We start from the raw sequence: 45,340 nt of genomic DNA on the forward strand, positions 1-45,340 counted from the left end.
AGGCTGTGCTGGAGAGTCAGTGCGGTCGAACGCTCGTGGGCGAACTGGCGCGCATTGTCGATGTAGACCGCAGCTCGGGATGTGATCTCCTGAGCCAGGAGCAGATCGTCATCATCGAAGGGCGCTTGTGTCTGATGGCGAACGAATTGTGCCAGCCCCAGCGGACTGCCATGGGCCCATAGCGGCGCCAGGAGGATCGAGCGAATGGTTGAAGTACTCGTGTCGTTGCTGTCGGCAAAGGTTCTCGCAGCCCATTCCGGCAGTTCGGAGGAGGTCATGGCGTAACGCACGGGCCGGCCCTGCGCCATCGCGCGCGCCGGCTCCGATCCATCAGGCAATCGATAGGACATCCCCACGGCAGGCGGGTCCGGCTTCCCTCCGTACGCCGACTTCCGGGCAACTCGATGCAGCACAAACGCTTCGGGCTCGGGGTGGGCATGGATCTGTTCCTGCAGCGCGGAGCCGAGCAGGTCGACAGTGACCAGGTCGGCAAGCTGGTCGACGCCCACTGCTGCCAGTTCGCGAGCCGTTCGGACGGCATCGAGAGTGCCCCCTATCCGTCTGCTCGCCTCATTGATCACGAGCAGGCGCCGCTGTAGTCGGCGATCACGCGCTTCCTGGTACACCGCGACGACCTGTTCCGATGCACGGTCCACGTAGTCGAACGTCAGCTGGATCAACTCAGCGGCCGCCGCGGTCCGCAGTTCCGCGTCCCGGGTGAGACGGGCCACCTCTTCCAGGGCCGTCTGGAGAGCACCGACATGGGCGACCCGATAGGTGCGCAGAAGCTCGCTGATCGGAATCCCGCGCTCGGCGACACGTCTGGCGAAGTCGACGGCGGTCGGCGGCACGGTCGCGTCCGCGACACCGCGACCGCTCTCCAGAACGTCCAACATCAGAGCGATGTGCTCGTGCACCTCCAGCGCCGCCAGTGCGGCCAAATCGTCGTGCTCCCAGACGGTCGGGGTGTGGGTGCGCTTGCTCTCGATCAGTGGGGCTGCCATCTGATCAGCTCGTTTCCGGAGACCCCGAGCAAGACCACAAAGGAAGGCATCGACGTCCATCTCCATACTCTAAATATATGGCAGAATTTTACATTCTTTCTGATTTGCTACCATTTCAGATAGTGGGAAGTGATGGTCGCTCGTCGTAGATCGATTCGTTGTGCGATACCGGATCTCATGAGGCCGGACCCAGGCGCGGAGGTCGGCCGGCAGGGGGTCGCCGCGTCGGACGCCGCCCCGGCTCCTCTCACAACTGCGGAGTGACGCGTGGTCGGTTGCCATGGGAGTCCCCCGCCGTTGTACGGACACGGTGCCGGCCAGACTTCCCGGCTTACCAGGGGGAGTTCATCCCGTCGGGGCGGTCAGTAGTAGATGGGACCGAGCTCACCACCGCTGGCGATGATCGGGTCGCCGTTGAGCGCGACGCTGCGCGGGCTGGCCAGAAACGCGATCACTGCGGCGACCTCGCCCGGCGTGACGATCCGGCCGATCGAGATCGCCGCGCTGAACTCGCGTTCGACCTCCTCCACAGTCAGCCCGCGGGACTCGGCGTTGGCCGCCAACGCCTTGGCCATGGTGTCGCTGCTGGTAGGGCCGGGGTGTACGACGGTGACGTTCACGCCACGTGGGCCCAGTTCGTCGGCGAGGTTCTTGGTCAGCGCGGCAACGGCGACATTGCGGATCGAGCCGGTTACCGAGCCGGTGCGCCGCGCGGCAGCGCCGCCGACGTTGATGATCCGGCCCCAGCCGCGCTCGACCATGCCGGGCGCGAACGCCCTCGCACAGCGCAGATAGCCCCGCACCTTGACGTTGATCTCCGCCTCCAACGCTGACTCCGCGATCACGCCGGGATTGGTCATGGCCGCGTTGTTGACCAGGATGTCGACGCCACCCAACTGCTCAATGGCGGCCGCGGCCATGGTCGCTACCGAGGCGTCGTCACCGGTGTCCGCGCCGATCCCGATCACGCGCGCCCCGGTGTCGGCGGCGAGCGCGGCGGCCTGCTCGGCCGCCGCCTGCGCATTGCGGCCGACAAGTGCGACATCGGCACCTTCCTGGGCGAGAGCCCGGCCCACCGCCAGGCCAATGCCCCGGCTGCCACCGGTGACCACCGCGCGTTTGTCCTTCAGCCCCAGATCCATGGGTTTCTCTCCTCATTTGATCACCTCTCATGCGAGGCGGTGGCGACAACCGAGTTCGCCGCGGGCGGCCCGGACGGTTTCCTGAGCACGCCTCAGTAGATGAGATCGGTACTGTCCTGTCAGCAGTGTGGGGAGTGGCACAGCGCCTGTAGCACCATGTCCCCGTATCGGCGCCAGACCGCAGGGTCACGTTCTCCGAATCGCACCAGCTGTACTTCGGTGGCGCGACGGATCGGGGCGACTCGCGGTCGACCGCAGTGTGATCTCTTAGCGTCGCGCCGGCAGGAGCACGGGCTTGACAGTGGTTCCCGCGATCGCGTCGGATTCCGCCTGATTGATGTCGTCCAGGGAGTAGGTACGGACGAGCTTTTCGAACGGGAAGAGTCCGCGCTCCCAGAAGCGGAGCAGTCTCGGCAGGAAGAGCTGGGGGACGGAGTTGCCCTCCAGGGAGAAGGTGAGGGTGCGCCCGGCCAGCATCGCGGGCGGGACGGAGACCTCCTTGCTGCCGACACCGACCAGCACGGCCTTGCCTGGCCGGGCCAGGCATGCCACGGCCGTGCGCATCACACCGGGGACGCCCGTGGTGTCGAGGGTGAAGTCGACGCCCGGACCACCGTTGACGATCCGCGCGAGTACATCGTCGGTGTCGCCCAGGACCGTGCGTGTCGCACCGAGTTCGAGGGCGAGGTCGAGACGGCCGGGGACGAGGTCGACGACCACGATGTCGGCCGCACCGGCGATCTTGGCCGCCATGACGGCGGCGAGGCCGACCGCGCCCGCACCGAAGACGGCGATTGACTGGCCGGCGCTCGGCGCCATCTCGTTGAGTACCGCGCCCGCCCCCGTCTGGAGCCCGCAGCCCAAAGGCCCCAGCAGTTCGAGCGGGAGTTCGCGGTCCACGACGACGGCGTTGCGCTCGGTGGCCACGGCGTGCCCGGCGAACGAGGACTGGCCGAACCACCGCACCGCGAGCGGGGCACCGTCCCGGTCCGTCGCTCCGTGGGTGCCGTCGGTGCGCCGGCCCGTCATGTTGCGCTGCGAGAACTCGGTGCAGTAGGCAGGCGCCCCACGCAGGCACGTCGCGCACCAGCCGCAGGAGTCGAAGCTGAGCAGGACATGGTCGCCGACCTGAATTCTGGTCACCGCGCCGCCGACCTGCTCGACTACCCCTGACCCTTCGTGCCCGAGCACGACGGGTCCCAGCTGGGCCGCGAAACCGGGGTCACGGGGCATCATGTCGGTGTGGCACATGCCGACACCGGCGATGCGTACCAGGATCTCGTCCGGGCGCAGCGGACCCAGCTCGACGTCCTCGACGGCGAACGCGTGGTCGTGTCCGCGCAGGACCGCCGCGCGGGTAGCCGTCATCGGGTGCTCACCGACTTGGCCCGCACCAGTTCCACGGCCTCGTACCAGCTGCCGCGGGTGGCGATCAGCCGCCGCAACTTCATGATCAGTCGGGGTTCGTCGAGGGTGGCGGCCCCGATCACTCGGTCGCCGGTGCGGTAGAGCGCGGTGAACCGGTCGTCGTCCGGCAGGCTGTCGACGAACTTGACGCTCTCGGCGGTCGCGGTGCCGACGAACTGGATGCGCCGGCCGTACCAGTCACTCCAAAAGTACGGGACCGTCTCGTACCCCTGCGCCTTCTCGGGGAAGAGTGCGTTCAGGGCTGCACGCGCCCCCTGGTCGGCTGCGTTCGTCCAGTTCTCCAGGCGCATGGTGGTGTCCATGAGCGCATTCGGCCAGTGCACGAGGTCGCCGGCGGCGTACACGTGCTCGTTGGACGTGCGCAGGTTGGCATCGCACACCAGTCCGCCGTCGACGGGGTGGAGTTCCAGCCCGGAATCACGGAGCCAGCCGGTGGCCGGTGCGGCGCCGACGCCGATGACGAGCAGATCGGTTTCGAGGGTCTCGCCGGTACTCAGAGTGACGGCGGTGATGTGCCCGTCACCGACGATCTTCTCCAGCGCCGTGCCGCGCAGCAGTCGTACTCCGTTGCGCCCATGGAGGCCGGAGACCGCGGCACCGACGGTTTCGCCGAGGGCGCGGACCAGCGGAGTGGCGGCCGCCTCCACGATCGTCACCCGGGCGCCGAGTGTGCGCGCCGAGGAGGCGACCTCCGAGCCGATGAAGCCCGCGCCGACGATGACCACGTTCTTCGCGTCCCGCAGCGCGTGGCGCAGCGCGGCCGCCTCCGAGAGCGTGCGCAGGGTGTGCACGCCGGTGAGCGGGGGTGTCTCGGCCAGGGGGCGGGCGTCCGCGCCCGTCGCGATGATCAGCTTGTCGTAGGCGAGGGGCGCGCCGCCGACGGTGACGGTCCGGGAGGCGAGGTCGACACCGGTGGCTTCCGCTCCGAGGCGCAGTTCGACGTCGAGTCCGGCGAGTTCCGCCTCGTCGATGTAGAAGGTCGGCTCGGCGTCCTGCTCGGTGAGGAACGACTTCGACAGGGGAGGGCGGTCGTAGGGCAGCTGAGGTTCCCGTCCGACCAGTACGATCCGGCCCGAGAAGCCGCCTCGCCGCGCGGCCTGGACGGCTCGCAGTCCCGCGAGGCAGCCACCGATCACCACGAGGCCGGCACCAGTGGTCGACGTCATGGCCATCAGTCCTCGACGATCGAGAGGGCGAGCGCGGGACAGGCGCGCACGGCGTCCTCGACTTCCGCCCGCTGTGGGTCGTCGATGTGCTCGCGCAGGAGGACGAGACCGCCGTCGTCGCCCACCTCGAAATAGTCGGGTGCGACCGACTCGCAGATGCCGATGCCGGTGCAGCGGCCACGGTCCACCTTGATCTTCATGTCATGCGTCCTTACTGAACTGAATTGCCGGTTATGAATTGCTAGTTGGGGATGACGACGGGCAGGTGGCGGATGCCGTGGATGAATTCGCTCTGGAGCATTTCCGGCTCGCCCACCCGCATGTCGGGGAGCTTGGTGAGGATGTTGGAGAAGAGGGCGCGCAACTGCGCCTTCGCGATGCCGTTGCCGAGGCAGAAGTGGACGCCTCCGCCGCCGAAGCCGTAGTGCGGGACGGGCGTCCGCCTCAGGTCGAAGCGGTGCGGCGCGTCGAACACCTCCTCGTCGCGGTTGGCCGAGGCGTAGAAGACGACGACCTTGTCGCCGGCGAGGATCTCTTGGCCCCCCAGTTCCAGGTCCTGGGTCGCGGTGCGGGCGAACTCGACGACCGGTGAGGCGTGGCGGATGAACTCCTCGATGGAGGCGGCGATACGGCCGTCGAAGTCCTCCGTCAGCCAGGCCTTCTGGTCCGGGTGCTTCCACAGCTGGACGACACTGTGCGAGGTGGTCTGCTTGGTGGTGTCGTTCCCGGCCACACTGAGCAGCAGCATGGCCGACTGGATGTCGTCGTCCGAGAGCGGCTTGCCGTCGAACTCTGCCTGTGCGAGCGCCGTCGCGATGTCGTCCGTGGGGTGGGTGCGGCGGTGCCGGACGAGGTCGAGCCCGATCTCGCGCAGCACTCGTATCTGCTGCATCGCGAACTGGGTGCGGTCCGTGCCGCCGTTGATCTCCGGGTCGTCGGCCCCGACGAAGCGGTCGCCGGCCTCGGCGAACGTCTCGACCAGTTCCTCGGGGACGCCGACGAGGTCGGCCACCGTCATCATCGGCAGCTTCGCCGAGACCTCGGTGACGAAGTCGATCTCGCCGGCCCCCATGACGCGGTCGACGATCCGTGCGGCGCGCTGTTCGATCAGCCCGCGCAGCCGGTTCACGGCCTTGGGGGTGAACCCTGCGCTCATGATGCGGCGGTAGCGCGTGTGCTCCGGGGGGTCCATGGTGAGGAAGGTCGGCGACGGCACGAGCGAGGGGTCCGTCGGCCGGAACATGACCGAGCGGCCGTGCTTCTTCGAGTCGGAGCTGAACAATTCGTGGTTGCGGCTCACGAAGGCGACGTCCTCGGCACGTACCACGGCCCAGAAACCCGGCTCCCCGTGCACCTCGGGCGGAAGCTCGGGGGTCTCCAGCGGAGGATGCCAGCTCACCGGTGCGTTCTTCCGCAGCCAGCCGAACGTCTCTTCCCGCTCGACGAAGGACCGCGCCCAGAATTCGGCGCTCGATATGTCCTTGTCCGTAGTGAACGGGCGTAGGTGTGTGGGTACCGGCATGGTAAGTGCCTCTCGCTGTGTATTTTCCTCGATGGCAGTCACGAAGGTAACGCGCCGGGATAGATTGGTAAACCCCTGTAAACCAATAATTTCGCGCGAGGGTGTATGGAACAATGACGGCCTGGTGGAGCGGACGAAGAGGGGCCACGCGTGACGAAGAAATCGACCGGCGAGTCGGCTGAGCAGGCCGTCGGCCCACGGGGCGGTTCCCGTCGCACGCCCAATCGAAAGGGCGAAGGCGGACGCCTGCGGGGCGACCTGCTCGACGCCGCTGCCCGGGTGCTGGCCGAGAAGGGGCCCTCGGGAGTGACACTGCGGTCGGTGGCCAGAGAGGCCAATGTGACCGCACCCGCGCTCTACCTCCACTTCGAGGACAGAGGCGATCTGATGTGGCACCTTCTGCTCAGGGCGTGGGGCGAACTCGCGAAGGTGATGGATCAGGCCGACCGAAAGGCAGCCGGCGCGGGGCCGTTCGCGCAGCTGGAGGCACAGCTCGCCGCTTATGTCGAATACGCGACCCGGAACCCGACCAACTACGAGTTGCTGTTCTCGGCCTCTCCCGACCACGCCCGTGTGGTCCAGGAGGACTACGCCACACCCTGGCCGGTCTACGACACCCTGGAGCGGGCCGTCGCACGGTGCCGTGAGGCGGGCTTCGTCATGCCTCTGGGGCAAGACGACGTCGACCCGACGACCGTACTGCTGTTCGTCATCGCTCACGGCCGGGTCGCCCTGGGCCATGCGACGAAACGGCCTGCCTTCCAGGGGAAGGACGACGCTCAGGCGTTCGTCGCCGCTTCGTTGCGCGCTCTCGTCAGACCGCCCGCGTCTTCCTGACCGGAGCGCCCCATCCGCATGCATGAGCCCTTTCAGGGGGATTACCCGCGCGGTCGCTCTCGTCACCTCCGGTTCAGACGATGCCGTAGATGCTCTTGAGCTGCTGGTAGGAGGCCAGACCCTCGGGGCCGAGTTCGCGGCCGAGGCCGCTGTCCTTGACGCCGCCGAAGGGTGCGCCGAGGTCCAGCGCGTATCCGTTGATGCCGACGCTTCCTGTATGGACCCGGCGGGCGACAGCGAGGGCGCGCTCGCTGTCGGTGCCCCAGACGGTGCCGCCGAGGCCGTAATCGGAGTCATTGGCGATACGGACGGCGTCGTCGACATCGTGGTACGGCAGCACGCACAGGACCGGTCCGAAGATCTCCTCGCGGGCCGGGGTGAAGTCGTTGTCCACGTCCGCGAAGATCGTCGGCTCTACGAACCAGCCGCGGTCGAGGCCCTGCGGCCTGCCGCCGCCGGTGGTGATCCGCCCGCCTTCCGCGCGGCCCTTGGCGATGTAGCCCTCCACGCGCTCGCGCTGTCGTCGGGAGACGAGCGGGCCGACGCGCGTCCCCTCGTCGAGCGGGTCGCCGATGCTGAGGGATCCGAAGTAGTCGGTGAGCAGGTCGACCACCTCGCCGTAGCGGCTGCGCGGGGCGAGGACGCGGGTGCCGATCAGACAGGTCTGCCCGTTGTTGTTCAAGGTCGCGCGGAAGAAGGCGTCGAGGTTGGGCTCCAGGTCCGCGTCGTCGAGGACGATCGCGGCGGACTTGCCCCCCAGCTCCAGGGTGACCGGACGCAGCAGCCTGCCGCACTGCTCGGCGATTGCCCGACCGGTGGCGGTGGAGCCGGTGAAGGCGACCTTGTCCACGCCGGGATGACCGACGAGGTAGCCGGAAGCCTCACGGTCGGCGGGCACGACGTTCACCACGCCGGGTGGAAGGCCGGCCTCCCTGACGGCCTCGGCCAGCAGGAAGGCGTCGAGGGCGGTCTCCGGCGCGGGCTTGAGGACGACCGTGCAGCCTGCCGCGAGGGCCGGCCCCAGCTTGAACATGGTCAGGGTCTGCGGGAAGTTCCACGGCACGATCGCGGCGACCACCCCGACCGGGGCACGGCGTACGACGGTGGTGCCGTTGCCGGCCACCGCCGGGCGGGACTCCTCGACGCCGGTTTGCCGGGCAAGGGCTGCGTAGTACCGCAGTACGGCGGCGCCGATGACGGCCTCCGAGCGGCGGCTGGTCACGATGGGCATGCCGTTCTCACGGCTGACGAGCTGCGCGAACTGCTCGCCGCGCTTGCCGAGCATGTCGGCGAGCCGTTCCATCGCCTCGGCCCGGCGGTCCGGCTCCCATGTCGCCCACCCGGTCGAGTCGTCGAAGGCGCTGCGGGCAGCGGCGACGGCAGCGTCGACATCGGCCGACACCGCCTCCGGCACCCGTCCGATGGGCTCTTCGGTGGTCGCCGAGGCGACGGTGATCGTCGCGGCCGACGACGGTGCGATCCAGTCGCCGCCGATGAACAGAGAGTCGTATATGTGTTCCATTGTTTGCATGCTCCTTCGGAATCGCAGGCCCTCGTCAGCAGACGTAGTCCTCGCCGCTGGCACGGACCGTGATGTCGCTGAGGTGGACTGCAGGGGTGCGGACGTTCGTCGGGCGTCGGCCCAGACGATGTCGATGGCAACGAGCACAGGGGCGATGCGCTACTCGCCGAGTTCGGCCAACTGGAGGGTCGCGTCGCGGAACGGGGGCTGCTGCGTCTGCTGCAGGGTCTTGAGTCCGGCCGCCCCGACTGGAGCGTGCAGGAGGCGGCCGCCTCACGCGTCGACCACCTGCCCGCTCCCGCACCGCGAGATCGTTTGCACGCTGGGCGAGCCCGCTGGGGTCGGCCGGCTTGTCGAAACCCGGATCAGCGATGACGGTGAAGAAGACCCCGCTGTGGGTCACGACGTCCTCAACCCGCCGGCCCGGCTTGGGACATGAGAAGCCCGGCCTTTCAAGGGAAATCAAAGGGTGCGGGTCAGGGGATACGGGCGACGGACTACGCCGCCGTCCTGTTCGGTGCGTCGGGGAGCAGCCCCGCCTTTGCCTGGCGCTGCAGTTCGCGGGCCGACTCGATCAGCTTCACCGCGTCGGGGCCCCACATCAGCCGCATCATGTGGCGTTCCGTCTGCGGCTGCTGGATCAGCCAGATCAGCGGCAGCATGGTCTTGGTCGATGCGACGGCCATGGCGTTCTTGACCGGACCGATGCCCATGTTGCGCCGGGTCTTGCCCGAGACGGCGCCCAGGATCGGGTACCGGAACAGCTTCTGACTCAGCAGCAACTGGGCCCGGATGCGCAGTTGGGAGACGTGGAAGTTCTTCTTGATCGAGTCGTGCTGGATCTTGTGGAAGCTCTGTCCGGTCGCGGGGATGACGTCCATGGTCCGGCTGGGCTTGAACATGTCGTCGTACTTCTCGTACAGCGCCTTCAGCTCGGCCATCGTCGTGGGGATCTCTCCCTCGGGCGAGTCGAAGAGGCGGCAGTACACGGCCACCTCGGCGATGTACTGGTCGCGCTGCTCGGGGGTGAGGCGGTGCGGGGCCTTGCCGTCGCGGAAGGCGAGGTTCTCGTAGACCCACAGCATGGTGTGCATCTCGGTGAGCGCCGCCCACATGGCCTCGCGCGGGCCGTTGGCCTGGTAGCCGCCGAGCTCGGGATGGGCGATGTCGATGACGTCACCGGCCACCTTGGCGTGGATGTTGTGCAGGTGCTGGGCGACGCGGCGGGCGGTGGGGGTGTCGCCGAGCCACATGGGGGCGTGGATCCCGGAGTTCCGCTGCTGCCGGTCGAAGCGGTCGAAGATGGTGAGTTCGCCCTTGCGCGCCTTGCGCGAGATCGGGTCCCAGTCGCGCACGCCCGCCAGGATCGGCTTGTACGTCAGCTGGAGCACGAACTGCGCGGGGCTCTGGAAGAAGACAGTGGCCGGGTGCAGCAGCACGTCCCACGCGATGCTGCCCGGCCCGAACACGCCGTAGTCCGGCGTCCCGTCCTCCTTGAGGGAGCCGCCCGCGGGGGTCGGCTCGCCGAACCGGCGCCACCGTGACTCGGTGCCGAGCATGCGCTCTTTGGTGACGACCGGGTCGACCCGGCCGGCAGTCTTCGGGCTCTTGTCTGTGGCAGCCATACCGAACTCCTTTGTTCACCGATGGGCGAGGAAGGCGCTGGACCGGGCGGCCGTCGTCTCCGGCGCAACGCTCCCGCGGGGCCCGCCGAGTCGGGCCGTATGAGACCGAGGCGACTCCCTCAAAGACGCTTGTTAAGCGTTCAGCAATGATTTGGAAGATAGTAAGCTCGGCACATGCCGTCAACCCCGCTGAACTCCGAAACCGCAGCTCCCGCCCCGCCGCGCACCAAGCAGGAGCGGCGCGACCAGGCGGAACGAGCACTCCTGGACGCCGCGAGTCGGCTCGTCGCGCGCAGGGGCGTTGATCAGACCTCGGTGGCGGATGTCGGCGCGGAGGCCGGATACAGCCGAGGATTGGTCAACCACCACTTCGGATCCAAGGTGGTGCTGCTGCAACGCGTGGCGCGAGAGAGTCAGCGGGGGATTGTCGAGATCATCGACGGCCTCACCGGGGATCCGCTGGAATTGCTGGTCGGGCTGGTCCGCTCCTACCTCACCTGGGTCGCCCGGGAGCCAGAGGCCGCCCGTGCCTTCTTCGCGCTATGGGGTGCGTCCCTGCCCGAGGAATCGGTCGTGCGGGAGGTGTTCGTGGAGTTCGACCGCGGTATCCGGGGCAAGGTCGAGACGTACGTGCGCTCCGGTCAGGAGGACGGGACGGTCAGGACGGACGTCGACCCGGCCGGCGTGGCGGCCGCGATCACCGGGATGCTGCGCGGCACCGCGGCCCAACTCCTGGTGGCACCCGAGGCGTTCGCCCTGGAGGCCGCGTCCACCACATGTGAGCAGTTCGTCCGCCGCATGCTGGCCGCGCACGGTGAAGCCCACCGCTGAACGTAAACGGGCCGTCGCGCCGGGAGCGCCGCCGACGAGGGGCACCTCGCCCGCCACGTGGGCCTCGTGGCGCAGGCCGGGCTGGTGGAGAGGGGCGAGGCGATGACGCTGCTCACCCGGGTGGCGTTGCACCCCGCCCTCCTCGAGGGCGGTTCAGGTGGCGGCGCGAACGGAGCCTCGGCAGCAAGGTCGTGCGCGCAGCACCCGCGGGGTCACGCCGACCGAGGCCGGACGGATCATGGTCGAGGCCGCCGAGTCGGTCAACGCGGGGCTGGAGCCACGCCAGACGGCAGGTCGAGCGGACACCGAACTCCATGTCGTGGAGGCCAAGCCGGAGGGTCCGCGAACTCAAGCACGGCCTGGGCCTGGACCACTTCGAGGGCCGGTCCTGGCCTGGCTGGCACCACCACGTCACCCTCGTGACCGCCGCCCACGCTTTCCTCACCGAACAACGCCTGGCCCCAAAGCGCCCGAACCGGTCTCACTCTCCACCAAGTCCTCGACGCACTGCAGGACGTGCTGAGGTGTTGGACCGGCACCTGCACCACCTGCCATCAGCCCCTGCCCAGCCGGACACACAGCACATCAAGATCGACACAGACCTGACGGAGTCCTAGTAAAAGTTAGGTTGAATTCGCTGATGTCTCACATCGACGAGAGCGAGGCGGAGGCCGCCGTGAAGCTGTCGAACCTGGACCTGAACCTCCTCGTATCGCTCGACGTGTTGCTGGAGGAGCGTTCGGTGACGCGGGCCGCCGCTCGCCTCGGCTTGTCCCAGCCCGCCCTCTCGGGCGCGCTCGCCCGGTTGCGGCGGCACTTCGACGATCCGCTGCTCGTCCGGTCAGGCAACACGTCCGAGTTGAGCCCACTCGCCCAGGCCCTGCGGCTCCGCACGGCTCACGCGCTGAAGGAGGTCGAGCGCGTCTTCGCCAGTGAGGCCGTGTTCGATCCGGCGACATCCACGCGGACCTTCACCCTGCACGCCTCGGACTACGCCATGGCCGTGCTCGGTCCGCGGGTCGCGCAGGTGCTCGCGGACCGGGCTCCCGGTGTCATGCTGCGGTTCGAGAATCACCCGAACACCGTGACGGACAGCCCGACCGACTGGCTCCGCGGGATGGACGGCATGATCGTTCCACGCGGATACGTGTTCGACCTGCCATCGAGCGACTTGTTCACCGACGAATGGGTGTGCGTGGTCGATCAGGACAATGACGCCGTCGCTGCCGCCCTGACCATGACGGACGTCGCCGAACTGCCCTGGGTACTCACCCACCACGGACCGACCCGCTTCCTCTCCGCCGTGCGGCAACTGGAGCAACTGGGAATCGAGCCCAGGGTCCAGGCGGTCGTCGAGAGCTTCCTCGCCCTGCCGTTCTACATCGTCGGGACCCGTCGACTCGGACTCATTCAGCGTCACCTGGCCGACATACTGGCTGCCCGTCACCGACTCCGGGTGCTCGCATGTCCCTGGGACGTGGTGCCGGTGGTGCAGGCGCTCTGGTGGCATCCGCTGCAGACTCGCGACCCGGGGCACGCGTGGCTGCGGTCGGTCCTCGCCGAGACGAGCCGGCACCTCGACCGGCGGACATGACGTTCCCGGCCGCCGTGGTGATCCCCTCGCGACATTCGTCCGCCTTATATAGGGCATCAGCCTTTTCAGCTTCCCTGATGTGGCCGGCCGGGCAGACAGTGGGGGCGTCACAGTAAACGGAAGGACCGTTCATGGTTGCTCCTCTTGCTCTCGCCACGGTCGTAGACGCTCACGTGGAACGTCCCGCGCTGGTCGTTGATCTCCACTGGGGTCCCGGCCGCCGGGACCTCTCCTGTCCCGGGCCGACCGTGCACACGCCACTGCAGGACTCCCCGCTCGTGGAGCAGCCGTGAACACCCCGCAGGCGCCCGCCCCGGGCAGGGACCTCGCGATCGACGTGCACGCCCACTGCTTCATCGCTGAGGTCGAGGCGCTGGTCGCCGACGAGCCGGGGCTCGCCGAACTCCACGCGCTCGAGGCACGGCGCCACGGCGCGGAATCGATGACAGTTTCGGGGCAGATGGTCCGGGCGGCCATGCCCGCGCTGACGACTGTGGAGCGGCGCCTGTCCGACATGGACGCGGCGGGCGTGGACGTGCAGGTCGTTTCGCCGTCCCCGTCGCACTACCACTACTGGGCGCGCCCCGATCTTGCGACCGAGGTGTGCCGAGCGGCGAACCGCGGTGTGGCTGCCGTCGTCGCCCAGGCTCCCGACCGGCTGGCGGGGTTCGGACTGGTCCCGCTGCAGCATCCCGATCTGTGCGTCGCCGCTCTCGACGACGCTCTCGGTCTCGGTCTCAAGGGCGTCGAGATCTCCTCGTTCGCCCCTGGCGTCGAGCTGTCGGACGCACGGCTCGACCCGTTCTGGGCGCGGGCCGCCGAGACTGCCGCTGCGGTGTTCCTGCACCCCCTCGGCTGTTCGCTCGACGAGCGACTCGACCGGTTCTACCTGGCCAACACGGTCGGACAACCGGTCGAGAACGCCGTCGCCCTCTCGCACCTGATCTTCGCGGGGGTCCTGGACCGGCACCCGAACCTGCGGGTGATCGCCGCGCACGGCGGCGGCTACCTGCCCACCTACCTCGGCCGCTCCGACCACGCCTGGCAGGTGCGCAGCGACGCCCGGCAGTGCGCCGAAGCACCCTCGGCGTACCTGCGCCGGATCTGGTTCGACTCGCTCGTCTACAGCCCGCAGGCGCTGCGCACGCTGGTCGCCGCCGTCGGCGCCGACCGGGTCGTGCTCGGCTCCGACCATCCGTTCGACATGGGCGTGCCCGATCCGCTTGCCCGCCTCGACGCCGCCGGACTGGACCCGGCCGACCGCTCCGCGATCGCCGGCGGCACCGCACAGAAGCTGGGGCTGGCCCCCGGGAAGCAACACTGATGCCGACGCGGGTCGTGTCGACATGGCCGGTGAAGTCCGGCACGACCGGCCGCCGGGACGGATCGAGGAAGCGCCCTGCCAACGGGCCTCCCCCGTGGGCGGCCAACTGCTGCCACAGCGGCAGGTGCTCGTTGATCAGCCGGGTCGCCGTAGTCGAAGGACGTCTGGTTGATACCGTCCACGCTGATCGACACAACGACAAGGCCGCGAGCGGCCAGCGCGGCGCCCAGACAGTCGTAGCCGTCGTAACTCGGGAACGGGTGCGAGCCGGCCGGACAGGGCCGGGTGGAGGCATCCTCGGCTCGCAGGCCCACCATGAGCCGTGCGTCGCCATGACGATCAGGGGGAACCTGCCGGTCAGGCGCCGCGGATAGTGCACCACCGCACGTAGTTCGCTGACTGTGCCGCTCTGGGGATCGGTGAATGCCGTGTCACCCAGGTCGGTACCCGGCAACGGCGACCGAGCCGCCACTGCCGGGTCGCTGCTGTCGTCGCCAGCACCGTCGAGGCCGACGAAGCCGAGGTCGGCGATCGCGGCGAGGCCGGCCGCACGGAGTCGGCCGACCAGGTCGTCGTGGCGGCAGGCGGTGATCTCCGAGCCGCACGCGGGTCGGGCGGTGAAGGTTCACAGCAGGCGGGGTCAGCCAGGTTGGCGGGTGAAGTGGGTGATCGTTTCTGCGGCAGTGGCGGTGGGCGTGGTCATCCGGTGGTCTTCCGGTTCCGGGGGGCTGCCGTGGTGAAGCGCGTCATTTCTCGGCCGGGGTGGGGGCTTGGGGGAGGCGTAGCTGGAAGCATGCTCCGAGGGTGCGGGGGGTGAGGGTTAGGGTGCCTTGGTGGCGGTGGGCCAGGTCGCGGGCGATGGCGAGGCCCAGGCCGGTGCCGCCGTGGTCGCGGGAGCGGGCGTCGTCGAGTCGGACGAAGCGTTCGAAGATGCGCTCGGCGTCTTCGGTGGGCACGCCCGGTCCGTCGTCGTGCACCGTCAGGACCACCCAGTCGTCCTGGTTCCGGACGGTGATCTGGATGCGGTGCGCGGCGTGGCAGGCGGCGTTGTCGAGGAGGTTGCGCAGCAGTCGTTCGTATTCGTCGGGGTTTCCGTGTACGTATGCGGGGGCGGTGCTGTCGCAGGTGAGGGTCAATGGCTGTTCGGTGGGGGGGTATTGCTCGGTCAGCCGAGAGGCGAGGGCTGTCAGGTCGACGGTTTCGGGGCTGGCTGTGGGGGTGCGGGTGTCGAGGCGCGCGAGGAGCAGCAGGTCTTCGGCGAGCGCCTGGAGGCGGCGGGTCTGTCGTGCGGCGGTGGTGACCGCGGCGGGCCAGTCGGTGCGTTCCGGGTAGGCGAGCGCCACTTCCAGGCTGGCCAGCAGTGTGGTGAGGGGGCTGCGCAGTTCGTGGGCGGCGTCCGCGACGAAGCGGCGCTGCTGGGCGGCGGCGTTGTCGAGGCGTTGGAGGGTGGTGTTGATGGTGGTGGCGAGGGCGGTGATCTCGTGTCCCGTGGCGGGGACGGTGACGCGTTCGCGGGGGTCGGTCGCGGTGACCGAGGCGGTGAGGACACGGATGGCTTCGACCGGCCGCAGCGCGATGCGGACGGCGAAGTAGGCGACGGCGGCGATGAGTACGAGGCTGACGAGCCCGGCCCGCAGCAGCAGGCGGTCGGTGGCCTTGGTGATTGACCCGGCGATGTCCTCGCCCGCGTGCGGGAGCACCACCACGTAGACCCGCAAGCGAGCGTCGGTGGCGACGCCCAGAGCGGCGACTTTGTCACGGCTCAGTTCATCGGCCCTGACGTCGTCGTACATGACCAGGTAGGTCCCGCCGTCCGTGCCGAACCGGTCCCCGGGCTTGGAGTCCTGGCGCGCCGGTATGTGGATGGGGCGGGTCGTATAGCCCCAGGCGGCCCCGTCATCCGGTGGGACGGGCAGCTCGGCCTTCGGTGGGGCGGGCAGCACATGGCGGGTGCCGGGATCGAACTCCTCCATGCCTCCGCCGTAGGCGACAGCGGCGCGTCGGCCGGTCGCGACGATCTCGTACGGCACGGCACTTCGGCGAGCGGGAACCCCGCCCTCCTTCAGCTGATCGACGAGAGCCAGGAGCTGTTCCTGCGCCTGCCCGTAGGCGATCTGTCTGCTCTGGCGGTAGACGTCGTGGTGGACCCACCAGCCGATGCCGACCAGGATGGCCGCGGCGGCCGAGGCCGCGGCCAGGGCCGTGCGGGCTCGTACCGAACGCGGCCACGGCCACCGGCGGCGTCGCGGCTCAGTCGCGTTCACGGTCGTCCACCAGGCGGTAGCCGATACCCCGCACGGTCTGCAGGGACTGCCGGTCAAACGCGGCGTCCACCTTCTTGCGCAGGGCGCTGACGCGCGCCTCCACCAGGTTGGGATCCCATGCCTCGTCGGGCCACGCGTGATAGAGCAGATCCGCTTTGGAGACCGCCTGGCCCGCCCGGCGGGCCAGCAGCTCCAGCACGGCGAACTCCCTGGGCGTGAGTTCCACCCGGACCCCGGTCCGGCGGCATACCCGGCCGGCGACATCCAACGAGAGGTCGCCCACGGCAAGGACGGGCGGGGCGACCGCGGCGGCTCGTCTGACCAGGGCCCGCAGCCGTGCGACGAGCACCAGGTAGGAGAAGGGTTTGGTCAGATAGTCGTCGGCCCCCGTGTCCAGGGCCTCTGCCTGATCCCACTCCCCGTCCTTGGCGGTGAGTACCAGGATGGGAGTCGCGTTGCCCTCCCGGCGCAGCTGGGCGCAGACCTTGTAGCCGTTGAGTCCGGGCAGCATCAAGTCCAGTACGACAAGGGCGTATTCGCCGGTCTGGGCCATCCACAGGCCCTGCCGGCCGTCATGGGCGAGGTCGACGCTGTAGCCCTCGGCGGTCAGACCGGTGTGCAGGGTGTGGGCAAGGTCCACCTCGTCTTCGACCACCAGGATGCGCATGGGATGCAGCCTCGCACAGCGCTAGTCCACCTTCCTGATCGGCCGGTCAGGTTGGGTCAGCAACTGGTCAACGAGGTCCCGGCACGCTGGCGGAACGTCTTCGCCGCTGCTGAAAGGCCCTGTCGTCAATGTCCGTTGTTGAACGTGGCCCCGCCGTGGCCCGGGCGGTTTCCCCTCCCGTACCCGCCCGACGGCAATCACCGAGCCCGGCCAAAACCGTTGTCGTCATCGCGCCCTTATGGCTGACCATCGCTCTGGGGCTCTGGGGTATCCGCAGGCAGAACACCATGTGGGGGGACGAGTCCATCACCTGTCAGCTCGCGCACCGCGATCTTTCGCAGATATGGCACACCGCCCAGCATGTCGATCTGGTCCATGCCCTCTACTACGCCGTGATGCATGAGATCTTCGGTCTCTTCGGCGGTGGACTGCTGACATTGCGGCTGCCGTCTGTGCTGGCAATGTCCGTGGCCGCGAGCGGAGTCGGGCTTCTGGGGCTACGCCTGGCGGGACCCCGTGCCGGGCTGCTGGCGGGGCTGGTGTTTCCGCTCCTTCCCCAGGTCCAGAAGTACGCGCAGGAAGGCCGCTCGTATGCCATGGTCTGTGCCCTGGTCACCTGGGCCACCTACGCGCTCCTGGTCAGCGTCCCGCATCGCGCCCGGTGGCGGTGGGCGGTCTACGGCTCCACCATGCTGCTGGCCTGTCTGCTCCATGAGTTCGCGGTCCTCGCCCTGGTCGCACACGGCGTCACCCTGGTCGTCTCCCGTCTTCCACGACCGGTGCTGAGGGCGTGGAGTGTGGCTGCCGCGGGCATTGTGGCCGGGCTGTTGCCACTGGCGATCCGCAGCGCGGCACAGTCCGAGCAGGTGTCCTGGATCGGCGGACCGGTGCGGCTTCAATATTTCCTGGTGGTGGCGGTCATGGGCGTGGCGTGTGCCCGAGCGCCCCTGGCAGTGAGGGGGCCCGTACGGCTTTCCGCGCTGGCGGTGCCGATTCTTGTGCTTCCGGGCCTTCTGCTGCTGATCACCTCACTGGTCAGGCCCCTTTTCGTCGACCGATATGTGCTCTACAGCAATATCGGAATCGCCTTGCTGCTGGGCGCCTGGATGGACTACTTCCACCGGCGGCAGCGGTCCTCCCGCACCGCGTGGATCGCGGCGGTCGCCGTACTGGCCGCGCTCGTCCAGCCGAGTCTCTCGCTGAGGACCCCCCAGAGCCGGAGCAATGACGCCACCGCCATCGGCGCCGCAGTACGCGAGGAAGGCCGTCCGGGCGACGGGCTGCTCTATCTCCCCGGCCAGCACCGGACCTTGACCGCGGCCAACCCCGAGGACACCCGTTTCCTGACAGATCTCGCCCTGGCACAGGATCCCGTTTCGTCGAACACACTTGCAGGTACCGAGCTTCCCGCCCGGGACATAGCGGCACGCATGCTGGAATTCGACCGGATCGTCGCGGTCCGCGCGGTGGGTGTGAACTCGCCGACCAACCTGCAGGAGGAAGCGAAAACGAGCACCCTGCGGCGCTACTTCCGTGAGTACGGAACGACCCATGTCAACGGGGCGCGAGTCACCGTCTATGTCCGGGACGACGTCCCGCCTCCGAAGGCCGGTCCTCGAGCCAACAGCCCGGGAGCGAGCGGTGGGGTAACGAGGTGACCGCGACTGGTGCCGGCCCGCCGGCACCACCGCCGTCACGCTGTCTCGACCTGGAAGCCACGGACCCTGACTTGCCGGTCACTGCTGCCGGGGGAGGCCGCAGCTGTTCTCCGCCCCTGCCCAACTCATCGCAACCGCACGCGGGCGGCGCCTGCGATGCGCCCGCCACTGGCCATGGACGGAAAAAATCACCGACACGATCACTCGGCCCGGCACCTTCCTGGACCCAGGCTGACCGGCAACAGCCCGGGGGAAGAAGCTGACGACCGAACACGAAACTGCTGCAGCAGCCCGCCCTCCCCGGTCGGCTGCAGCCCCTCTGACCGGGCACGCTCCACCAGCATCGCGAGGAGCTGCGCGTCGGACACGGACACAGGCTGCCCCAACTGGGCACTCTCGACAGGCTCCACGGTCTGCAACTCCACGGCGGTATAAGTCACTTGATGTCTCTTCCATGATCGTCGGATCCGCCATCGAGCCACGTGCATCGAGGTGATGCACCGTCACCTTTGAGAGCGCCGTGACCTTTGGTGCCAACTATCCCTCCTTTGTGCCAACCAAAAATCCTTGTCACACGGAGTGCCGTGGTCCCTACAACCCGACGATCGCGTTCCACCGCCTCGCGAACTCCACCCGCTCCCTCGACGTGATGTCCCGTGCGATCACCAGCCGTCGGCGCATCCTGGCGTCGGGGAAGATCAGCGGGTTCTCGGCGAGGGCGGCGGTGTCCTTGTCCTTGGCGGAGGCCAGGACCTCACGGGCGGCCGGGACGGGGCAGACGTAGTTGACCCAGGCGGCGAGTTCGGCGGCGGTCTCGGGGTCGTAGTAGTAGTCGACGAGCCGTTCCGCGTTGCGCTTGTGCAGGGCGCGGTCGGGGATCATCAGGGAGTCCGACCACAGCTCGGCGCCCTCCTCGGGGACGACGAAGCGGATGTCGGGGTTGTCGGCCTGGAGTTGGATGACGTCACCGGAGTAGGCCTGACAGGCGAGGACGTCACCGGTCACCAGGTCCTTCGTGTAGTCGTTGCCGGTGAAGCGGCGGATCTGGCCGTCGCTGACGTACTTCTCCACCTGGTCGCACACCGTGTGGAAGTCGGCGGCGGTCCACCGGGTGATGTCGACGCCGTTGCCCTGCATCAGCAGCGCGAACGCCTCGTCCAGACCGGAGAGGAGGGTCACCCGGCCCTTGAGGTCCTTCGCCCACAGGTCGGAGACATGACGGATCTCCCGGCCGAGCCTCCTGCGGTTGTACGCGATGCCGGTGATCCCCGACTGCCAGGGCACGGTGTACCTGCGGCCCGGGTCGAAGGCGGGAGAACTCAGCTGGGGGTCAAGGTACTTGGCCACGTTCGACTGGCGGGTCCGGTCCATCTGCTGGACCCACCCCAGCCGGACGAACCGCGCGCACATCCAGTCGGACATGACGATCAGGTCCCGTCCGGTCTGCTGGTGGTTCATCAGCGCCGGGCTGATCTTGCCGAAGAACTCGTCGTTGTCGTTGATCTCCTCGGTGTACTTGACGGAGATCCCGGTGCGCTTCTCGAAGGCGTCGAGCGTGGGCCGCCGGTTCGGGTCGGAGTCGTCGACGTCGATGTACAGCGGCCAGTTCGCCCAGGTCAGTCTCTTCTGACGGGCCGACAGGTCCGCGACGGCGCGCTCACCCGGCCGTACATAGGCCGCGGGCACTCCGCAGCCGGCCACTCCGCCGAGGAGCGCGAGCAGCAGTGAACGACGGGGAAGCGAAAGGTTCTTCGTCGTCAGGGGCATGGGCGCAGCATCCCGCCCCCGCCCGCGCGGCGACAATCGACGCCGCGTCGAGGAGGGAGGCGGCGGGACCGGACACCTTGTCGATGGCCGGTCCCCGTGCACCCCCGTGCACCCCTGCCGCTCACGCCTCCAGCGACGTCATCACGTGCTTGATCCGCGTGTAGTCCTCGAAGCCGTAGCCCGACAGGTCCTTGCCGTAGCCGGACTTCTTGAAGCCGCCGTGCGGCATCTCCGCGACCAGCGGGATGTGCGTGTTGATCCACACGCACCCGAAGTCCAGCTTCTTCGACATCCGCATGGCCCGCCCGTGGTCCTTGGTCCACACCGAGGAGGCGAGGGCGTACTCGACGCCGTTGGCCCACTCCACAGCCTGGTCCTCGTCCCGGAAGGACTGGACGGTGATGACCGGTCCGAAGACCTCCTTCTGGATGATCTCGTCGTCCTGCTTGAGTCCGGAGACGACGGTCGGCGCGTAGAAGTAGCCCTTGTCACCGACCTGGTGGCCACCGGTCTCGACCTTGGCGTGCGCGGGCAGCCGCTCGATGAACCCGGTCACCTGCTTGAGCTGGTTGGGGTTGTTCAGCGGACCGAAGAGCACGTCCTCGTCGTCCGGCTGCCCGGTCTTCGTCTCGCCGGCCGCCTTCGCGAGCGCCGAGACGAACTCGTCATGGATGGACTCGTGTACGAGCACGCGCGTGGCCGCCGTACAGTCCTGCCCGGCATTGAAGAACCCGGCCACGGAGATGCCCTCCACGGCCTTGGCGATGTCCGTGTCCTCGAAGACGACGACGGGCGCCTTGCCGCCCAGCTCCAGGTGGACCCGCTTCAGGTCCTTGGACGCGGACTCGGCGACCTGCATACCGGCGCGCACGGACCCGGTGATGGAGGCCATCGCGGGGGTCGGGTGCTCGACCATCAGCCGACCCGTCTCCCGGTCGCCGGTGATGACGTTGAAGACGCCCTTCGGCAGGATCTCCCCGACGATCTCCGCGATCAGCACGGTCGAGGCGGGCGTGGTGTCGGAGGGCTTCAGCACCACCGTGTTGCCGGCCGCGATCGCCGGCGCGAACTTCCACACGGCCATCATCATCGGGTAGTTCCACGGCGCGACCTGCGCGCAGACGCCGACCGGCTCGCGGCGGACGATCGAGGTGAGCCCGTCCATGTACTCGCCGGCCGAGCGCCCCTCCAGCATCCGGGCCGCGCCCGCGAAGAAACGGATCTGGTCGACCATGGGCGGGATCTCCTCGGACCGCGTGAGCCCGATCGGCTTGCCCGTGTTCTCGACCTCGGCCGCGATGAGTTCCTCGGCGCGCTCCTCGAAGGCGTCCGCGATCTTCAGCAGGTGCTTCTGCCGCTCGGCCGGAGTCGTGTCGCGCCAGGCCGGGAAGGCAGCGGCGGCGGCCGCCATCGCGGCGTCGACGTCCGCCTGACCGGACAGCGGCGCGGTCGCGTAGGCCTCGCCCGTCACGGGGTTGACCACCTCGGTGGTCCGTCCGTCGGCGGCGTCCCGGAACTCACCGTCGATGTAGTTGCGCAGACGACGCAGCTCGGTGCTCACTGCCGGCCCTCCAAGTTCGGTGTCCATTACCTGAGACACCACCCTAATCCGCGAGCCCACGTTTTCAACACCCCCGCTCGCACCGATCCTGCGAATTCCGCAGATCTCACTCACGTAAACAACGAATTTCATTGTTCATGGCTTGCGGAACTGTCGAGACGTCGTGCACAGTGACCTCGTGGCCAGTCGAAGCGCAGAGCAGAGGGACTCCACCCGCGAGTCCAGGAACGGCACTCCCCATCTGGATGCCGTCTCCCTCGCCATCATCGAGCAGCTCCAGGAGGACGGCAGGCGTCCGTACGCCGCGATCGGCAAGGCCGTGGGCCTGTCCGAGGCGGCCGTGCGCCAGCGCGTGCAGAAGCTGCTCGACCAGGGCGTGATGCAGATCGTCGCCGTCACGGACCCGCTCACCGTGGGCTTCCGCCGGCAGGCGATGGTCGGGATCAACGTCGAGGGCGATGTCGAGAAGATCGCCGAAGCGCTGACTGACATGTCGGAAGTCGAGTACGTGGTGATGACCGCGGGCTCGTTCGACATCCTCGCCGAGATCGTCTGCGAGGACGACGACCACCTGCTGGACGTCATCAACAAACGCATCCGGTCACTGCCCGGCGTGCGCTCCACCGAGAGCTTCGTCTACCTCAAGCTCAAGAAGCAGACCTACATGTGGGGAACCCGATAACCGTGAGCCAGAAGGACCTCAGCAAGACCGCGTACGACCACCTGTGGATGCACTTCACCCGCATGTCCTCGTACGAGAACTCCCCCGTCCCGACGATCGTGCGCGGCGAGGGCACCTACATCTACGACGACAAGGGCAAGCGCTACCTCGACGGTCTCGCCGGTCTGTTCGTGGTCCAGGCCGGTCACGGCCGCACGGAACTCGCCGAGACCGCCTTCAAGCAGGCCCAGGAGCTGGCGTTCTTCCCGGTCTGGTCCTACGCCCACCCCAAGGCCGTGGAGCTGGCCGAGCGGCTGGCCGACCACGCCCCGGGCGACCTGAACAAGGTCTTCTTCACCACCGGCGGCGGCGAGGCGGTCGAGACCGCCTGGAAGCTGGCCAAGCAGTACTTCAAGCTGGTCGGCAAGCCCACCAAGTACAAGGTCATCTCCCGCGCGGTCGCCTACCACGGCACCCCGCAGGGCGCCCTGTCCATCACCGGTCTCCCCGGCCTGAAGGCGCCGTTCGAGCCGCTGGTCCCGGGCGCGCACAAGGTGCCGAACACCAACATCTACCGCGCCCCGATCTTCGGCGACGACCCCGAGGCCTTCGGCCGCTGGGCCGCCGACCAGATCGAGCAGCAGATCCTCTTCGAGGGCCCGGACACGGTCGCCGCGGTCTTCCTGGAGCCGGTCCAGAACGCCGGCGGCTGCTTCCCGCCCCCGCCCGGCTACTTCCAGCGGGTGCGCGAGATCTGCGACCAGTACGACGTGCTGCTCGTGTCGGACGAGGTCATCTGCGCCTTCGGCCGTCTCGGCACGATGTTCGCCTGCGACAAGTTCGGCTACGTCCCGGACATGATCACCTGCGCCAAGGGCATGACCTCGGGCTACTCCCCGATCGGCGCCTGCATCATCTCCGACCGCCTCGCCGAGCCCTTCTACAAGGGCGACAACACCTTCCTGCACGGCTACACCTTCGGCGGCCACCCGGTCTCCGCCGCGGTGGGCCTGGCCAACCTCGACCTCTTCGAGCGCGAGGGCCTCAACCAGCACGTGCTGGACAACGAGGGCGCCTTCCTGTCCACCCTGCAGAAGCTGCACGACCTGCCGATCGTCGGCGACGTCCGCGGCAACGGCTTCTTCTACGGCATCGAGCTGGTGAAGGACAAGGCCACCAAGGAGTCCTTCAACGACGAGGAGACCGAGCGCGTCCTGTACGGCTTCCTCTCCAAGGCCCTCTTCGACAACGGCCTGTACTGCCGTGCCGACGACCGCGGCGACCCGGTCGTCCAGCTCGCTCCGCCGCTGATCTCCAACCAGGACACGTTCGACGAGATCGAGCAGATCCTGCGCGCGACGCTGACGGAGGCGTGGACGAAGCTCTGATGAGCTGACTCTGTGATCAACAACGGCCCCGGTGCCGCCCGTTCGAGTGAGAAACGGGCGCCCGGGGCCGTGTGCTGTCCGTCCTCCGGGCGATGCCTGCCTAGCGTGCGAGTGACCGATCGGCCCTGTCTTCGTTCCCCCGCACGGGGGATCGGCACGGCACAAACGGATCTGACTCGAGGTGTACGCCCATGGTGGCCCCGCCGGACAACGACGTGCTCTGGGCACGCACCCTGCACTTCCAGCACAGCGACGGCTCGCCCGCGCTTCTCGGCGTCTCCATCGGCGTCCAGGAGGGCGAGATCCTCGCCGTCAGCGGCCCGCGCGGCAGCGGCAAGACGACCCTGCTGCGCTGTCTGTCCGGGCTGGTGCCGGCCCAGCGCGGCGAGGTCTGGTTCAACAGCGCGCCCGTCCACACGATGGGCCCGCTGACCCGGGAACGGCTGCGCCGCGACCGGTTCAGCTGGATCGACCCGGCGCCGGTCCTGGTCTCCGAGCTCAACGTCTGGGAGAACGCGGCGCTCCCGCTGATGCTGCGCGGCACGAGCCGCCGCCGGGCCAGGACGGCCGCGCTGGAGTGGCTGGAACGCCTCGACGTCGGCGACCGCTCCCGCCACCGTCCGCACGAACTGACCCAGGCGGAACGCCAGCGCGTCTCGATCGCCCGCGCCCTGGCCCCCGCGCCGACGGTCCTGTTCGCCGACGAGCCGACGGCCCCGCTGCACCGCGCGGACCGGGCGCATGTCCTGCGGACGCTGACCACCGCGGCCCGCTCGCACGGCATCACGGTGGTCCTGGCGACCCACGACGCGGAGACTGCGGCTCTCGCCGACCGCACGGTGGCTCTGCTGGACGGCCGTCGCGTGAACACGGTCCACCTCCCGCCGATGGCGGAGGCGGAGGCGCGGGGCCCGGAGAGCCGACGGAGCGGGCCGGGCGGCCGGGGGACCGGGTCCGAAGGCCAGGGGGCCGCGTGCTCGCTCTCCGTCTGACCCGCACCGCCCGTCCGGCCGTCCATCTGCGCCGTCTGCTGGTGACCCTGGCCTCGGGCGGTACCGGCTTCCTCCTTCTGTGCAGCCTCGGCCACGCCCTGAGCCACCCCGACTCCCCGTCCGCCTCGGCCCTCCGCCTGGCCTGGTGCCTGACGCCACTGGCGGCCACGGTCCATCTGGCGGTCGCGGTCTCCCGTACCGACCCGGCCACGAAGCCCCGCCCGGGCCTGTCCTCCATCGGCCTGGGCCCGGCCCGGCTGATGACCATCGCGGCCACGACGACGGCCCTGTCCACCACTTTGGGCTCCCTGCTGGCCCTCCTGCTCTTCCTGCATCTGCGGGGCGACCTGACGGGCATCCCCTTCGACGGCGCGGCGGCGGACGCCCTGGCGGCGGACCAGCCGTTGCCCATCCCGGCGACCGTGACGCTCCTGTGCCTGGTCCCGGCGCTGGCGTCGGCGGCGGTGGCGCTCGTCCTGCGCCCCCGTGACGCACGGCAGAGCGCCACACGCGGCACGGCACGTTCGTACGGCCGCTTCGGCGCCTACGGCAGATCGGCCGCACGGGAGACGTTCGGGGCGTACGGCCGCTTCGGCGCCCACCTCCGAGGGGGCCACCCCGCGTCACGTCCGCCCACGGACGGGCACGACGCGGAGGGCGCCGCACCGGCGGGGACCGGCGAAACGCCAACCGTCACGGACACACCCGAGCAGGACCAGGACCCCACCCGGCCCCCGGCCCCCCGCACCGCCCCCTCCGGCCTCCCCTGGGGCATCGCGACCCTCGCGGCGGGCCTCGCCGTGGAGGCCTACGCGAGCCGCACGACCCAGAACCGGACCGTCGAACTTCCCGGCGGCCTCACCACCGCCACCCCCGCCGTCCTCGTCGGCCTCGCCCTGAGCGTCCTCGGTCTGGCCCTCGCCGCCCCCGCCCTCACCCATCTCACCGGCCGCCTGCTCCAGTCCGCCGGCCCCGGCGCCCTGCGCCTCCTGGCGGGCCGCGTCCTCATGGAGGAGGCCACCCGCATCGGCCGCCCCCTCGGCATCGTCTGCGCCGTCACCTCCGCCGCGTACGCCATGACCACCCTGTACGACCCCTCGGAGCCCTCCTTCGGGCCCCTCGCCACCCTCGGCACGCTGCTGGTCGCCGGCTGCACCCTCGCCACCCTCCTGACGGCCGCCGTGGAGGCCAGACAGGCCCGGGCCGACACCACGGCTGCCCTGGTCCGCCTCGGCGCCCCCGCCACGATGCTCCGCACCGCCGCCGCCCTGCGCGCCGCCGCCCTGCTGACCCTCTTCACCCCCCTGACCCTGCTGGTGGCCGAACTCGCGGCACTCCCCCTCACCCGCTGAGCGCACCCGGCAAACGAATCTCCCTGCCACCGATGAGTTCCGCCGAGACCCCCGGTCTACCCCACCGAACAGCACACCCCGCCCGATGGGAGAGACCAGCATGTACCAGCAGATGATCTTCGTGAACCTGGCCACCGACGACGTCGACGCGTCGAAGAAGTTCTTCACGGAGCTCGGCTACACGATCAACCCCCAGTTCAGCGGCGACGACTGCGCCTGCGTCGTGATCAGCGACACCATCGTGACGATGCTGCTCAGCAAGCAGCGCTACGCCGACTTCACCAAGAAGGAGATCGCGGACTCGACGCGGACCAGCGAGGTGCTGATCTGTCTGAGCGCCGAGAGCCGCGAGAAGGTCGACGAGCTGGTCGAGAAGGCCGTCGCCGCGGGCGGCAGGGCCAACGACGACGTCCAGGACCACGGTTACATGTACGGCCGCTCCTTCGACGACCTCGACGGCCACTCCTGGGAGGTCGTGTGGATGGACCCGGCGGCGGTCCAGAGCTGAACGCACGGGGTGCCTAGCATGGGCCCGTGCAGACGAGCCCGGCCCATGCGGCCCACCACGACGAGCGCGAGATCGAGACGCTCGAGGATTTCGACGCGACGGTCTCGGCCCGCGGCACCCTCGCCGGCCACCGCGTACAGGGCGTGGATCTGACGGACCGGACAAGGGAGTTGCTGACCACGGACACCGCGGGCGCGGTCTTCTTGGGCTGCCGGATGCGGGCGGACGCCGAGCAGAAGATCCGGGCCGACGGCGCCCTGGTCTTCCCCCCGGTCCCGCATCTCCCGTTCGATCCCTACCGCGGCCGCCTCTACACCGCCGACGAGCTGTTCGCCTCCCTGGACAAGGGCTACGAGCAGACACCCGACGCCCTCGCCTACGCCTGGTTCCAGCGCACCAAGGCGGACGGCGACATATACGCCTCGATGCTGCGCGCCGTCCACGACGACTCCGTCTCCGACGCCCTGGACGAACTCCTGCGCGGCGCCCGGGTGGTGGGCGTGATGGGCGGCCACGCGATGGCACGCGGCACGAAGGCGTACGCCGGTGCCGCGCGCCTCGGCCGGGAGCTGAGCCGCGCCGGGCTGACCGTGGCAACCGGCGGCGGCCCGGGCGCGATGGAGGCGGCGAACCTGGGCGCGTACGCGGCGCCGTACGAGGACGCGATGCTGGACGAGGCGTGCGAACTCCTCGGCGAGGCACCCTCGTTCACCCCCTCGATCACCGCGTGGGCGCGGGCCGCCTTCGAGGTGCGCTCCCGCTGGCCGAAAGGCAACCACTCCATCGGCATCCCCACCTGGTTCTACGGCCACGAGCCGCCGAATCCCTTCGCCTCGCACATCGCCAAGTACTTCGCCAACGCCACCCGCGAGGACGGACTGCTGGCCCGGTGCAACGCGGGCGTGGTGTTCCTGCCGGGCGCGGCCGGGACCGTACAGGAGATCTTCGACAACGCGACGCCCAACTACTACGAGTCGCGCGGCGAGCCGACGCCGATGGTGCTCGTCGACCGGGAGCACTGGACGGAGCGGCTGCCGGCGTGGCCCCTCTTGCGGTCACTCGCCCGGGAACGCTCGATGGAGTCCCGTATCGCCCTCGTTGACCGGATCGAGGACGCCCCTGACGCGTTGAAACATGTCGGTGGTTAATGAGAAGGTAAAGTCAACGCCCCGGGTGGGCATATGCGTTGACACTCCTTATGAAACACTTATAGACCTGTGAGCCTCCTGGGGAGAGTGAAGCCTCACCTCACTGTTGCCTCACTTCTCTTACAACCCCCCTCAGTTGCATATCCCCGTGAAGGGCAAAAGTGACCACATCTCGCCGTACCGCCCGACGTTCCGTGCAGATCCTGGGCGTCGCCGCGGCCTCGACAGCGCTCGCCATGAGTGCCGCGGGCTCCGCGCTCGCGTGCAACATCAGGGACTTCTCCGCCGAAGCTTCCTGCAACGGCAGCAAGGGCGTCATCACCGTCACCGACAAGGACGCCTCCGGCCAGACTGCCACGATCACCGTGTTCCTCGAGGGTCCGGCCGGCAACGAGACTCCGGTCGGTCAGCCGCAGACCGTCAAGGGCTCGGCCGCGGGCACGGCTGTCACGTTCGACGAGGACTGGAAGCCGAACGCGGAGTACCGCGTCCGCGTCACGGTCGACACCGAAAAGTTCAAGTTCGACAAGGACATCAAGCCGAACCTGACCACGCCGTCCGAGGGTTGCTCGAAGGGCGAGACCACGGCGCCGGCCACCACGGCGCCCGCCACGACTCCCCCGGCCACCACCCCGGCCTCGGAGTCCCCGACCCCGACCGCGTCGGCCTCGGACAGCACCGCTCCAGCGACCACGTCGTCCAACGCCCCGTCCCCGGCGGCCGGTGACTCCAACCTCGCCGAGACCGGTGCGAACTCCAACACCGGCCTGATCGCCGGTGTCGCGGGCGCCCTCGTCGTCGTCGGCGGCGGTGCCGTCTTCTTCGGCATGCGTCGTCGTGGGGCCAACAGCGGCCGCTGACGCCTCACCAGCACCATCGCGAAGGCCCGTCCCCGTATCCCCGGGGGACGGGCCTTCGTCCTTCAGCCGAACGTCGCCCGTTCCAGCCAGAATTCGAGCAACTGCCGGTCACCGAGGACCTCCAACCCGGGGCCGTCCAGCGGCAGTCGGCGGTAGAAGGCGAGGAGCAGGGAGGTGAGCGGGCCGCGCAGAGCGACATCGGCCTTCTCGTGCCCGCGGCGCCAGGTGACGCCCTGCTCGGTCCCTTCCACCAGCCACTCGGCGCGCAACTCGGGTGCCGTGTCGGTCGCGTGCAGGTGCAGGCTGCGCCCGGCGGCGAGCGGCCGTTCCATCTCCCTGCGCTCGCCCACCAGCCCCACGAGCTGCAACCACTCGTCGATCGCGTCAGCGGCGATGTCGGGCGCGACCTCGTAGGGCAGTCCGGCGGCCAGCGTGGCGTCCGCGCGGTGGACGGTGATCTCGTGGGTCATCCGGCGCGCCCAGAAGCCGGAGCCGAGCATTCCGGCCCACGACCACACCTTGGCGTCCGGACCGGCCTCCCGGAGCGCGCGGACGACCAGTTCACCGGCCTCCGCGAGCCAGGCGTCGAGTTCGGCGGCGTCGCCCGTGGTCTCCGGGCCGTCGCCGCGGGGAACGTCCTCGTCCGGGACATCCTCCTCGGACCGGGTCCTGACCAGCACCTCCACCCAGCGCAGCACCCCGCCCATATGCAGGACGAGCTGTTCCAGGGTCCAGTCGGGGCAGGTGGGCACCTTCGCGGACAGATCGGCGCCGGAGGTCACCACGGTCCTCAACTCGGCCACCTGGTGGGCTATCTCGTCGCAGTAGCGGTCGTACGCAAGCAAGGTCATGGGCCGCACCCTATGCACGAACCGATCAGCCGAGCACCACGATTTCCGCAGCGTCGAACTCCACCCCGACCGCGTCTCCGACCTCCGGCGCCTCCCGCAGCGCGCATGCCGCCTCCAGGCGGGGCGCGTCCTCGGGCTGGAGATGTACGGCGACATGGGTGCCCTTGAAGGTGCGGGCGGCGACCGTGCAGCGCAGGCCCTCGTCGGCGGGGACGAGCCGGACGCCGGCGGGGCGGACCAGGAGAGCGCGGGTGCCCTGGGGGGCGTCCTCGGGCACCGGGACCTTGCCCCAGGGCGTGTCCGCGGCCTCCCCCGCGACCGTGCCCTCGACCACGTTCTCGAAGCCGAGGAACCGGGCCACGAACTCGTCAGCCGGCCGCTGCCAGACCTCCAGCGGCGTACCGGACTGGGCGATCCGTCCGTCCCGCATCACCACGACCCGGTCGGCGAGCGCGAAGGCCTCGCCCTGGTCGTGCGTCACGGCGAGCACGGTGGTGCCCAACCGGCCGAACAGCTCCCGGAGTTCGACGACCAGCCGCTCCCGCAGCGAGCGGTCGAGCTGACCGAGCGGCTCGTCCAGCATCAGCAGCCGCGGCCGGGGCGCGAGGGCCCGGGCGAGCGCCACGCGCTGCTGCTCACCGCCGGACAGTGCGCCCACGGCCCGCCGCTCGGCGCCGGGCAGCCCGACGAGATCCAGCAACTCCCGCACGCGTTCCTGCTGTTCGCTTCTCGGCGCCCCGTGCATCCGCAGGCCGAAGGCGACGTTGCCGCCCACGTCCCGCTGCGGGAAGAGCTGGTGGTCCTGGAACATCAGGCCGACCCCACGCTTGTGCGCGGGCACACCGGCCTGGTCGCGGCCGTCGAGCAACACCCGCCCGGCGTCCAGCGGTTGCAGCCCGGCCACCGCCCGCAGCAGCGTGGACTTGCCGCTGCCGCTGGGCCCGAGCACGCACACCACCTCGTGCTCGGCGACCTCGAGGCCGACGGCGTCGAGCACGGCCCGCGCGCCGAAGCGGACGGTGGCCTCTTCCAGGCTCAGCAGCATCTAGAACTCCCCGGTCCGGTCGGTACGGAGCCGCTCGAGCACCAGCAGCGCCACCGCGCACACCACCATCAGGATCGTCGAAAGGGCCATCGCCTGGCCGTAGTTGAGGTCGCCGGGCCGCCCGAGCAGCCGCGCCACGGCGACCGGCAGGGTCGGGTTGTCTGGTCGTGCGATGAACACGGTCGCCCCGAACTCCCCCAGCGACACGGCGAAGGCGAACCCGGCCGCGACCAGCAACGCCCGCCGCACCAGGGGCAGATCGACCTCCCGCCACACCCGCCAGGGCGAGGCCCCGAGCACGGCCGCCGCCTCCCGCAGCCGGGCGTCCACGGCCCGCAGCACCGGCAGCATGGTCCGCACGACGAACGGCACGCCCACCAGTGCCTGTGCGAGCGGCACCAGGATCCAGGACTGGCGCAGGTCCAGCGGGGGCTTGTCGAGGGCGATCAGGAAGCCGAAACCGACAGTCACCGCGGAGACGCCGAGCGGCAGCATCAGCAGCGCGTCGAAGCCGCGCACCAGTCGTCCGGCGTCCCGGCGGGCGAGGGCCGCGGCGGCCAGAGCGCCGATCACGACGGCGATGGCGGTCGCGGCGAGGGCGTACTGCAGCGAGTTGCCGATGGCGTCGATCGGCGGGACGAGGAAGGTGTCGCCGGCCTCGCTCGTCAGCGCCCGGTAGTAGCGGAAGTCCGGCGCGTCCAGCGACCGTTGCACCAGCACGGCGAGCGGCAGCAGGAGCAGGACGGCGACGGTGACGAGGACACCGGCCAGCAGCGCCCACTGGCCCGCCCCGCGCGGCCGCCGGGCCGTCACGGACGCGTCCACGAGCCGCAGGGCGCTCTCCCGCCGCCGTACCGTCCAGGCGTGCACGGCGAGGATCGCGCCGACGGCCACGAACTGGACGATCGTGAGCACGGCGGCCGTGGACAGGTCGAAGATCTCGGAGGTCTGCCGGTAGATCTCGACTTCCAGGGTGGAGAAGGTGGGGCCGCCGAGGATCTGGACGACGCCGAAGGAGGTGAAGGTGAAGAGGAACACCATCAGCGCGGCGGCGGCCACGGCGGGCGCGAGGGCGGGCAGGGTGACCCTGCGCCAGGCGCGCAGCGGGGACGCGCCCAGCATCCGCGCGGCCTCCTCCTGCCGCAGGTCCAGTTGCGCCCACAGCCCGCCCACGGTCCGTACGACGACCGCGTAGTTGAAGAAGACGTGCGCCAGCAGGATGGCCCACACGGTCGTGTCCAGCCGTACGCCCCACCACTCGTCGAGCAGTCCGCCGCGTCCGACGAGCGCGAGGAAGGCGGTTCCGACGACGACCGTCGGCAGGACGAAGGGGACGGTGACGACGGCCCGCAGCACCTGTCGGCCCGGGAATTCGAAGCGCGCGAAGACGTAGGCGCCGGGGAGGGCGACCAGGAGGGTGAGCGCTGTTGAGGCGAGCGCCTGCCAGGTGGTGAACCACAGGACGTGCCGGATGTCGGACTGGGTGACGACGTCCGCGATCCGCCCGAACCGCCACACCCCGTCGACCTTCAGCCCGCGCGCGACGATCGCGGCGACGGGCCAGGCGAAGAACAGCGCGAAGAACGCGACGGGCAGGGCTAGCAGCCCGAGCCGCGCCGCGTTCCCGCGTCGGACCCTGGCCCTGGAGGGGCGGGTTACTACTTCAGTACGAGTGACGTCCACGACTTGACCCACTGGTCACGGTTGGCGGCAATCTTCGCGGGCGCCATCGTCTCGGGGTCCTTGGCGGCGGGACCGTACTCGGTGAACTCCTTGGGCACCGCGGCCCCTTCGATCACCGGGTAGACGAACATGTTGAGCGGCATGTCCTCCTGGAACTCCTTGGTCACCAGGAAGTCGATGAACGCCTTGCCGCCCTTGCTGTTGTCCGCGTTGCTGAGCAGTCCCGCGTACTCGATCTGCCGGAAGCAGGTGCCGTACGACACTCCGGTCGGCGCGGTCTTCGGCCTCGGGTCGGCGTAGACGACCTCCGCGGGCGGCGAGGAGGCGTAGGAGACGACGAGCGGCCGGTCGCCCTTGGCCTTCTTGCCGCCGGCCGAGCCGGAGAACTCCTCGTTGTAGGCCTGCTCCCAGCCGTCGACGACCTTGACGCCGTTGGCCTTGAGCTTCTTCCAGTAGCCCTGCCAGCCGTCGTCGCCGTACTTCGCCGCGGAGCCGAGCAGGAAGCCGAGGCCGGGCGAGGAGGTGGCGGCGTTCTCGGTGACGAGGAGGTTCTTGTACTCGGGCTTGACCAGGTCGTCGAAGGACTGCGGCGGGGTCAGCCTGTGCTTGCTGAAGTAGGCCTTGTCGTAGTTGACGCAGATGTCGCCGGAGTCGATGGGCGTGACCCGGTGCTTGTCCTGGTCCACCCGGTACTGCGGCTTGATCCCCTCGGAGCCCTTCGCCTCGTACGACTGGAACAGTCCGTTGTCGAGGGCCCGGGAGAGCAGGGTGTTGTCGACGCCGAAGAAGACGTCGCCCTGGGGGTTGTCCTTCGTCAGGATGGCCTTGTTGACGGCCTGCCCGGCGTCACCGTCCTTGAGGACGTGGACCTTGTAGCCGGACTGCTTCTCGAAGTCGGCGAGGACGCTCTTCGAGACGGCCCACGAGTCGTGGCTGACCAGGGTGACGGTCTTGGAGTCGGTGGAGGAACCGCCGCCTGAGGAGCCGCACGCGGACAGCGTGAGCATGCCGAGGCCGACGACGGCAGCACAGTACTTCTTGGTGTTCACGGTGATGACCGAACTTCCTACCCAGAATGACCTGGGCGAGGTTCAGAGGGTCTGCGGCCCGATTGCCGCACTCTCAGCGCTGTGGCGCTCCCCTGTCGGATATGAAGGTGTACGTACGGCCAAAGGTTACCGCTCGGTGGCCGCCAGCTGTCCACAGGCCCCGTCGATCTCCTGACCGCGGGTGTCCCGGATGGTCACCGGTACACCGTGCGCGGCGATGGCCTCGACGAAGGCCTTCTCGTCCTCGGGCCGGGAGGCGGTCCACTTCGAGCCCGGGGTCGGGTTCAGCGGAATGAGATTGACGTGCACGGGTTTGCCCTTGAGCAGCCGCCCGAGCCGGTCACCCCGCCACGCCTGGTCATTGATGTCGCGGATGAGCGCGTACTCGATGCTCAGCCGCCGCCCGCTCTTCTCCACGTACTCGAACCCGGCGTCGAGCACCTCCCCCACCTTCCAGCGCGTGTTCACGGGGACGAGGGTGTCACGCAGCTCGTCGTCGGGGGCGTGCAGCGAGATCGCGAGCCGGCACTTGAAGCCCTCGTCGGCGAAGCGGTGGATGGCGGGCACGAGCCCGACCGTCGACACGGTGATCCCGCGCTGCGAAAGCCCGAGTCCGTCGGGGGCGGGGTCGGTGAGCGCGCGAATGGCTCCGACCACCCGCTTGTAGTTGGCGAGCGGCTCCCCCATCCCCATGAAGACGATGTTGGACAGCCGCGCGGGCCCGCCCGGGACCTCTCCGTCCCTCAGCGCCCGCATCCCGTCCACGATCTGGTGCACGATCTCGGCGGTCGACAGATTCCGGTCCAGCCCGGCCTGCCCGGTGGCGCAGAACGGGCAGTTCATCCCGCACCCCGCCTGCGAGCTGATGCACATGGTCACCCGGTCCGGGTACCGCATCAGCACCGACTCGACGAGCGTCCCGTCGAACAGCCGCCACAGGGTCTTACGCGTCGTCCCCTGGTCGGTCGACAGATGCCGTACGACGGTCATCAGCTCGGGAAGCAGCGCCTCCCGCAGCTTGGGACGCGCCGCGGCCGGGATGTCGGTCCACTCCGCGGGGTCGTGCGCGTACCGCGCGAAGTAGTGCTGCGACAGCTGCTTGGCACGAAACGGCTTCTCCCCGACCTCGGCAACGACCTCCTTGCGCTCGGCAGGAGTGAGATCGGCAAGATGCCGCGGCGGCTTCTGAGCTCCGCGGGGGGCGACGAAAGTAAGTTCTCCGGGCTTAGGCATGGCCCAACCAGTGTCGCAGATCCAATCGGGTGACCCGGGACAGCTGAGGTGTAGCCCGCTCCACCTGAGATACGGGCGCGGCTTCCCTGGTCGTGGAGATCTCACATCGAACCGGCCCGAAGCCTTCTCAGGCCGCGGCGAGCGGACCCTCGCGGACCGGCGACTCCATCGGCACCATCGGCACCATCGGCACCATCGGCACCATCGGCACCATCGAGATGAACCTCGACAGGATCGGTGACGACACGGGCGAGGGCAAGGTCGACAAGGCGGTGAACGACCTGGACCGGGCCCTCGCCGACTACAACAGGGCCGTCCTCGCCGGCGAGGACCCGGACTCGCGTGCGATTGACAAGGCGGCCGACGAGCTGAACGACGTCTGCGCCTCGTAGCGAGGGCCGGGAAGCGACGCTAGGACGTGTGCTCCAGGCGGTCCTTGAGCAGGCGTTCGTTGCGCGGCAGTTCCTTGCGGACCTGAGGGCGGACGACGAGGGGCAGCAGGACCTTGCCGAGGCCGTGGCCCTCGAAGTCGAGGTCCATGGTCACCCGGGACCGGCGGCCGTCGTCGATCGACTCCACCGCGCCGTGGAACTCGCCCCTGATGGGACCGTCGACACCGCGCACGGTGAAGCTGTGCGGCGGGTCGTACTCCGTGTACTCCATGGTCATCGGCATCTCCCGGCGCCCGATGCGCCGGGTGACCCGGACCTGGGATCCGGTGTGCAGCGGGCCCTCGTCGAGCCGCTCCGCGGAGACCGCGCTCAGCTGCCACTCCGGCATGTGGGAGGGATCGATGACGTACGCCCAGACGTCCTCGGGAGTGCGGTCGACGTCGATCTCTTCATGGAAGGCGGACATGACGCCCTCCTTTCAGGGGATCCCCTTTGAGGGCTTACACCGGGATCGTCCCACTCGACCGACGGCCACGCCATCGAGCGAGCGGGACACCCGAATCCTTCAGCCGGCCACCCGAACCCTTCAGCCGGCCAACCCCTCAGCCGGACCCCACGAACAGCACCATCAGCAGCCACACCACCGGCGCGGTCGGCAGCAGGGAGTCCAGGCGGTCCATGATGCCGCCGTGTCCCGGCAGCAGCGTGCCCATGTCCTTGATGCCCAGGTCCCGCTTGATCATCGACTCGCCGAGGTCGCCCAGCGTGGCGCTGGCCGCGACGGCGAGACCCAGCAGCAGGCCCTGCCACCAGGCACCGTCGTCGATCAGGAACTGCATGCAGAGCGCGCCCGCCACCATCGCGAAGGTCACCGCGCCCAGCAGACCCTCACGCGTCTTGCCGGGGCTGATGCGCGGCGCGAGCTTGTGCTTGCCGAAGCGCCAGCCGACGGCGTACGCGCCCGTGTCGCTGACGACCGTGAGGAGTAGGAAGGTCAGGACGCGCCACGGCCCGTCGTCCGCCGCGAGCATGAGCGCCACGAACGTCGCCAGGAACGGCACGTAGAACGCCGCGAAGACGCCCGCCGTGACGTCCCGGAGATAGTTCTCCGGCGGTGCGGTCATGCGCCAGACGAGGACGGCGAGTGCCGTCAGCGCCATGGCGACCCACGCACCCTCGGCCCCGCGCACGTATCCGGCGACGACCATCGCCGCGCCGCCGAGCGCCAGCGGAACCAGCGGCGCCTTGATGTCCTTGCGCTCGGCGAGCCTGCTGGTCAGCTCCCACAGGCCGACGACCACGGCGACCGCGACCACGCCCACGAAGACGGCCTTGACGACGAAGAGCGACGCGATGATCACCACGCCGAGCCCGACGCCGACGCCTATGGCCGCGCTCAGATCGCGCCCAGCGCTCTTCTTCTGCGGCTGGGGCGCCGACTGCGAGGCGTCGGGCATGGGCTCCGGATTCTGCTGCACCGCCAGGGGCGGCGGTGCCTGCGGCGTCTCGTCGCGGAACAGGGGGCCGCTCAGCCGTGCGGCCCCCCGGTCGTCATCCTGGTCTCCGCCGTACGCGGGTACCTCGGGCACGATGGGCATGGGGCGAGTCTGCTGCGCCTCAGGCGCATCGTACGTGGGACCCGCCGGGGCAGCCCCCTGGACAGGCCCCTGGTCGGACGGCCCCCAGTACCCGTTGTGTGGCGGCGCTCCCCAGGAAGAGTCGTTCATCAGACCTCGAGCAGCTCCGCTTCCTTGTGCTTGAGGAGCTCGTCCACCTGGGCCACGTACTTGTGCGTGGTGTCGTCGAGCTCCTTCTCGGCGCGGCGGCCCTCGTCCTCGCCGATGTCGCCGTCCTTGACGGCCTTGTCGAGGGCGTCCTTGGCCTTCCGGCGCACGGAGCGGATGGACACACGCGCGTCCTCGGCCTTGCCCTTGGCGACCTTGATGTAGTCGCGGCGGCGCTCCTCGGTCAGCTCGGGGAACACCACCCGGATGATGTTGCCGTCATTGCTCGGGTTGACGCCCAGGTCGGAGTCGCGGATGGCCTGCTCGATGTTGCGCAGGGCCGTCTTGTCGAACGGGGTCACGACCGCCATGCGCGGCTCCGGCACGGAGAACGAAGCCAGCTGGTTGATCGGCGTCGGCGCGCCGTAGTAGTCGGCCACGATCTTGTTGAACATCGCCGGGTGCGCACGACCGGTGCGGATCGCGGCGAAGTCCTCCTTGGCGACCACGACGGCCTTCTCCATCTTCTCCTCGGCCTCGAGGAGGGTCTCTTCGATCACCACTTGCTCCTGCGTGTCTTGAGTAAGGCCCGGCTGCGGTTCCTGTGGGGGCGGCGGCCGGCTGCGTCGCGTCTTCTTCCTGCACGGTTCCCGACCTGCGGGACATTGTCCATCCCCCGGTCAGGGTCCGTCGGTGTTGCTGTCAGTCCCGGTTGTCCTGGTCACCCACCAGCGTGCCGATCTTCTCACCCTTGACGGCGCGGGCGATATTGCCCTCGGTCAGGAGCTCGAAGACAAGGATCGGGAGCTTGTTGTCGCGGCACAGCGTGATGGCGGTGGCGTCGGCGACCTTGAGGTCGCGGGTGATGACCTCGCCGTAGCCGAGGGAGTCGAACTTCACGGCGTCCGGGTTGCGCTTGGGGTCGGAGTCGTAGACCCCGTCCACGCCGTTCTTGCCCATCAGCAGCGCCTCGGCGTCGATCTCCAGGGCGCGCTGGGCGGCGGTGGTGTCCGTGGAGAAGTACGGCATGCCCATACCGGCGCCGAAGATGACCACGCGGCCCTTCTCCAGGTGACGCACGGCCCGCAGCGGAATGTACGGCTCGGCGACCTGGCCCATGGTGATGGCGGTCTGCACCCGGCTGTCGATGCCCTCCTTCTCCAGGAAGTCCTGGAGGGCGAGGCAGTTCATCACGGTGCCGAGCATGCCCATGTAGTCCGAGCGGGCCCGGTCCATGCCGCGCTGCTGCAGCTCCGCGCCGCGGAAGAAGTTGCCACCGCCGATGACGACCGCGACCTGCGCTCCGTCGCGGACGACGGCCGCGATCTCACGGGCGATCTTGTGCACCACGTCGGGGTCCACGCCCAGGCCCCCGCCACCGGAGAAGGCCTCTCCGGACAGCTTCAGCAGAAACCGGCCGGGTACTTTGCCGTCGTCGCTCTTCTGGGGCTTGGTGGTCATGGAGATCCCGCCTCTTTCACCTGTTGCACATACGAAGAAGGCCATTGCCGCTGGGGTTTGGCTCCCGTGCTCGGCAATGGCCTCCTCGTCAGATCCGCTGTCGTCCGTCACCCGCTGACAACTGCGTACGACCCTATCGGGGTCGTACGCCGATCGCGGTACGGACTCAGATGCCGACCTTGATGCGCGTGAAGCGCTTCAGGGTGACACCGGCCTCGTCCAGGACCTTCTGGACGGACTTCTTCGCGTCGAGCGCGTACGGCTGACCGAGCACCGTGGCGTCCTTGAAGAAGCCGTTGAGACGACCCTCGACGATCTTGGCGATCGCGGCCTCGGGCTTGCCCTCGGCGCGGGTGGTCTCCTCGGCGATGCGGCGCTCGGACTCGACGACCTCGGCCGGCACGTCATCCTTGGAGAGGTACTTCGGCGCGAAGGCGGCGATGTGCTGGGCGATGCCGCGGGCGACCTCGGCGTTCGGCTTGTCCAGCTCGACGAGGACACCGATCTGCGGGGGCAGGTCGGGCATCGTGCGGTGCATGTACGCGGTCACGTAGCCGTCGGCGAACTGCGCGAAGCGGTCCAGGACGATCTTCTCACCGAGGTTGGCGTTGGCCTCGTCCACGAACGCCTGGACGGTCTTGCCGGCCTCGATCTCGGAGCCCAGCAGGGCCTCGAGGTCGGCCGGGGAGGTCTTGGCGACGTGCTCGGCGATCGCGTTGGCGACGGCCTGGAACTTCTCGCCCTTGGCGACGAAGTCCGTCTCGCACTTCAGCTCGACGAGGACGCCGGAGGAGTTGTCGTCGGCGATGATGGAGACCACGGCGCCGTTCTCGGCGGAGCGGCCCTCGCGCTTGGCGACGCCCTTCTGGCCCTTGATGCGCAGCGCCTCGACGGCCTTCTCGACGTTGCCCTCGGCCTCGTCCAGCGCCTTCTTGCAGTCCATCATGCCGGCGCCGGTGAGCTCACGAAGCTTCTTGACGTCGGCGGCGGTGTAGTTCGCCATGAGTCTGTGAATCTTTCTCGAAGTCTGGAAGATCGAAGATCTACGGGTCTACGGCCCTCATGTAGCGGGGGCCGCCGACTCTCCGCTGACCTACGGGTGAACGGCGGGGGCGACCCGGATGTCGCCGCCCCCGCCGTCAACGCTGACTGATCAGGCCTGCTCGGCGTCCGCGGCCGGGGCCTCGGCAGCCGGAGCCTCGGCAGCCGGAGCCTCGGCAGCCTCGGCCGCGGGGGCCTCGGCGGCAGGAGCCTCAGCGGCGGCCTCGGCCGGCTTCTCGGCCTCGTCCGCCTTCTTCTCACCCTCGAGCAGGTCGCGCTCCCACTCGGCGAGCGGCTCGCCCGCGGCCTTCTCCTTGCCCTCGGTGGCGACACCGCTGCGGGCGATGAGGCCCTCGGCGACGGCGTCGGCGATCACACGGGTGAGCAGGGTGACGGAGCGGATCGCGTCGTCGTTGCCCGGGATCTTGTAGTCGACCTCGTCGGGGTCGCAGTTGGTGTCGAGGATCGCGACGACCGGGATGTTGAGCTTCCGGGCCTCACCGACCGCGATGTGCTCCTTCTTGGTGTCCACGATCCAGACGGCGCTGGGCACCTTCTGCATCTCGCGGATACCGCCGAGGGTCTTCTCCAGCTTGGCCTTCTCGCGCGAGAGCACGAGAAGCTCCTTCTTGGTCAGACCGGACGCGGCGACGTCCTCGAAGTCGATCTGCTCGAGCTCCTTGAGGCGCTGCAGACGCTTGTAGACGGTGGAGAAGTTGGTGAGCATGCCGCCCAGCCAGCGCTGGTTGACGTAGGGCATGCCGACGCGGGTGGCCTGCTCGGCGATGGCCTCCTGCGCCTGCTTCTTCGTGCCGACGAACATGACCGTGCCGCCGTGGGCGACGGTCTCCTTGACGAACTCGTAGGCGCGGTCGATGTACGACAGCGACTGGAGCAGGTCGATGATGTAGATGCCGTTGCGCTCGGTGAAGATGAAGCGCTTCATCTTGGGGTTCCAGCGACGGGTCTGGTGACCGAAGTGGACGCCGCTCTCCAGCAGCTCCCGCATCGTGACGACGGCCATGGCCGTATCTCCTTGAATTTCTCGGTTGTCCCGCGGATGCCGTGCGGTATCCGCGCCTGACGCCCGCGTGCGCCGTGCCGCAGAGGACCGAGAGGCGCTGACACCGGCTTGTGATCACCTGGTGTCGGGGCGTGCGAAGTCGACCCGGTGACCCGGATCGCCAGAAGAAGTGTACGGGACCGGCGAGGCACCGGGTGACGCCGCTGTCCACAACCCGGGAGTAGTCCACAGATCCCGCCATGATCGGCGGCTGGTGCGGGACGGTTCCGTCATGCGAGCGAACCGATACCTGCGTCTGACGGTGACGGCTCTCCTGGCACTGACGTGGGCCGTCCTGGCCCCGTGGGCCTGGGCGGAGCCCCCACCGCCCCCGGCCGACCCGCCCCCTGACGTCCCCGCCATCGGCCGCGCCTGGCCGGTGGGCACCCGTCCCACGGTCGTACGGGGCTGGGAGCCCCCGGCGACGGTCTACGGCCGGGGCCACCGCGGCGTGGATCTGGCGGCCCCGGCCGGGACACCAGTCCGCGCGGTGGCAGCCGGCAGGGTGTCCTTCGCGGGCCGGGTGGCGGGGAGGGGAGTCGTGTCGGTGGAGCTGACGGGCACGGACCTGCGCACGACCTACGAACCGGTGATCGCGTCGGTGCAGAAGGGGGACGAGGTCGAGGCCGGCGAGGTGGTGGGGACAGTGGACCCTGCGGGCTCGCACTGCGCGGTCACGTGCGTCCACTGGGGCCTGCTACGGGGCGAGACCTACCTGGACCCGTTGTCCCTACTCCCACCGTGGCTCCTGCACAGGGGCCCATCGAGACTGCTCCCGGTACTCGGGGTTCCGCTGCCTGCGTAGCTTCCGGGGGCAGTCGTGCCGCGCGCGCCTGCGGCCGGCGGGAGCAGACGCACCATGCCTGCCTTCCACCAGCAAGAGGGCATTCGCGCGGCGACCCGCTCAGCCCGCGGGAGCAATTGCGTGGAGCCTGCCTTCGGCCTACGACGCAGCCGCGCAGCGACCTGCCCAGCCCACGGAAGCAATAGCGCCAAGCTCACCTTCGACCAGCGGGCGCAGCCGCCCAACGACCTGCCCAGCCCGCGAGGCCAATCGCGCCGAGCCCGCCTTTCGACCTCCGGGCGCAGCCGCGCAGCGACCCGCTCAGCCCACGGAAGCAATGGCGTGGAGCCTGCCTTCGGCCTACGACGCAGCCGCGCAGCGACCTGCCCAGCCCACGGAAGCAATAGCGCCAGGCTCGCCCTCGACCAACGGGCGCAGCCGCCCAGCGACCTGCCCAGCCCGCGAGGCCAATCGCGCCGAGCCCGCCTTTCGACCTCCGGGCGCAGCCGCGCAGCGACCCGCTCAGGCTCAGCCCGCGAGAGCAGTCGCGCCGCACGCCCTGCCCGCCTCAGCCGCGCGCGCCCCTCAGCACCAACGCCACGGCCGCGTCCGCGATCACCTCGGGAGGCTCTGCCACTCCCAGCTCGATCCGCCGGACCGCCGCGTCGACAACCCCCTGAACCAGCAGCGCGCCCAGCCGGGGCTCGGGGTGTCCCATCTCGCCCAGGGCCTCCACGATCATCGCCACGAGCCCGCCGTGCGCGGCCCGGATCTTCTCCCGGGCCCCCGCGTCCAGCTCGCTCGCGGAGATCGCCACGACCGCCCGGTGCCGCCGGTCCCCCACCAGCTCCAGCTGCCGCCGCACATACGCCTCGACCTTGCCCGCCGCCGACCCGGCCCCCGCCATGGCGGCCTCGACCTCGGCAGCCCAGACCGGGAAGTCGACCGCGCACAGTTCCTCGACGACGGCGGCCCGGGATCGGAAGTACTCGTACACCGACGACCGCGCCAGCCCCGTGCGCTCGGCGAGCGCCGGGAACGTCAGCGCGTCCGTCCCTCCCTCGGACAGCAACGACCGGGCCGCGTCCAGCAGGGCGGCTCGCTGCATCGACCGGTGCTCGGCCACGGAGGCCGCTCGAATCCTTGGCACGTCAACCACTTTACGGACGCGCCACCCCGGACGGGAGTGACTCGCACGGACACGGCCCGCCCCGGCGGAGCCGCCGGACTCACCGCCCGAAGCTCGCGAGCTTCGCCCGCAGCTGCAGCACCGACTTGGTGTGGATCTGGCTGACCCGGCTCTCGGTCACACCCAACACGTTCCCGATCTCGGCGAGCGTGAGTCCCTCGTAGTAGTAGAGGGTGACCACGGTCTTCTCCCGCTCGGGCAAGGTGTTGATCGCCCGCGCCAGGAACCGCCTGAGCTCGCGGTCCTCGGCCACCTCCACGGGGTTGTCCGCGGCGGTGTCCTCCAGCGTGTCCATGACGCTCAGCCCGTCGCCGCCCTCGCCCCCGACGTGCAGCAACTCCTCCAGCGCCACCACGTTCGCCAGCGACAACTGACTGAACACCGCGTGGAGTTCGTCCACCCCGATGCCCATCTCGGCGGCCACCTCGCCCTCAGTCGGCGTCCGCCGCAGTCGCGCCTCCAGCGTCGCGTACGCCCGCTCCACGTTCCGCGCCTTCTGCCGCACCGACCGCGGGATCCAGTCCAGCGCCCGCAGCTCGTCGATCATCGCGCCGCGGATCCGGGTGATCGCGTACGTCTCGAACTTGATCTCCCGGTCGATGTCGAACTTCTCGATCGCGTCGATCAGTCCGAACACGCCCGAGGAGACGAAGTCGGCCTGCTCGACGTTGGGAGGCAGACCGACGCTCACCCGTCCCGCCACGTACTTGACCAGCGGCGAGTAGTGCAGGATCAGCTGCTCCCGCAGCCGTTCGTCCCCCGTGTCCTTGTACGACCGCCACAGTTCGTCGAGCGTCGAGGGAGCGGGCGGCCGCACGCTGCCACCGTCACGGGCGGCTGGGGGGATCGCCGCCCGGTCGGACCCGGAGGTGTGCTGGGGCATTCGTCGCCTTGTGCCGTTCTGCCGTGAAGTGCGTTCCGCGTCGGAACCTCGTGAGCGTAGCGTGACTGAGCTGTCGCGGTCAGCGAACAGTGAGGGGAACGCGCACGCGGACCTGTCCCGCGGGCCGTCCCACCGGGTCACGACGGTTGCTTTCCGTGATCGCCCGGGACCCCGACCTCCGCTGTTTGCACAGGTGCGGGGCTTCGCCCGGACGGCCGAACACGCTCCGTCAACATCCGCCCCGGCCGTCGCGGACGGAGATCACCGCCTGGCGTGTCAACCTCCAGCCGTCGCCGTGTCGTTCGACGTAACCGAGTGACCGGAGTTCGTACAGTCTCGCGATCGCGTCGTCCCCGGTGGTCTGTGCCCCGCGGGCGACCGCGTCGGCGGAGGCGGCCCCCCGGCCCGGCAGGGCGGCGAGCACCCGTCTGGCGCCCGGCTCCAGCAGATCCCTGGGCAGCACGGGTCCACGCCGCTGGGGTGCCAGCTCCCCCATGTCGCCGACGAGTTCGACGACCTCGGCGGCGTCGGTGACGAGGACGGCGTCGTCGCGCAGCAGTTCGTGCACGCCGGCCGAGAGGCCGCTGGTGGCCGGTCCGGGTACTCCCATCGTGTGGCGTCCGAGCCGTTGTGCGGCCCGTGCGGTGACGAGCGAGCCGCTGCGGTGGGCGGCCTCGACCACCACGGTGCCCGTGGTCAGGGCGGCGATGACCCGGTTGCGGACGATGAATCTGCTGGCCGTCGGATGCTCGCCGAGCGGCAGTTCCCCGACCACGAGTCCCTGCTCGGCGATCCGGTTGAGCAACTCGGTGTGCCCGCGGGGATAGGGCCGGTCGACCCCCGATGCGAGCACGGCCACGGTCGCACCGCCGGCCCCGAGCGCCCCTCGATGAGCGGCCCCGTCCACCCCGTAGGCCCCGCCGGACACGACCACCCACCCGCGCTCGGCGAGCCCGGCGCCGAGTGTGGCGGCCATGTGAGCCCCGTACTCGGTACAGGCCCGCGCCCCTACGACGGCGACGGACCGCAACGCCCACATGCGCAGACTGGGCCTGCCCCGGACCCAGAGGCCCACGGGGCGGGCGTCTCCGAGGTCATCGAGCTGGGCCGACCACTCCGTGTCCCCCGGGATCACGAAGCGGACTCCGGCTTCCCGGGCGAGGCCGAGATCCCGCTCGGCGTCGGCCTCCTGGGCGCGGGTGAGCAGCCCTGCCCAGCGCTTGTCGGTGACCCCGGTGAGCTGCGGCGCCCCTTTCCGCAGCACCCGCGCGGTCTCCACGGCCCCGAGCTCCCGCACCCACCGGCCCGCCACTTCGTCACCGGGTTCCAGGACACGGCTGAGAAAGACACGCGCGAGCCGCTCGTGGTCCGGGGCGCCGTCGGCGGTCACGTCAGCGCCCCGATGGCCATGGGCACGCCCCGAGGAACGCCCGTGCGCAGTTGCAGCGCGAGGGCGACGTCCGTCGCGTCGGGCCGGTCGTGCCCGACCAGGTCGGCGACGGTCCAGGCGACACGCAGGACGCGGTCGAGCCCGCGGGCGGTCAGCACGCCCCGCTCCAGATTGCGTTCGGCCTCGTCCATCGCCCCGCTCACGGCGTGCCACCGGCTGCGCAGCTCCCGGCCGGGGACCTCGCTGTTGGTGCGCCACGGGGTGCCCGCGAGCCGCGCCGCCGCGCGCTCCCTCGCCACCCGCACCCGCTCGGCGACCGTCGCCGTGGACTCGCCCCGCGCGCCGAGCTGCGTGAGTTCGGCGCGCGTGACCCGGTCCACCTCGACCCGGAGGTCGACCCGGTCCAGCAGTGGCCCGGACAGTCGCGCCTGGTAGCGGCGGATCGCCGAGGGCGGACACTCGCAGAAGTCGTCCGTCTGGGAGAAGCGCCCACAGGGGCAGGGGTTGGCGGCGAGCACCATCAGGAACTTCGCCGGGAAGCGCACCACGCCCGCGCTGCGGGCGATCACCACATGACCGGCTTCCAGCGGCTGGCGCAGTGCGTCAAGGGCGTGACTGCTGAACTCCGGCGTCTCGTCCAGGGACGAGACGTGCAAAACAAGTGGCTACTACCGGTGAGAACCGAGCGTGACTACGCCGCCGGCGTCTCCGCCCATGGGTCGGGCTTCCAC

The 45,340-nt window shown here is 69.6% G+C and carries 40 protein-coding genes, 3 pseudogenes and 1 riboswitch; of the genes and pseudogenes, 15 read left to right on the forward strand and 28 right to left on the reverse strand.

Annotation, left to right across the window (positions count from 1 at the left end; genetic code table 11):
- The 6 genes from ABZZ74_RS42095 to ABZZ74_RS42120 form a co-directional block, all read right to left on the reverse strand.
- The coding region (locus ABZZ74_RS42095) for a GAF domain-containing protein (protein WP_356949427.1) at positions 1–1,064 on the reverse strand (1,064 nt) is incomplete at its 3' end.
- Between the two features lie 302 nt (positions 1,065–1,366).
- Positions 1,367–2,146, reverse strand: a complete 780-nt coding sequence (locus ABZZ74_RS42100) for an SDR family oxidoreductase (protein ID WP_356949428.1) — start codon at positions 2,144–2,146, stop codon at positions 1,367–1,369.
- A gap of 267 nt (positions 2,147–2,413) precedes the next feature.
- Entirely contained in the window at positions 2,414–3,514 is a 1,101-nt protein-coding gene (locus tag ABZZ74_RS42105; RefSeq protein WP_356949429.1) for an NAD(P)-dependent alcohol dehydrogenase, read from the reverse strand.
- Positions 3,511–4,740, reverse strand: a complete 1,230-nt coding sequence (locus ABZZ74_RS42110; RefSeq protein ID WP_356949430.1) for an FAD-dependent oxidoreductase — start codon at positions 4,738–4,740, stop codon at positions 3,511–3,513. Before ABZZ74_RS42110 ends, ABZZ74_RS42105 begins: the two co-directional genes overlap by 4 nt.
- Positions 4,741–4,745: 5 nt before the next feature.
- On the reverse strand, positions 4,746–4,940 hold the full coding sequence (locus tag ABZZ74_RS42115) for a ferredoxin (RefSeq protein WP_079657423.1): 195 nt from the start codon (positions 4,938–4,940) through the stop codon (positions 4,746–4,748).
- 41 nt (positions 4,941–4,981) lie between these two features.
- Positions 4,982–6,262: a cytochrome P450 gene (locus ABZZ74_RS42120; RefSeq protein ID WP_356949431.1), complete on the reverse strand. Its 1,281-nt coding sequence runs from the start codon at positions 6,260–6,262 to the stop codon at positions 4,982–4,984.
- 150 nt (positions 6,263–6,412) lie between these two features.
- Between ABZZ74_RS42120 and ABZZ74_RS42125 the strand changes: the two genes are divergently transcribed.
- Positions 6,413–7,099, forward strand: a complete 687-nt coding sequence (locus ABZZ74_RS42125; RefSeq protein WP_356949432.1) for a TetR/AcrR family transcriptional regulator — start codon at positions 6,413–6,415, stop codon at positions 7,097–7,099.
- 73 nt (positions 7,100–7,172) lie between these two features.
- Here ABZZ74_RS42125 and ABZZ74_RS42130 read toward each other — a convergent pair whose 3' ends face one another.
- Together ABZZ74_RS42130 and ABZZ74_RS42135 are read right to left on the reverse strand one after the other, a co-directional pair.
- Positions 7,173–8,621: an aldehyde dehydrogenase gene (locus tag ABZZ74_RS42130; protein WP_356949433.1), complete on the reverse strand. Its 1,449-nt coding sequence runs from the start codon at positions 8,619–8,621 to the stop codon at positions 7,173–7,175.
- 497 nt (positions 8,622–9,118) lie between these two features.
- Entirely contained in the window at positions 9,119–10,246 is a 1,128-nt protein-coding gene (locus tag ABZZ74_RS42135; RefSeq protein ID WP_356949434.1) for an oxygenase MpaB family protein, read from the reverse strand.
- 174 nt (positions 10,247–10,420) lie between these two features.
- On the opposite strand from ABZZ74_RS42135, the gene ABZZ74_RS42140 reads away from it, so the two are divergent.
- The 4 genes and pseudogenes from ABZZ74_RS42140 (at position 10,421) to ABZZ74_RS42155 (ending at position 13,995) form a co-directional block, all read left to right on the forward strand.
- Positions 10,421–11,077: a TetR/AcrR family transcriptional regulator gene (locus ABZZ74_RS42140; protein ID WP_356949435.1), complete on the forward strand. Its 657-nt coding sequence runs from the start codon at positions 10,421–10,423 to the stop codon at positions 11,075–11,077.
- A 341-nt stretch (positions 11,078–11,418) separates the two neighbouring features.
- A pseudogene (locus tag ABZZ74_RS42145) lies at positions 11,419–11,694 on the forward strand (hypothetical protein); the annotation flags it as partial.
- A gap of 23 nt (positions 11,695–11,717) precedes the next feature.
- A complete protein-coding gene (locus tag ABZZ74_RS42150; RefSeq protein WP_356949436.1) occupies positions 11,718–12,671 on the forward strand; it encodes a LysR family transcriptional regulator in 954 nt (317 codons plus the stop codon).
- 289 nt (positions 12,672–12,960) lie between these two features.
- Positions 12,961–13,995, forward strand: a complete 1,035-nt coding sequence (locus ABZZ74_RS42155) for an amidohydrolase family protein (protein ID WP_356949437.1) — start codon at positions 12,961–12,963, stop codon at positions 13,993–13,995.
- A 746-nt stretch (positions 13,996–14,741) separates the two neighbouring features.
- Here ABZZ74_RS42155 and ABZZ74_RS42160 read toward each other — a convergent pair.
- Positions 14,742–16,259, reverse strand: a complete 1,518-nt coding sequence (locus tag ABZZ74_RS42160) for a HAMP domain-containing sensor histidine kinase (protein WP_356949438.1) — start codon at positions 16,257–16,259, stop codon at positions 14,742–14,744.
- Positions 16,246–16,926 (reverse strand): response regulator transcription factor, encoded by a 681-nt coding sequence (locus ABZZ74_RS42165; protein ID WP_356949439.1) that lies wholly within the window; start codon positions 16,924–16,926, stop codon positions 16,246–16,248. Before ABZZ74_RS42165 ends, ABZZ74_RS42160 begins: the two co-directional genes overlap by 14 nt.
- Before the next feature lie 128 nt (positions 16,927–17,054).
- On the opposite strand from ABZZ74_RS42165, the gene ABZZ74_RS42170 reads away from it, so the two are divergent.
- On the forward strand, positions 17,055–18,584 hold the full coding sequence (locus ABZZ74_RS42170; RefSeq protein WP_356949440.1) for a glycosyltransferase family 39 protein: 1,530 nt from the start codon (positions 17,055–17,057) through the stop codon (positions 18,582–18,584).
- Between the two features lie 278 nt (positions 18,585–18,862).
- On the opposite strand, the pseudogene ABZZ74_RS42175 reads toward ABZZ74_RS42170, so the two are convergent.
- From ABZZ74_RS42175 to ABZZ74_RS42185, 3 genes and pseudogenes are all read right to left on the reverse strand, one after another.
- A pseudogene (locus ABZZ74_RS42175) lies at positions 18,863–19,009 on the reverse strand (IS256 family transposase); the annotation flags it as partial.
- Positions 19,010–19,175: 166 nt separating this feature from the next.
- Entirely contained in the window at positions 19,176–20,351 is a 1,176-nt protein-coding gene (locus tag ABZZ74_RS42180) for a spermidine/putrescine ABC transporter substrate-binding protein (RefSeq protein ID WP_356949441.1), read from the reverse strand.
- 121 nt (positions 20,352–20,472) lie between these two features.
- Complete coding sequence (locus ABZZ74_RS42185; RefSeq protein WP_356949442.1) at positions 20,473–21,912, reverse strand: gamma-aminobutyraldehyde dehydrogenase; 1,440 nt, start codon at positions 21,910–21,912, stop codon at positions 20,473–20,475.
- Positions 21,913–22,075: 163 nt separating this feature from the next.
- Between ABZZ74_RS42185 and ABZZ74_RS42190 the strand changes: the two genes are divergently transcribed.
- The 7 genes from ABZZ74_RS42190 (at position 22,076) to ABZZ74_RS42220 (ending at position 28,821) form a co-directional block, all read left to right on the forward strand.
- Positions 22,076–22,594 (forward strand): Lrp/AsnC family transcriptional regulator, encoded by a 519-nt coding sequence (locus ABZZ74_RS42190; protein WP_133047361.1) that lies wholly within the window; start codon positions 22,076–22,078, stop codon positions 22,592–22,594.
- The gene (locus tag ABZZ74_RS42195) at positions 22,579–23,961 is read left to right on the forward strand and encodes an aspartate aminotransferase family protein (RefSeq protein ID WP_308286735.1); all 1,383 of its coding nucleotides are present in this window, start codon (positions 22,579–22,581) and stop codon (positions 23,959–23,961) included. Before ABZZ74_RS42190 ends, ABZZ74_RS42195 begins: the two co-directional genes overlap by 16 nt.
- Before the next feature lie 191 nt (positions 23,962–24,152).
- Positions 24,153–24,953 (forward strand): ATP-binding cassette domain-containing protein, encoded by an 801-nt coding sequence (locus ABZZ74_RS42200; RefSeq protein ID WP_356949443.1) that lies wholly within the window; start codon positions 24,153–24,155, stop codon positions 24,951–24,953.
- Complete coding sequence (locus ABZZ74_RS42205; RefSeq protein WP_356949444.1) at positions 24,935–26,305, forward strand: hypothetical protein; 1,371 nt, start codon at positions 24,935–24,937, stop codon at positions 26,303–26,305. The genes ABZZ74_RS42200 and ABZZ74_RS42205 overlap by 19 nt, the downstream gene beginning before the upstream one ends.
- 100 nt (positions 26,306–26,405) lie before the next feature.
- Positions 26,406–26,813, forward strand: coding sequence for a VOC family protein (locus tag ABZZ74_RS42210; RefSeq protein WP_356949461.1), 408 nt, complete (start codon positions 26,406–26,408; stop codon positions 26,811–26,813).
- A gap of 26 nt (positions 26,814–26,839) precedes the next feature.
- A complete protein-coding gene (locus ABZZ74_RS42215; protein WP_356949445.1) occupies positions 26,840–27,961 on the forward strand; it encodes an LOG family protein in 1,122 nt (373 codons plus the stop codon).
- 161 nt (positions 27,962–28,122) lie between these two features.
- Positions 28,123–28,821, forward strand: coding sequence for an LAETG motif-containing sortase-dependent surface protein (locus ABZZ74_RS42220; RefSeq protein ID WP_356949446.1), 699 nt, complete (start codon positions 28,123–28,125; stop codon positions 28,819–28,821).
- A 62-nt stretch (positions 28,822–28,883) separates the two neighbouring features.
- Here ABZZ74_RS42220 and ABZZ74_RS42225 read toward each other — a convergent pair whose 3' ends face one another.
- From ABZZ74_RS42225 to rlmN, 5 genes are all read right to left on the reverse strand, one after another.
- The gene (locus ABZZ74_RS42225) at positions 28,884–29,672 is read right to left on the reverse strand and encodes a maleylpyruvate isomerase family mycothiol-dependent enzyme (protein WP_356949447.1); all 789 of its coding nucleotides are present in this window, start codon (positions 29,670–29,672) and stop codon (positions 28,884–28,886) included.
- A gap of 25 nt (positions 29,673–29,697) precedes the next feature.
- Positions 29,698–30,717 carry an ABC transporter ATP-binding protein gene (locus tag ABZZ74_RS42230; protein WP_356949448.1) on the reverse strand — a complete coding sequence of 340 codons (1,020 nt, stop codon included), beginning with the start codon at positions 30,715–30,717 and terminating at the stop codon, positions 29,698–29,700.
- The gene (locus ABZZ74_RS42235) at positions 30,718–32,400 is read right to left on the reverse strand and encodes an iron ABC transporter permease (protein WP_356949449.1); all 1,683 of its coding nucleotides are present in this window, start codon (positions 32,398–32,400) and stop codon (positions 30,718–30,720) included.
- Positions 32,376–33,449: a thiamine ABC transporter substrate-binding protein gene (locus ABZZ74_RS42240; RefSeq protein ID WP_356949450.1), complete on the reverse strand. Its 1,074-nt coding sequence runs from the start codon at positions 33,447–33,449 to the stop codon at positions 32,376–32,378. The genes ABZZ74_RS42235 and ABZZ74_RS42240 overlap by 25 nt, the downstream gene beginning before the upstream one ends.
- Positions 33,446–33,553, reverse strand: a riboswitch (TPP riboswitch). (Overlaps the previous gene by 4 nt.)
- Before the next feature lie 22 nt (positions 33,554–33,575).
- Positions 33,576–34,682 carry a 23S rRNA (adenine(2503)-C(2))-methyltransferase RlmN gene (gene rlmN / locus ABZZ74_RS42245; RefSeq protein WP_356949451.1) on the reverse strand — a complete coding sequence of 369 codons (1,107 nt, stop codon included), beginning with the start codon at positions 34,680–34,682 and terminating at the stop codon, positions 33,576–33,578.
- A 92-nt stretch (positions 34,683–34,774) separates the two neighbouring features.
- Here rlmN and ABZZ74_RS42250 point away from each other — a divergent pair, with 92 nt between their 5' ends.
- Positions 34,775–35,074 (forward strand): hypothetical protein, encoded by a 300-nt coding sequence (locus tag ABZZ74_RS42250; RefSeq protein WP_356949452.1) that lies wholly within the window; start codon positions 34,775–34,777, stop codon positions 35,072–35,074.
- Between the two features lie 19 nt (positions 35,075–35,093).
- On the opposite strand, the gene ABZZ74_RS42255 is transcribed toward ABZZ74_RS42250, so the two are convergent.
- The 6 genes from ABZZ74_RS42255 to rpsB form a co-directional block, all read right to left on the reverse strand.
- The gene (locus ABZZ74_RS42255) at positions 35,094–35,540 is read right to left on the reverse strand and encodes an SRPBCC family protein (RefSeq protein WP_356949453.1); all 447 of its coding nucleotides are present in this window, start codon (positions 35,538–35,540) and stop codon (positions 35,094–35,096) included.
- A 136-nt stretch (positions 35,541–35,676) separates the two neighbouring features.
- Complete coding sequence (locus tag ABZZ74_RS42260; RefSeq protein ID WP_356949454.1) at positions 35,677–36,801, reverse strand: phosphatidate cytidylyltransferase; 1,125 nt, start codon at positions 36,799–36,801, stop codon at positions 35,677–35,679.
- Entirely contained in the window at positions 36,801–37,358 is a 558-nt protein-coding gene (gene frr / locus ABZZ74_RS42265; protein WP_133047349.1) for a ribosome recycling factor, read from the reverse strand. Before frr ends, ABZZ74_RS42260 begins: the two co-directional genes overlap by 1 nt.
- A gap of 142 nt (positions 37,359–37,500) precedes the next feature.
- Positions 37,501–38,259, reverse strand: a complete 759-nt coding sequence (gene pyrH / locus ABZZ74_RS42270) for a UMP kinase (protein ID WP_356949455.1) — start codon at positions 38,257–38,259, stop codon at positions 37,501–37,503.
- Between the two features lie 166 nt (positions 38,260–38,425).
- Positions 38,426–39,262 (reverse strand): translation elongation factor Ts, encoded by an 837-nt coding sequence (gene tsf, locus ABZZ74_RS42275; protein WP_356949456.1) that lies wholly within the window; start codon positions 39,260–39,262, stop codon positions 38,426–38,428.
- A gap of 150 nt (positions 39,263–39,412) precedes the next feature.
- Entirely contained in the window at positions 39,413–40,324 is a 912-nt protein-coding gene (rpsB, locus tag ABZZ74_RS42280) for a 30S ribosomal protein S2 (protein ID WP_356949457.1), read from the reverse strand.
- A 271-nt stretch (positions 40,325–40,595) separates the two neighbouring features.
- Here rpsB and ABZZ74_RS42285 point away from each other — a divergent pair, with 271 nt between their 5' ends.
- Entirely contained in the window at positions 40,596–41,168 is a 573-nt protein-coding gene (locus ABZZ74_RS42285; protein WP_356949458.1) for a M23 family metallopeptidase, read from the forward strand.
- 547 nt (positions 41,169–41,715) lie between these two features.
- On the opposite strand, the gene ABZZ74_RS42290 is transcribed toward ABZZ74_RS42285, so the two are convergent.
- The 4 genes and pseudogenes from ABZZ74_RS42290 to ABZZ74_RS42305 form a co-directional block, all read right to left on the reverse strand.
- On the reverse strand, positions 41,716–42,273 hold the full coding sequence (locus ABZZ74_RS42290; RefSeq protein ID WP_356949462.1) for a helix-turn-helix domain-containing protein: 558 nt from the start codon (positions 42,271–42,273) through the stop codon (positions 41,716–41,718).
- A 103-nt stretch (positions 42,274–42,376) separates the two neighbouring features.
- Positions 42,377–43,219, reverse strand: coding sequence for an RNA polymerase sigma factor WhiG (whiG, locus tag ABZZ74_RS42295; protein WP_356949459.1), 843 nt, complete (start codon positions 43,217–43,219; stop codon positions 42,377–42,379).
- A 229-nt stretch (positions 43,220–43,448) separates the two neighbouring features.
- Positions 43,449–44,609, reverse strand: coding sequence for a DNA-processing protein DprA (gene dprA, locus ABZZ74_RS42300; protein ID WP_356949460.1), 1,161 nt, complete (start codon positions 44,607–44,609; stop codon positions 43,449–43,451).
- Positions 44,606–45,250: pseudogene (locus ABZZ74_RS42305) on the reverse strand (ATP-binding protein); the annotation flags it as partial. The pseudogene ABZZ74_RS42305 and the gene dprA, both read right to left, overlap by 4 nt.
- Positions 45,251–45,340 lie beyond the last annotated feature (90 nt).

It is taken from the genome of Streptomyces sp. NPDC006476 (assembly GCF_040612015.1).
In the GTDB taxonomy this organism is placed as follows: Bacteria; Actinomycetota; Actinomycetes; order Streptomycetales; family Streptomycetaceae; genus Streptomyces; species Streptomyces griseorubiginosus_B.

Coding starts and splice junctions, on each gene's coding strand:
- ABZZ74_RS42100 (WP_356949428.1), bottom strand. CDS start 2,146: ATGGATCTGGGGCTGAAGGACAAACGCGCGGTGGTCACCGGTGGCAGC.
- ABZZ74_RS42105 (WP_356949429.1), bottom strand. CDS start 3,514: ATGACGGCTACCCGCGCGGCGGTCCTGCGCGGACACGACCACGCGTTC.
- ABZZ74_RS42110 (WP_356949430.1), bottom strand. CDS start 4,740: ATGACGTCGACCACTGGTGCCGGCCTCGTGGTGATCGGTGGCTGCCTC.
- ABZZ74_RS42115 (WP_079657423.1), bottom strand. CDS start 4,940: ATGAAGATCAAGGTGGACCGTGGCCGCTGCACCGGCATCGGCATCTGC.
- ABZZ74_RS42120 (WP_356949431.1), bottom strand. CDS start 6,262: ATGCCGGTACCCACACACCTACGCCCGTTCACTACGGACAAGGACATA.
- ABZZ74_RS42130 (WP_356949433.1), bottom strand. CDS start 8,621: ATGGAACACATATACGACTCTCTGTTCATCGGCGGCGACTGGATCGCA.
- ABZZ74_RS42135 (WP_356949434.1), bottom strand. CDS start 10,246: ATGGCTGCCACAGACAAGAGCCCGAAGACTGCCGGCCGGGTCGACCCG.
- ABZZ74_RS42140 (WP_356949435.1), top strand. CDS start 10,421: ATGCCGTCAACCCCGCTGAACTCCGAAACCGCAGCTCCCGCCCCGCCG.
- ABZZ74_RS42150 (WP_356949436.1), top strand. CDS start 11,718: ATGTCTCACATCGACGAGAGCGAGGCGGAGGCCGCCGTGAAGCTGTCG.
- ABZZ74_RS42165 (WP_356949439.1), bottom strand. CDS start 16,926: ATGCGCATCCTGGTGGTCGAAGACGAGGTGGACCTTGCCCACACCCTG.
- ABZZ74_RS42170 (WP_356949440.1), top strand. CDS start 17,055: ATGTCCGTTGTTGAACGTGGCCCCGCCGTGGCCCGGGCGGTTTCCCCT.
- ABZZ74_RS42180 (WP_356949441.1), bottom strand. CDS start 20,351: ATGCCCCTGACGACGAAGAACCTTTCGCTTCCCCGTCGTTCACTGCTG.
- ABZZ74_RS42200 (WP_356949443.1), top strand. CDS start 24,153: ATGGTGGCCCCGCCGGACAACGACGTGCTCTGGGCACGCACCCTGCAC.
- ABZZ74_RS42210 (WP_356949461.1), top strand. CDS start 26,406: ATGTACCAGCAGATGATCTTCGTGAACCTGGCCACCGACGACGTCGAC.
- ABZZ74_RS42225 (WP_356949447.1), bottom strand. CDS start 29,672: ATGACCTTGCTTGCGTACGACCGCTACTGCGACGAGATAGCCCACCAG.
- ABZZ74_RS42230 (WP_356949448.1), bottom strand. CDS start 30,717: ATGCTGCTGAGCCTGGAAGAGGCCACCGTCCGCTTCGGCGCGCGGGCC.
- rlmN (WP_356949451.1), bottom strand. CDS start 34,682: ATGCCTAAGCCCGGAGAACTTACTTTCGTCGCCCCCCGCGGAGCTCAG.
- ABZZ74_RS42255 (WP_356949453.1), bottom strand. CDS start 35,540: ATGTCCGCCTTCCATGAAGAGATCGACGTCGACCGCACTCCCGAGGAC.
- ABZZ74_RS42260 (WP_356949454.1), bottom strand. CDS start 36,801: ATGAACGACTCTTCCTGGGGAGCGCCGCCACACAACGGGTACTGGGGG.
- pyrH (WP_356949455.1), bottom strand. CDS start 38,259: ATGACCACCAAGCCCCAGAAGAGCGACGACGGCAAAGTACCCGGCCGG.
- tsf (WP_356949456.1), bottom strand. CDS start 39,262: ATGGCGAACTACACCGCCGCCGACGTCAAGAAGCTTCGTGAGCTCACC.
- rpsB (WP_356949457.1), bottom strand. CDS start 40,324: ATGGCCGTCGTCACGATGCGGGAGCTGCTGGAGAGCGGCGTCCACTTC.
- ABZZ74_RS42285 (WP_356949458.1), top strand. CDS start 40,596: ATGCGAGCGAACCGATACCTGCGTCTGACGGTGACGGCTCTCCTGGCA.
- whiG (WP_356949459.1), bottom strand. CDS start 43,219: ATGCCCCAGCACACCTCCGGGTCCGACCGGGCGGCGATCCCCCCAGCC.